The following is a 57671-nucleotide window of genomic DNA, read 5'->3' as shown; positions in this document are numbered from 1 at the left end:
CGATATCGCCGCCACGATGACCGCGACTGCCCCAGGCACCGTTCCGACGCCGAACAGCATGACCACCGGGACCAGGTAGACGAAGCTGGGCGTCGTCTGCATGACATCGAGCACCGGCCGCACGATGGTCCAGGCGCGGTCGTGGCGCGCGCACAGGATTCCAATTGGAATGCCAAGAATGACGCACACCACGATTGCCGTGGCGATGAGCGACAGGGTGGTGATCGCTTCCGCCCACAGGCCCATGAAGGCAATCAGGGTCAGCGAAAGCAGCGTGAATATGGCCACGCCACGCGATGCGGAGCGCCATGCGATGAGAGCAAAGATCCCGATCAGGATCGGAAACGGAATGGCATGGAGTCCATGGTCGATCGCGGTCAGAAGGGTCTCGACGGGCCACTTGATGGTCTGGAACAGCGGCCGGAAATGCATTGCCAGCCAGCGGACGCCGACCTGGATCCATTGGTCCAGCGGGATGACATAGAGATTATCGACATCCAGCATGATCAGGCCTCCGCTCCCCGGGATTGCGAGGAAGCCGCCGCCGGAGCGCCAATGCGGGATAAGATTTGGAGTGGATCGACACGCCCCAAATATCGGCCGCCCTCGTCAACAACGGCTATCGGCCGGTCTCGATGGCACAGGCTGGCCACCACCGACAGCTTTTCCGTGCCGCATACCGTCTCATAGTCCTTGCTCATCAATGATTGGATCGCCGAACCATCGGCGAGGCGTGGCAACTGGCGTGGTCCGACGACACCCACGACCTGCATCAAATCGTCGACGATGAACACCGGTTCGCCCTCGGCATCGCGGCCGCCAAACGCACGTCCGTCTAGCCGGAGCGGGCTGCTTTCCACCATCACGGAACTCGCATCGAACAGATGGGCCCGGTTGACGTCGCGGGTGAAGGCGGCGACGTAGTCATTGCCGGGCTTGGTCACGATGTCCTGCGGAACGCCTTCGCGCATCACCATTCCATCCGCCATGATGGCGACCCGGCTTCCGAGCTTCAGCGCCTCCTGGAAATCATGCGTGATGAACAGGATGGTCTTGTGGAAAGTCCTGTGCAGGCGCAGCAGTTCGTCCTGCATTTCGCTGCGGATGAGTGGGTCCAGCGCGCTGAAAGCCTCGTCCATGATCAGGACATCGGCATCCGTGGCGAGTGCGCGGGCCAATCCGACGCGCTGACGCATGCCGCCGCTCAGCGTACCGGGAAGATGATTTGCCCACGAAGCCAGCCCGACGACCTCCAGCACCTCCATCACCTTCTTCCTGCGCGCGGCGGCTGGCACACCGCGCAGTTTCAGGCCGAACTCGGCATTCTCCAACACCGTTCTGTTCGGCAAGAGGCCGAAGTGCTGGAACACCATGGAGATACGCGTCCGACGGATTTCGCGCAGCCGCGCTTCGCTGGCGCCGGTGATCTCCTCGCCATCGATAAGGATGCGCCCTGCATTCGGCTCGATGAGGCGATTGATGCATCGCGCAAGCGTCGACTTACCGGAGCCGGACAAGCCCATGATCATGTAAATCGAACCGACGGGAACGGACAGCGACACGTCGCTCAAGCCGACGACTTGCCCGGTCTTCTGGAGCACAGCTTCCTTTGTCTCGCCAGACTTCAGCATGGCCAAAGCCGATTCCGGCGATTTGCCGAAAATCTTGTACACGCCCTCGACCGTTATGCGATCCGTCACACCTGTCCTCCACTCCTGGCTTGGCGGACGATAGTCAGCACATTCCAGAGCCACGATCCCGATTAATGAAGATAGAACTGCACCCGCCGTCTTCCCCCGTTCGGCAGGATACCCGCCTAGCCCAGTGCTACGAAGGAAAGCATACGGCTCGCGGGTTCGATGATATAGGCTCTCCGCTACCCGGATAGGTATAATCCGGGACGCCTGTATGGAGAAACGGCGTGCTGGCTTCGCTTAAAAACCCTGCCCTCATGGTCGTGGACATGCAGAACGATTTCGTGCGCAGGCATGCGCCGATGGAGGTTGCATCCGCGCGCGAAACCATACCTTCGATCAGCAGACTCATTGCGGCGTTTCGCGGCAACGGCAAGCCGGTGGTATTCACGCGATACGTTGCCGACCCTATATCAGGCCTTGGCCGGCAAGCTGACCTGGATCAAGCTGACCGATGCGCCGACCCATGCGTGCGTGCCGGGCTTCATGCGATCCTACGGCGATGTCGAGGGCCTGCGGGATGCCGCGGAGGTGATCGACGAGCTTGCGCCACAGGATGACGACATCGTGCTGGACAAGGTCTATTTCAGCGCCTTTCATGCCACGGATCTTGCCAAGACGCTCAAGCTGCTTGCGGTGGACGGTCTGGTATTCGTCGGCACGGTAGCAGAGATGTGCGTCGAAGATAGCTGCCGTCACGCCGTGCATTTCGGTTATCCCACGATCGTGGTGGAGGATGCTGTTTCTTCCGACCATCCGCCCAGCCGGCAGGCCATGCTCGATGCTTTCGCACGCAACTACGGCTGGGTGATGACCACGGACCGGCTCCTGGATTCTTTCGCGGTCGGGCAAGCGGGATGCGAGGTCTTGAACCTACCGCAGCGGTGAAAAATCGGTCGGGATCAGGATTCGGTTTTCCATCGTTTCGATATTCTCGGTGAGCTTGACCGTAAACGCCCGCCACGCGGGATCTTCGGCCAGCCGCTGACGCCGCTCGGCGCGGTCGTTCAGATCGCTATAGCCCCATAGATGCACGACATGGTTGAGAGGTCCGATCTCGGTGCGGAAATAGCCGATCAGGTTGCCCAGGATCGGCTGCTGGATGGCAAGGCCTTCCTCGCTGATAAGCTGCATGTATCTGGCGAGACGGCCGGCCCTTATCTTGTAGATGCGTTCCTCGACAATCATGGCGCGACAGCTCCCATCAGGCGATCACCCGCGACTTTTCCCTGCCCGCTTCCTTCTCGCGCATCGCAAATACGGGCATCACTTCCTTGATGAACAGCGCCAGCGATTTCTTCTGCACCTCAAACGGCAGGTCGAAGGCGAGGCCGAGGCAGAACTGGTCTACGCCCGCCGCTTCATAGACCATCAGCTTTTCGACCACCTCGTCCGGGGTGCCGAAAAGGAGATTGTCGCGGATCGACCGCGGATCGTAGTCGCCGCTGTTGCCAACGGTGTCGTAAGAAACCGCTTCAGGAAAGCCGTTCTTCACCGTGCCGATGTTCTGGAACAGGTTCTCGAAGCTGCGCCCATATTGATAGCTGTAGCGAACCGGCAGTTCCCAGTCCTCGGGACGTTCATACACGCAAGTGCGGCGCAGCATCATGAACCGCGGCCTCGGCACTTCCGGATGATCCTGGACCGCCTTCTTGAACTTGTCGCCGAGAATGCCGACTTCCGCGACTGGCCGCGACAACGGCGTGGAGAGGATGTTGTGGCCATTGCGCACCGCCCAATCGAATGTGCCGGGGTCACGCGCCGCCACCCAGATAGGCGGGTTGGGTTGCTGCAAGGGCTTCGGCACTGAGGTTGCCCGCGGGAAGTGGTAATACTTACCCTCGTGGGCGTAGTCGCCTGCCCATAATTTCTGGACTGCCGGCAGCAGTTCCTGCATGTAGGCGCCGCCTTCCTGTTGCGGGATGCCTCCCGCCATGCGGTCAAATTCATACTGATAGGCGCCGCGGGCGATGCCGAATTCCAGCCGCCCTCCCGTCAGGTGATCGCAAAGTGCGGCCTCTCCCGCGAGACGGATCGGGGTCCAGTACGGCGCGACGATGGTGGCGGTTCCAAGCCGGATCTGTTCGGTATGAGCTCCCCACCAGACCAGCAACTGGAACGGGCCGGGCGCGATCGTGAATTCAATCGTGTGATGCTCGGGCGACCAGGCGGTCTCGAAGCCGCCGGCATCGGCCATACGTACCAGTTCCAGCGTCTCAGCCGCCACCTGGCGCATATCCTTGTCCGGACTGAACCTCTCCATGTTCAGGGAAACGGAAAATTTCATGGCAATGACCTTTTCGAATATTGGGGAATCGTCGGATGAGCGTCAGCGCAAACGGATTACGAACGGGTCCTGCGTGGCGCCGGAGTAGTCGATGACGACATTCTTCAGACGGGAGAACTCGCGCATGACCTCGAAGCCTCCGCGCTTGCCGTAACCGCTCTCCTTGAACCCGCCGGAGGGCGACATGTAAGCAGCAGAGCGATACGTGTTGACCCAGACCGTGCCGGCATCGACGTTGCGCGCAAAGCGCAGCGCGCGATCGATGTCGCGGGTCCAGACACCCGCCGCCAGCCCATAATGGGTGTCGTTGGCAAGCCCAATCAGCTCGCTTTCATTGTCGAACGGCACGACGCCCACGACGGGCCCGAAAATTTCGTCGCGCATGAAGCGCATGTCGTTGCGCGCATCCGCCAGAACCGTGGGCTCGTAATACCAGCCGCCGGAGAGGTCGTCCCGCCGCGGCCGGTGGCCTCCGGCAACCAGCCGCGCGCCATCGGCGACGCCGTAGTCCACACACTGCTCGACCTTGTCGAGTTGGGCAGCCAGCGCCAGCGGACCGATTTCCGTGTCCTCATCGGTCGGATGGCCGATACGCACGCGCCTGGTACGATCCGCCAGCTTTTCGACGAATGCGGCATAGATGGATTTTTCGACGAAACAGCGCGAGCCTGCGATACAGGTCTGCCCGGCAGCGGCGAACACGCCGGCAACCACGCCGTTCACCGCACGCTCGATGTCGGTATCGGCGAATACGACATGAGGCGACTTGCCGCCCAGTTCCATCTGACACGAAACAAGTCGGCTGGCAGCGTTGGCGGCGATGCGGCGGCCGGTTGCCGTACTGCCCGTGAAGGCGATCTTGGCGACATCGGGATGCAAGGTCAGCGCTTCGCCCGCCGTAGCGCCCTTGCCGGTAACGACATTGAAAACGCCAGCCGGGAAGCCCGCTTTTGCAATCAGTTCGGCGAGGGCAAGGGTGGACGCGGACGTATGCTCTGATGGCTTGACCACGACCGTATTGCCAATTGCCAGGCAGGGTGCGAGCGTGCCGGTCAGCAGCATCAGCGGTGAATTCCACGGCGAGATCATGCCCACCACGCCGATCGGCTCGCGCAGCGTGAAGTTCAGCATATCGAGCTTATTGACCGGTATGGTCTCGCCATGCAGCTTGTCGGCCATTCCGGCGAAATAGAGATAGCTGTCCGGCGCCGCGCGCAGTTGCACACGCATCTCTTTCAGAAGCTTGCCGTTGTCACGCGTCTCGATGGCCGCGAGTTCATCGGCGTGTTCCGCGATGAGATCGGCCAACCGGCGCAGCAGCTTGCCGCGATCCGTCTGCGTCAGCCTGCGCCAGGCCGGATCGTGAAACGCTCTTTTGGCTGCCTGCACGGCGGCGTCGACATCATCCGCCCCGGCGTCGGCAACCTCATACCAAGGCGCCGCGTTCGTCGGATCGTAGCTCGGCATGTAGCGGCCGGACCGCGGCGCGAGGCGCTCCCCGGCAATGAAAAGATCCTGGCGCGATCCTTCGATCACCTTCAGCGTCAGGTCCATCATCTCATCCCTTCGCGGTTTCTCGGTCGCCGGCCAAGCCGTTAAGCGACCGCCACGGACGCGGGGCGCCGTCTATCATCGCCACCCGGCCGCCATCGCTGGAATCGACGTAGATCCCGAAGCGAGAGTCCGCGCGCTCATGCAGGTAACGGCGCAGCGTTGCGCGTATCTGCCTGATCGGAATGCTGTCCCAAGGCAGCTCTTCATGGGCAAAGAACCTCAGCGACGGCGACAAATCCGGAATTTCGCCAGGCGGGCCCGCGAGCGCACCACGGTAAACGACATAACCGGGCTGCTGGTCGGCCACATCGAAGACCGAATAGAGAAACGCATCGCTGGTGAGCGGCGCAACCACGCCGCCGCCTTCGAAGCTGAGCATGTCGCCCGGCTTACGGTGCGTTGCCGTCGGCAGTTCCCAGCCTCCGGCGCCATCGTCGCGCAGCAGGATGCGGCCGTCATGCTCGACCAGGTAGCCGATGATCATGCGATGGGAAGGCGTCCAGCCAGGCGGCATCGGGTCTTCCACGCAGACATAGCGCCCCCGGCAAAACCCTAGCGGAGCGGCAGGGCTGGTGCCGAAAGCACGCACCCGGCCGATCAGGATCACATGGTCTCCCGCCTCGATACGGTCATGCACCGTGCAGTCGAACCAGGTAAGGCTGTCGGTGAGCACCGGCGAGCCCGTATGCACGGTAGTATGGGCTATCGTCTCGAACTTGGAGAGTGACTTCGAGGCGAAGAGGCTCGCCACCTCCTTCTGGCGCTCGTGCAGTACGTTGACGGCGAAGCCTTCGGCCGTGTTGAATGCCGGAAAGCTGCTGGCGCTCTTTCCTATGCAGACGAGCAGCAGCGGCGGCTCAAGGGAGACTGAGGTGAAGGAATTCGCAGTCATGCCGCGCGGCGAACCATCTTCGTCCCGCGTCGTCACCACCGTGATGCCCGTGACGAAGGTGCCGAACGTTCGCCGCAGTTCCACTGGATCGATCGTGCTCAGCTCTTTTTCCCTCTTGTCCGCCATGCGTCCTCCCTCTCCAGGAGGGTGGAAGGATAAAGGGACGTGAGAGAGGGTCTTCCTGCTCTACGCAGGAGAGGCGGTAGTCAGACTCCTAGGACACGAAGCAGAGACCGCATCAGACAGGTTGCTCCCGGGCAATGGTCTCGTTGAGGCGTATTGCCAGTTCAAGCGCGAACCGACGTTCGGGTGAATCGATCTCGATGCCAAACAGTTCCTGGATACGGTTCAGGCGATAACGAAGCGTAGTAACATGCAATTCCATCGCGTCCGCGCAGGCCTGGCTGCGGCAACCGTGCTCCAGAAAGACGGTCAGGGTCCTAATATAGTCCGTTGCATGCGCCTCGTCGTGACGCACGACCGCGCCAATGGCGATATCCACGAACGACCTCACTTCCTTGCTGTCGGCCGCCGAAAGCAGCAGCGGAAAAGGACCGAAGTCCTGGGGCGCAAGCAACCCGGTACGGTTGAAGCGGACGGCAAGACGGATCATGCGCTCGCATTCAAGCCATGCCTGGGGATAGTCGTGAATGCTCGAACAGGTCTTACCCGCCACGATGATCGGCTTGGTGCCGATCAGCCACTGCGTTTCCTCGATCAGCTTGCGCACAAACGTCTTGACCACCGTGTCCGCGTCGCGGGGCGCGTCGGGAATGCGGCACAGAATGATCTCGCCCAATGCGGCGGCGGTCGCCTGCGGCGCCAATTGGCCGGCGAGCCGCATGATGGAGCGGTGCAGTTCGGGTATGGTCTTGCCCTTTTCCGGCACAGTTTCCGGGAGGCCGATCGCGACCAGCCTGGCGGTGGCGTTTACGTCAATGCCGAGCCGGCGCGCCCGCGCCGTCAAATCGTCCACGTTGCGCCAGTTGCCGGAAACGATTTCCATGAACAATTCGCTGGAAGTCTGCGATTCCGTCTGGAACCGTAAATGGCTGCGCATCAACTGGACGCTGAGCGCGAACCGAGCGCTCTGAAGAAGAAGATGATCGAGGTCGCCGAAATTGGCGTCGAGCGAAAACACGATCAGCGCCCCTACCGTCTTGCCATCCACGACCAACGGCTCCACCGCCGCCGGCAGGTTGAGGTGATGGCCGCCGCAGTTCAGGTACAGCTTGCGCATTTCAAGCCCGGCCTGGTCCGAGATATCGCGAGCAAGACGGAGAAACTGGCGGCTCATGCAATCGTCCATCTCCTCGCGCCAGCGGTCGGTGTCGATGAGGTCCGGCTTGGGCGAACGTCCGGCAACGACCAGGTTGGCAGTCAGATCCACCACGACGATTGCGTTCGGCAGGAAGGTTTCGACCATGGAAGCCGCGGATGCGACGGAACCGTCCGACAGGACCTGGTGCATCAGGGAGGAATGCGCGGCAAGTGCGTTTTGGAGTTGCGCGGCGGCAGCATGTTCCGCCCTTAGCCTGTGGGCCTTGTCCACGGCTATGGCGCCCAGATGGACGATCGTCTGCAGGAATGCGAGATCGGCCGCTGACAGATCGACAACGTCGCGCGACTGCACCGACAAGACCATCGCGCGGTCTTCCATGTCCCGGCAGCCCAGAGGCAAAACCACGACAGTGCGATAACCGCGCTGGATTGCCTCTTCCCGATAGCCCGGAAATTCGATGCTCTCCTGGGCATCGCGAATGATCACCGGATCATTGCGGGTCAACGCGATGACGGATGGACTTGTCGCCAGCGTCCAGCGGTTGCGATAGGACTTCGTCAACTGGCTAGGATCATGCCGGGTCACGACCACAGCATTGCCATCCGCCTGATCGATGCTCATCACCGCCGCCATCGACCAGGCATCGTGCTGGCATGCCGCATCGACAAGGTGCTGCAGCGTTGTCTCGAGGTCGACGCTGGAATTGATGAGGCTGGTCACGTCGCGCAGGACGCGTGACAGCGGGCGATCCAAAGCGCTCAACAGAACCTCGCTGCTTGCCGGTACTCGATCGTTACATAGCCTTCCTGGTCGATGGTGCGCCACAGTCATATTCGTTACCGGGGGTCATGCCGCTGCCATATGGCCGGCATGGATAGGATCGACCTTGCCGGCTGTTCGCGAAAGGTTTGGCAGGCCTTCAAAGCGACATGATGACCGACTTGGTCTCCGTATAAAGGTTCAGCCCTTCCTGTCCCCGTTCCCTGCCCCAGCCGGATTGCTTGAAGCCGCCGGTGGGTATCGCCGCGTCCACCGAGCCGTGTACGTTGACCCCGATCCGGCCCGCGCGAATTCGCCGTACCATCTTGTGGGCGACGCTTAGGTCCCGCGTCCAGACGCTGCCAGCTAGTCCGAAGATGCTGTCATTCGCCTGCCGCGCGATCTGTTCCAGGTCGTCGTCATCGAAGCTCATGGCGCACAGGACAGGACCGAAAATCTCTTCCTGCACCACCGCCATGTCGGGTCGGGTATCGGTCAGCACCGTCGGCGCAATGAAGTTGCCTTCATTGCCTATCCGCGTGCCGCCAAACGCCACGGTTGCACCGGCGCTCCTGCCCTGCTCGATATAGCTCATGACGCGGTCGCACTGGACCGGGGAAATGACCGGCCCCATCTGGACGCCTTCGCTGAGGCCATGACCGACGCGGATATTCCCTGCCCGTTGGCCGATCCCATCCACGATCTGGTCGAACACCTTCTTATGAGCGAACAGCCGCGATCCCGCTGTGCAGACCTGGCCGCTATTGGCAAAAATGCCCTGCGTGACACCGGGAATGGCAACCGACATGTCAGCATCGGGAAAGACGATGACGGGCGACTTCCCTCCCAATTCGAGCGACACTTTCTTCAAATTGCCCGCGGCAGCCTTGACGATGATGCGGCCGACCTCGCTGGAACCCGTAAAGGCAACCTTGTCGATCTGGGGGTGCGAGGCGATCGCTGCGCCCGCCGTAGGTCCAAAACCGGTCACGATATTGATCACGCCGGCGGGAATGCCGGCCTCCTGGACCAGTTCACCGAAGCGCAGCGCCGTCAGCGGCGTCTGCTCCGCCGGCTTGAGCACGATCGTGCAGCCGGTGGCCAGCGCCGGCGCTGCCTTCCAGGACAGCATGAGCAGTGGCGCATTCCACGGAATGATCTGCCCGACGACGCCGACCGGCTCGCGCACCGTGAAGGCATGGTACTTGTCCGGCGCGGAGATCGAAATGGTTTCCCCTGTGATCTTGGTCGCCCAGCCCGCCATGTAGCGGAACATATCCACGCTCAGCGCGACGTCGGAATTCCGGGCATTGGCAAGCGGCTTGCCATTGTTGAGAACCTCCAGTTCGGCCAGTTCATCGGCGTTCTGTTCCAGCAGATCCGCCAGTTTCCAGATGAGACGTCCACGTTCGCTGGGCGTGATGCGGCTCCATGGGCCTTCTTCAAAGGCCCGCCGCGCAGCTTTGACGGCATTGTCGATATCGGCGGCGTCGCCCTCCGGAACCTGTGCAATTATGCGTCCCGTGCCCGGATCATACGTGTCGAAAATCTTCCCGGACTGAGCCGGCACCCATTTTCCATCGATAAGGAGTTTTTTCTCCTGGCGTAAAAAGGACGCCGCCTTCTCTCCAATTCGGAACTGATCAGCATGTGTGTTCATCGAATTCTCCATAGGTATCGGGAAGCGCCTTGTCCGGATTCGTTCAAGGGCGTCCATCTGAAGCGCCCTCGTTAAAGCTTTTCACTCGATCACGAAGTGGTCGGGTCCGACCGCGCGAGGCTGCCGCTTCGGCGGAATGAAATCGAGCGGCCGCACGGGAGACGGCAATTCCGTCACCGGCTTGCCGATCAAGCGGTGCCTGTCCGCGGCCGGCTCCGGGTTCGGCACCGCTGCCATCAGCTTCTGGGTATAGGGATGTTTCGGATTCCCTATCACCTCGCGGCTGGGCCCGATCTCCACAATCTCGCCAAGATACATGACCGCCACGCGGTGGCTGACACGTTCGACAATGGCCATGTCGTGACTGATGAAGAGGTAGGACAACCGCAGGTCCTCCTGCAACTCAAGCAGCAGGTCGATCACCTGCGCCTTTACCGAAACGTCGAGCGCCGAGACGGCCTCGTCGGCTATAATGACCTTCGGGTCGAGCATCAGGGTCCGCGCAATGCAGATTCGCTGACGCTGTCCGCCGGAAAACTCGTGCGGAAGACGGGTGATCATCGACGGTTCGAGGCCGACACGCTCCAGAAGATGTTTCGCCTTGTCCAGGGCCTTGGCCCTGGTCGCCAACCCATGGCATAGCAGGGGCTCCGCCAGGATCGCACCGACGTTTTGCTTCGGGTCCAGGGAACTGAAAGGATCCTGGAAGATCATCTGCACATTGCGCCGGAGATCCGAAAGATCGGACCTGTTGTCGCGCCGCACCGTGCGTCCGTCGAAGACCACCTCGCCGGAATCCGGAGGATTGAGAAACAGGATGCTGCGTCCGGTCGTCGACTTGCCGCAGCCGGATTCGCCAACCAGCGACAGCGTTTCTCCAGGCATGATGTCGAAGCTCAGACCCTCGACGGCATGGAGACGCCCCACCTTGCGACGCATCGCCCCGCCACGCACGTCGAACCGGGTCACCAGCTTGCGCACGCTCAAAACCGGCTTCGGCACAGCATCCTTGGCGGGCGCGCGGTAGGAGCGGGCGACGCCTTGCCCCAGGCGGGGGACCGCGTCGATCAGCATCCTCGTATAGTCCTCGCGCGGACGCTCGAAAACGTCCTTTACTGCTCCCGTCTCCACCACGCGTCCCTTGTGCATGACCATGACGCGGTCGGCGATGTTGGCCACTACGCCCATGTCATGCGTGATGAACAGGATCGCGGTGCCGGTATCGCGCTGGACCTCGTTCAGGAGATCGAGGATTTGCGCCTGTATCGTCACGTCGAGCGCTGTTGTCGGCTCGTCGGCGATAAGCAGCTTCGGCGAGCACGCCAATGCGATGGCGATCATGATCCGCTGCCGCATCCCCCCGGAGAACATGTGAGGATAGTCATTGAACCGCCGCCGCGCGTCAGGAATGCGAACGCGGTCGAAAAGCCGGATGCCCTCCTCCCGCGCCTCGGCATCGCTTAAGGGTCGATGCTGGCGCAGCATTTCCTTGATTTGGGTGCTGACCTGCAGAACCGGGTTCAGGCTCATCATCGGTTCTTGGAAGATCATGCTGGCAATGCCGCCACGCACCCGCCGCAATGTCGATGTCGACGCCCCCACCACTTGCTGGCCATCCACGATGACCGAACCGGTCACTTGGGTATTGCCGGAAAGCAGTCCCATGATCGTCATGGAGGTGACGCTCTTGCCGGACCCCGACTCGCCGACAAGCGCCAGCGTCTCGCCAGCATGGATGGCCAGATCGACATCATGCACCACCTGATGCTTGCCGAAAGCGACGTTGAGGCCTTTTACCTCGACCACTGGATCGGATTTCCGTTCACTCATGAGTTTGGCGCCGGTGCAACAGTGAAGCCCGCCTGCGAGCGAGAGCGCTCCGAAGTTGGAGCCCAGGTGAGCATTTCGAGCGCGTACAGCGCATCCAGCGTCTCGCGCGACAGGGGAATGCCCTTCTGGTGCGCCATGGCGATCTTTTCCCGAGGCCGAACGGCAACGTGCCCGGACGCCTTCAGTTCAGGCCTGCGGGCGCTGACCATGAGAAGCGCGCAGCCCGGCGTCAGCCCGGCGGCGTCGATCGATTCCAGAACCGCCGTGTCCTCACCGAGGAGCGCCGCCAGGGCATCCCGGCCCCGGCCCGAATAAAGCACACCCCGTGCGTCGGGGTCAGCCAACAGCCAGTCGAAGGTTCCATCCCTGGCGATGATGCCGATAGAGGAGAGATTGTAGTCCATCGCACCGACCAGCGTGGCCGGAACAAGCGACAGCTCGGTCGCCGCCAATATCCGGCACATTTCCCATTTGGCGCCGCCTGCATGCGCGGCGAGAGCATCGATCGCGGCAGGTCCCGTTTCCAGAAATGAAACGCCGGCGGCGTCCAGCATCGTGAGCCCGTTCGATTTCCGGTAGCGGAAGCCATGGGAGGGCCGCGGTCCCGCCTGGCGAATTTCATCCAGAATAGCCGGATCGAGCGCCGCACCTGTTGCAACGAGATGAGCGCCCCGGTCAGCGGTTCCGAACGCGTAGCCCAGCGCCCTGAGCGACCACGGCAGGACGCGAGTCAGTTCGGAATAGGCAACAAACATGCTCGTGCTCACAGGGCGACCTCATTCTCATGCTTGCGAACCCGGGAACCCGGCCTGCCAGGCTCGAGGAATTCCGAAGGCAGCGGCTGGTCTTGGAAGAAAGTCCCCCGCACATAGCGGATGCTGAGCGGCGTCGAGCCGCGAATGCCCAGCGACGCAAGGAAAAACCGTATGAGATCGGCGGGGACGAAATCGCGATGCGCGAGCGGATCGCGTATTTCCGCATAGAACAGGCCATCCAGATATTGCACCCGCGAAATGGCGTAATGCAAGTCCGGATGGTCGAGGACGACGTCGCCGGCGCGCTCCTTGTCACCACGGCTGACCAGCACCGCCGCCAGCCTCTGGATCAATCCGATATGATCGATGAAGGATTCGAAACGCTCGTGCGGGTCGATGACCCGCTCGCCGCGCCTTTGTTCGCCATTGTCGATCGAATGGTACCAGAAGTGCTGATGGGTTTCGGCAAGCGTGCGGTCGGCGGTGAGAGCCCAGACGTAGTTCCTGCGCAGGATCTCGCGCAATTCAGCGACCGTCATTGCTGGCTGCAATTGCCGCTTGCGGGCTGCGCCGATCTGGAAATAGGGCGCGATGGCGTCACAAAAGTCCGGTACCACGTCGAGAAGTACGCTGTGGAACTGCTCACTGGTCTCGCCATCCATGACTTCTGCGACGTGCGCAGCAACGTCGCCCCAGCACCGAAACTGTCCTTCGCGCAGGCTTGCCGATATGCGTGTCAGGTTCTCGATGACGGTTTCGTTGGCCACCACGTAGTCCTGCGTCTGTGGGTCGGTCTGCGCATAGATGCGGATGGTGCTCTCTATCGAGCCGCGGACAACTGAAATGCTTCCCGCATCGACCGGCAGGCTTTTTGCGTAGCCAAGAGCCGCCTCGCGTACGGTCACCCATGTGGCGACCCAATGCGGCCAGCGCTGGAGGGCAACGCACATGCCCTGGCCTGAGGAGTTGCCTATTCCAAGCCCGCGCGCGATCGAAATGTCGAGCTGCGCTGCGTCCGGATTGCGCCGCCGCGCCACGGCATTGACGAGATCGATGGAGACGAGCCGCACCAGGTAGATGGCGAAGATATCCGCAAAGAACGGGTGCGCCAGCGGATGCCCCTCGGGAATGCCCGGATAGGAAACCGTGCCATTCCGGCCGCTGCTTTGAAAGCCACCGTTCCGCATGAGATAGGCGATGCCGAGCTCGGGGGCGGGCTGTTCGCCGCGGGACAGTGCTTCGACTACGGCGTCGAAATGCCGGCTGCTGCGATTGGCCGGGGTCCAGCCGACCACATCCGAATCCGTACGCATCTGGCCTTCAGCCTTGATGTCGAATGTTTCAAATTCCCGCTCGATACGCGGTTGGCTGGCAAGATTGACGAAGAGCGCGCCGAACATGTCACGGTCCGCGCCATCGGAGCGGCGTCCGACTTTTTCGATTCCGTCCCATGGATATGCTCGGGCAATATAGGAGAAGGAATGGCCTTCCGCGTCGATCCGGTAGACGAATCTCGCCGCGCCGTCATCGCCGCATTCCGCCGAGATCATCCTTATCTGCCAGCGTTCGCGAACGATCCTGCGCAACAACATGTCGGCAAAACTGACGCGCGAAGCCTTGAAGCAGCGAAGGTTCTCCACACGCATCAGAACATCCGCCGGCCGCATCCATCGCCGCGCTTTCAGGGCACCTTCCCGGCCGGCAAACTCCTGCAGGCGTTGTTCTATGAATGCCGGCAGCGGCGGCTCGATCTGGTTAGACGTCATTTCCCTGTTCCAATCAGCGATCATTGCGGGACGCGGCCTCGTTCATGCTCGACCCGACAAGATAAAATGTGAAAACTGTAAGGGCGACGGCAGCGCCCGGCCCGAGGCTGAGCAGCGGCAGGATCGGCAGGAACATCGAACCGTCGCGTACCATGCCGCCCCAGTCCGGAGCCGGCGGAGGAACGCCCAGCCCCAGGAAGCTGAGGCTTGCGGAGGTGAAGATCGCGAAGGCCACATTGATTGCGAACTGCGCCCACACCACGCGCATCGTGTTTGGCATGATATGATGGCGGATGATCCAGAAAGAGCTTGCGCCCGTGGCGCGCGCAGCTTCCACGAAGACCATTTCCCGGACGACGAAGACCTGACCACGAACCAGCCGGGCGACCGTCGGCGCGGTGACGACACCCAGCGTGACCGCCAGGTTGACCAACGATGGCCCGAGCATCGCGGTGATGATCAATGCGAGAACGAGCCCCGGCAAGGCGATGAAAATGTCGATGATCTGGACGAGGACAAAATCGATCCAGCCACGGAAAAATCCGGCGATCAGGCCAATGGGGGCGCCGATCAGCACAGCCACTATGGCCGCCGAAGCGCCCACCTGCAGTGAAACCCTTGTTCCGTAGATGACGCGCGACAGCACGTCCCGGCCAAGTTGATCCGTGCCAAGGATGTTTTCAGCCGAAGGCGGGCCGAGGACGTTTACCGTCGTGGCGGTCGGGTGCAGGGGCGCGATCAAGGGCGCGAACACCGCGATCAAAGTGATGATCACCAGAAGCGTCAGGCCAAGGACCAATCGGAATGGAAGTTTTCTCATTGGATGCTAAGCCGATGTTCGCACGAGCGGATTGACGAGGCTGTAGGTCACGTCCGCCACAAGGTTGAGGATCATCACGCCGACGATGATCACCATTCCAACCGACAGCATGACAGGAAAATCCCGGGACGAGATCGCTTCCACCAGAAGCCGGCCCATGCCCGGCATCGAAAAGACGGTTTCGGTGACGACCGCGCCGCCAACCAGTTGTCCAAGCGAAAGACCGGCATAGGTGATCAAGGGCAATATGCTGTTGGGCAGAATGTGCCGGTAGGAAATGCGCGCCTCGGACAGCCCCTTCGAACGCGCGGCCTGGATGTAGAGGCTGCCTTTCACCGACTGGTATTCGGCTTTATAGACGAGCGTGAAGGAGCTGAAATAAAAGGTCGTAAGCGTGATGACGGGCAGGATCATGTGGATGAGATGCTGCCCGGCGCCCCGTGACCACGGCGACCATCCGGTCGTCGGCAGCCAGCGGAGCTGAACCGAAAAAAGGTAGATCAGCAGCAGTCCGAGAAAGAAATTGGGCACGGTGATGCCGACGATGCTGACGGCGGCGGTGAGCCGCTCCACCAGCTTTTTCATGAACGTCGCCGAATTGATCAGCGTGGCCCCCAGGAATGCGATGAGGATCGCCCAGGATGCCAGCTCAAGCGTTAGAGGAAGGGCATCCGCGATCATTTGCGCGACAGGCTGTTGGGTGGAATAAGACCGGCCCAGGTCGCCCGACAATGCGGCGCTGATCCAGTTCCAGTAACGCGACAGGATGGGCTGGTCGAAGCCTAGCTTCGCGTTGAGTTCGGCGATCGATTGAGGGGATGCGTTCTCCCCCAGCATGATCGCCGCCGGCGTCCCCAGAAAGGACGTCACCGACGTGAACAGCAGAAACGTCAGAACGATAACGTTCGGAACCATGATCGCTATGCGGGAAAGTACAAGCGCAAGCATGCCGGCCTCAGTTCATCGCGAAGGATTGAAGAAACGTCTCCGGGGAGCCCGTCTCGCAAAGCGGGCGGTTGGGGCACATCCGATGGGCGGCGGTCATAATGGCGATCAAGTTCCTCTACCGGTTGCAGGCGGGACCGGGTCTACCCGCGCCAGACGCCGCGGCGCGGCGCGCCGCGGCAAAGCATGAAGATCAGGCCTGCGTTTTCCAGACGTAACGGAACCGCGGGATCTCGTCCGGCATCGGAGCGAACCCTTTGACGGTGTTGCGCATGGCGTTGAATTCGATGCTGAACCCGACGGGCATGTAAGGCAGATCGGCAGAAATCTGACGCTGGATCTTTTCGTACAATTCCTTGCGGCGCGCCTGATCGGAAATTACCCGCGCTTCATCGATCCATTTGTCCACTTGGTCATTCTTGTAGCCCGTGGAGTTCGCGGTGCCTTTGCTGGAGAAGAGATAGTGGATCAGGCCGTCGGGATCCGCCCGTTGCGTCCAGCGCATCGGCGTGAAGCGTATCTCGCCTGAGACCGCCTTTGCGTAGTAGTCGCTTTGGGGGACCGGCTCGAGCTCAATGTTGAGGCCGATCGCGTCGAGGTCTTCCTTGGCAAGTTCGGCAAAGCGTCGCAGCGTATCGCCGCTTGGCGCCGCAAGCTTGATGGTGGTGCCCTTCAGGCCGGAATCAGCCACGATCTTGCGCGCCTTTTCCGGATCGTATTCGTAGTGCACCAGATCGGTTGGGGTCCACCACAGGCCGTCTGGCGTGAAGCTGTCGGAAATCTTGCCTTGCCCCGCCCATATGATCTGGTTGATGCGGTCGCGGTTGAGGCCATGCGCGATGGCCTGGCGTAGTTCCGGCTTGTTATATGGCTCGGCGTCCCACCGCCACTGGTAGGAATACCAGACGCCACCCTTCGACGGCACAAGCTCGATGTCCGGGCTGGCCTTGGAAAGGCGCGTATCCAACGGATCAAGCTGGCTTATGAAATCCAGTTCACCGATGGCCATGCGCTGAATGCCGACGACGTTCGTCGGAATGTCATGGAAGGTAATGCCGTCGAGATATGGCATTCCCTTCTGCCAATAGCTGTCGTTCTTGGTGAGCGCGATGCGCGACCCGCGGACCCATTCGCCGAAAACGAACGGACCGGTCCCGACAGGATTGGAACCGACGTCGCTGCCGTATTTCTTGGCCGCAGTTGGCGAAGCCATCAGCCCTGCGCGGTCGGCAAACAGCGCCAGCAGCGGCGGATAAGGTTCCTTCATGTCGATGGCGACGGTGAATTCATCCAGCACTTCGACATTCTTGACGCCTTCCAGCAACTTGAGCTGCGATGAGTTGCCTTTCGGATCGAGACGTGCATCAAGGTTCCATTTCACGGCCTCGGCGTTGAACGGTGTGCCGTCATGGAACTTCACGCCTTCCTGCAGCTTCAGGACCACGCGCTTGCCGTCGTCCGAAAACTCCCAGCTTTTCGCCAGGGCAGGCTTCAGGGAGAAGTCCGCCTCGGTCTCGAGAAGCGTATCGAATATCAGGAAAAGGATCTGCCGCTCGGTCCATTGCGACGACTGAAGCGGGTCGAGCGTGCGGACGTCGCTGATGAAGCCGACGTTGAGCATGCCGCCGGTGACCGGCTGGGTATCTTGAGCCAGCGCTACCGCCGGCAAAGAGGCCACGATTGCGAAGCCGCTGACGGCGGCCATAAATTGCCTTCTATCCATGACAAATCCTCCGTTGGTTCAGTTCCCGATATTATCGGCATTGCCGTTATTGGCCTCCGGGCAAGGACCCGGAGGCTTGCGCGTTATTTGCTCTCGGCTGGCAGCGGCCGGCCGGCCTGATCGACTCCCATGATCCGCATGTCGTTGAACCGATCGCCGATGCGATGGTGCGGACGCCCGCCGCTCGCGGCGCCCAAGGCGATGACGATCTCGTCATGCGCGGGCGCGTCGGGAATGGTGAATTCCACGGTCAGAAAATGAGCGCGGCTTCCCTTCTTCTCAGCGTCCTTGTGGGTCAAGGGAACGGTGAGCGCGGTGCCGGCGCCGGCACGCTTGTTCGTGAACGGGAGAAAGGAATCGCCACCAGCGGCGATGCGGAAGACATTGCCGAAATGCAGCGTGTGGATCAGGCCGGCCGCGTGTTCGACTTCGCCGTCCGTCCCGGTCACCGCGCACTTTCCAAACGCTTCTATCCTGTCCGGACCGCCCATGATCGCCACCAGGCGAGGCACGAGGGCATCCGTGAGAGCCTTGGCGTGCTCAATGATGTGCGGCTGCAGGTCCTCGACGAATGCCGATCCTGCCCAGGGATTGCGGATTACCGCCGCGCAGGCGGCCATGCGAAGCGGAACCGGCGCGACGCGCCCCCCTTCGATAAGCGTGTCCTCGACGAAATCGACGATCTTGCGGATCAGGACCCCAGTCATTTTTCCACTCCGCCGGCTGCGAGTTCGGCAAGCACGCGGTTGGCAATGCGATGGCATTCGACGCCGACAGGAACGCCGCAATAAATCGTGAGATGGGTTATCAACGCGTCCAGCTCGTCACGGGTGACCCCGTTGCGAAGGGCGCCGCGAAAATGCAGTTCCCACTCATGCATGCGGTTGAGCGCGGCAATCATGACGATGTTCAGCATGCTGCGGGTCCTGGCATCCAGCCTGTCGTCACCCCAGGCCGTTCCCCAGCAATATTCTGTGATAAATGACTGAAAACCCTTGGAAAACTCGGTTGCCTTGCTCAGCGAATTTTCAACATATTCGCTGCCGAGCGTCGCCTTGCGCCGCTCCAGCCCACGCTCAAATAGCGTCTCGTTCATTCGTCTTCCCTTCATTTTCAGCGTGGACGCAAAAGGAACTCGCGGACATGGTCGGACACCAGCTTGGATGCCTCGACCAGGACGCTGTGCTTCAGGCCGGCCAGAATGCGTAATTCCGAATCGGGGATCAGCCGGTGCATCGTCTCGGCCATCCGGACATTCGACCCCTGATCGAATTCGCCCGTCATCACCAGCGTTGGCTGTCTGATCTCGGGAAGCCGATCCACCAATTCGGTAAGGCCGAACACCCGATACGCCTCCAGGTAAGACGGCACGTGGACAGCCTTGAGCTCGGCAATTCGCCGCTCGATTACATCGGGATGGCGCTCGGCGAATTCCTTGGTGAACCAGCGGTCGTGCGCAGCACCAACGACTGCGTCCATACCGCCGTCGCGGATCATCTGCAGGCGCGCCACAACCTTCTCACGTTCGGCGGGGGTGCGCCCCGCAACTGCGGAAAGAAGCACGACGCGCTCAAACCGGTCCGAATAGGAACAGGCCAGTTCTTGCGCGATCAAGCCCCCCAATGAAAAGCCGACCAGATGGGCTTTGCGCACGCCGGCGTCGTCCATCACCCGAACGATATCGGCGGCAAACTTCTCGACGGAATATTCCGAATCGATGTGCGCGGACTGACCATGACCGCGCAGGTCGGAGCGAATAATGTCGAAGCTGCCCTCCAATTGGAGGCTGACGTCCTCCCAGCTTTGCAGGTTGGCGCCGACACCGTGCACCAGCACGAGAGGATGGCCCTTACCGCTTCTCTCATAGGCGATGAGATCGTCTTTGGTGCGCATCGGCGCCATCCCAGGTCCCTCGTTCGAACTCGATTTTTTTGGTATACCGACAGACAGGCATATGGTCAACCGTATTTGAATCGGCTACTTGTGATGAAAGAGTCGAACGCGTAGCTGTCATGGAAGGAACGACGGGAGAGGACGCCGCGATGCATGAATGGACGGACTGGTCGATTGCGGATTCGCCGACATTGCGCGAGCAGACCGTTGTCACGCTGCGCGAGGCGTTGTTCAACGAAGTGTTCAAGCCGGGTGACAAGCTGGTGGAACGGAAGCTTGCCGAGCAGACCGGCGTAAGCCGCACAAGCATTCGGGAAGCGCTGAGCCAGCTTGAGTCCGAAGGGCTTGTGACTCGGGTAGCCGGCAAGGGCATGTTCGTGACCCGCTTGTCGGAACGGGAAGTCCGGCAGATCTACGAGGCCCGCGCAATCCTGGAATCGGCCATGGCGCGCCTGTTTGTCGAACGGGCCAGCCAGGAACAAATGGACGAATTGGCGCGGCGTATTTCGGAAGCAGGCGAAACCGACACCTCCGAGCTTGCCAGGCAGCATGCCGAGAAGCTCGACGCGGTGTGGGACATCATCATGCAAGGCGCAGGCAACGACATCACCAGGCAAATGACCTTTCTCCTGCATGGCCGCGTCACCTATCTGCGCACCGTCACCACCCGCGTCGCCTCGGCTGAACGGCGCAGGAATACGATGGCCTTGCTCCACGGCATTTTCGACGCGCTGCGCGCGCGCGATGCCGACCTCGCCGAAAAGCTCACGCGCGGGTATGTCGAAAGATCCGCGGCTTTCGCGCTGTCGCTGCTGCGGGACTCTGGGCAGAACGCCAAATCCTCATCACGCAAGCAACGGATCGACACATGAACTATGTCAGGCTCGGCAAGAGCAATCTGAAGGTATCCCGGCTATGCCTCGGCGCGATGGGATTCGGATCCGCGGGATGGCGGGCCTGGGTGCTCGATGAGAAGGCGTCGGCGCCGATCGTTGCGCGCGCCCTCGACCACGGCATCAACTTCTTCGACACCTGCGACTTCTATTCGGCTGGCGAGAGTGAACGCATTCTCGGCCAGATACTCGTTCTCAAGCAGCCGCGCGACAGCTTCGTCATCGCCACCAAGGCGGGAAACCCGATGGCCGCGCATTGCAACGGCCGCGGCTACTCCAGAAAGCACCTGTTCAAGGCAATCGACGATTCGTTGGTCCGCCTTGGAACCGATCACGTGGACCTCTTCCAGACGCATATCTGGGACAAGGACACCGACCTCGACGAACTGGTCGATGCCATGGCGGATATCGTGCGCGCCGGAAAGGCGCTCTATGTAGGCGTCACGACGATGCCCGGCTGGACACTCGCAAAATGCCGTGCGGCTGCCAGCGCACGCGACCTTCCGGCATTCATCTCGATGCAATGCGAATACAATCCCGCTCACCGGGAGTGCGAGCGGGAACTGCTTGCCTACTGCCGCCACGATGATGTTGCCCTGATACCGTTCAGCCCGATCGCGCGCGGCTTCCTTGCCGCGGACCGCCGCAATCCCGGCCAGCAGACGGCGCGCACGAAAAGCGACGACTATACGCAGAGATATTACCACCGCGACGGCGACCACGCCGTGCGCGAAGCCGTCGCTGCCGTTGCCGCCGACATCGGAAAGACACCGGCGCAGGTGGCTCTCGCCTGGACATTGGCGCGCCCCGGCATTACCGCGCCCATCTTCGGAGCGACCTCGACAGACCATGTCGACGAGGCAGTCGCGGCATTGGACATAGTGCTTACGCCCGAACATATCGACCGCATCGACGGGGCTTACGAGCCACGGCCGCTGAACGCCTCAGGCCACTGAATGAAGCACAATGCTTGCGGTAAGCTGATATGCTTGTGAAATTGCACTCGTTCGCGCACGTTTCAAGGGAGCAAATCCGCCGTGTATGATCTGCGAGTCCATGCTCCGCCGCGCCTGTACACGCAGGTGGCCGATACCATCCGCAACGCCATCGTCGTCGGAGAACTGGCGCCGGGAGAGCGGCTGGTGGAGCGCACGCTTTGCGAGCGCATGGGCGTTTCGCGGACGTCGCTCAGGGAAGCGATGCGCGAGCTCGAGAACGAGGGCCTGGTCACGAACCTGCCCAACCGGGGGCTTATCGTCTCTGTCGTCGATCCCAAGATCGCGAAGGACATTTTTGACCTTCGCGAGGCGCTGGAGGCGCTTGTATGCAGGTTGTTTTGCGAGAATGCGACTGACGATCATATCACGCGTTGTCGGGGCGTGTATGACGAGCTGATGGAAACCTATCGCGTCGGTGTGGCGCGCGAAATGATAGCTGCAAAGACTAGATTCTACGACGTCTTGATAGCGGGCGCGAACAATTCCGAGGCGGAACGGATGCTTCGCAGCATCCATATGCGGGCCTCACAGTTGCGCATGATTTCTCTTTCCGATGCAGAGCGGCGAAAGGCATCTCAGGAAGAGCTGGCAGCCCTGCTCGACGCCCTGGTGAACCGCAGGGCATCGGATGCCGAGCGGCTTGCAAAAAAGCATGTACGCAAAGCCGCCCAGTTCGCGCTCGGGATGATCGAACAGCTTGAAAACCAATCCGTCAGCTGATCGGCGGCGCTTGAAAGCGCGAGACGCCGCCCGTCCGCCGCTACCCGCGGCGACGGTGAAGGAGAATTATGTCGTGGCGGGCGGCATCCGTACGCGCTATTTCGAAGCTGGCAGCGGACCGGCCGTGATCCTTCTGCACGGCTCGTCACTGGCGATCGATGCCTGGTCCACCTGGCACAACACCATCCCGGCACTCGCGCATGACTTCCGGGTGCTGGCGCCCGATCTGGTCGGCTTCGGTCTCTCGGATGCGCCGGTGGACGGGAAACACGTTCCCCGCCTCGAAAGGCGGCATCACGTTTCAGCCTTCATCGAAGCGCTCGGCGTCACCCGATGCGCGCTCGTCGGCCATTCCGAAGGCGGTTTCATCGCGGCAATGCTCGCCGTTGAAAAGCCGGGTCTGGTCGATAAGGTGGTCGTCGTGAGCAGCGGTGCGACCTCCCCGCGCCTCGGCGGAAATGAGGACCACGCTTGGCAGGCAGCAGCGGCAGCAGCGTATAATGTGCTCGAGGGATGCGACACCGAGGAAGACTTTCTGCGAACCAATGCGAGGCTAAGCACGAAGAATCCGCCGGAGTTCGTGGAGCTGCTAAAAAAGAACTATCGCCTGGCCTGCGAGTCCGGTCAGTTGGAGCGCTTCAAGCAGGCTGCCCGGAAAAAGGACGACACCGAATATACCCAGATCCAGGAGGACCATCTCCTTCCGCATTTGCCCACCATGCACGCCAAGCTGTTCATAGCCTGGTCAGGTTGCGACGAAACCGTGCCGGTGGCGCGCGGCATCAAGCTGCTGGAACGCGCGCCGCAAGCCGACATGCACATTTTCGCCAATGCCGCTCACATGGTCATGATCGATCGCCCACGCGAATTCAATGGAGTTGTCCGGGACTGGCTTGGCAGCTAGCGCCGGTCAAAAAACCGTCCAGCTTATGACCCACAGCAAGTCGTCCCAAGAGGGCCGCCATGCCGCGGGAGGATGTCCTCGGGCGTGCGCCCTCACTCCCTCGCCACCAGGTAACGCGCTTCCGAGTCGTAGAGCAGCCCGCCATAATGCTGCCCGAGGTCGGACATGCCAGCCGTGGCGCCCACCACCTCCTGGCCGCGTGCCGTAGAGCCACCCGTAATGATGAACGAGCGCGCACGGCATCCACGGCCATGTTTCGCATAATCCGTTGACGGAAGGCTCAAAGTCCGCGTTCGGCATGTTGCCGCCCGGCAGCGGCACACTCGCGGTCCAGTCGCCCCCCATCTGCGGAAAGATATGTTCGAGGCGATGGAGGCCGCGCTAGGCCAATTTCCGGAAGGTCGTGATCTTGCCGCCGAAGACATTGAACAGTGGCGCGCCCCCGGTCTCGTCAACGTCGAAGACGTAGTCGCGCGTAACCGCCGAAGGGTCCCATTGCCGTCGTCGAACAACAGCCGCACGCCCCAGAACGCATACAGCAAGTCCTGGGGCGCAGCTTCTCTTTTGAAGTAGCGGTTCACGGCCGCGCTCAAATACTCGATCTCGGTCTGGTCGATCTGCACCGCTTCGGCAGCACCCTCATAGGCGCGGCAATTAGAGGTGCGGCTACGGTCGCGATTTTTATCTTGATATTTTTATCAAGCTGTGAAATTTTTTTCAATTAAATGCTGGAGGAAGTTTTCCGCACCTCAGAATGCCCTGACAATGGGCATCGGACGGAGAACACGATGGGAGGTTCAATATGCCGGTCCAAGCCGTTTCAACCGAGTGAGCCTTTCCTGCGGGAGACGCCGCGTCCTGGACCTAAAAATCCGACGTCGTCGTCACACCTTCACAGGCAGGGGAAAGAATGCGTCCGCCTTCAGGCGCTTCTTTCGACACGACGAGATCAACACCGCAAGACGCGGCAAAGGTTCCAGAACGTCCGATGACGCGAATAGTGCAGATTTCCGATACCCATCTCAGCCCTGGTAAGCGGCATTTCCTTGCCAACAGCCAGCCGCTCCTCGACTGGCTGAAGGAAAGCGATGCCGACCTCGTTATCCATACAGGCGACGTCACCGTGGATGGCGCCGATGTCGAGGAGGACATGCGCTATTGCGCCGAGATGATGGACTCCATCGGACTGCCCTATCTCGCCGTGCCGGGCAATCACGACGTGGGCGAGCCCAAGCATCTCTATCAGCCAGTCAACGCAGAACGCCTGGCCCGCTGGCGACGTCATTTCGGGCCGGACTGGTGGCATCGCGACATCGAGGGCTGGCGCCTGATCGGACTCGATTCGATGCTGTTCGGCAGCGACGAGCCGGCCGAAACGGAGCAGATCGCGTGGCTGGAAAACGCCATGCGCGAAGCGTCCGGGCGCCGGATCGGCTGGTTCACCCATCGCCCGCTCTTCATCGGCGAGCCGACCGAAGGCGACGTTGGATACTGGGCGCCCACTCCCGAGCCTCGCGCGCAACTGCTCGACATGGTGCGCCGCTACGACGTGGCCTTCGTGGCCAGCGGCCACCTGCACAAACTCTACGATCGTCAACTCGGCGGCGTCCGGTACCTGTGGGGGCCGTCGTCCGGCTTCCTCGTCGAGGCGCACTTGCAGCCGGAAGGGATGGCCGGAGAAGCCACCTTGGGCGTGCTCGTCTACGACTTTTCCGGGTCCGATTTCACCGTGCGGCCTCATGAAATTCCGGGCCTCACACCCTTTTTCATCGGTGATGTCGTGCATGAGGTCTATCCACCGAGATAGCGCCTCTACCCAATTGTTCGCGAAACGGAGCAACCCCAGTGGCTGCAGTGGAAATAAAGAACCTTTCGAAGTCCTTCGGGCCCCACCGGGTTCTCAAAGACATCAACCTGTCCATCAACGATGGCGAGTTCCTGACGCTTGTCGGCCCCTCCGGCTGCGGAAAATCGACGCTCATCCGCATCATCGCCGGCCTCGAGCCGCAAACCTCGGGCTCGATCCTCGTCGATGGCGCGCCGATCGATCATCTGAGGCCGCATGAGCGGCGCATCGCCATGGTGTTCCAGAGCTACGCGCTCTACCCGCACATGTCCGTCTTCAACAACATGGCGCTGCCCCTGACGATGACCGGGCTTAGCCTCTACGAGCGCCTGCCGCTCGTCCGCCTACTCTCGTCCCGGCGCCGCAAGGTGATGCAGGAGATCGGCAAGCAGGTCAGGGGCATCGCGGCGCAACTTCAGATTGAACCTCTTTTAGAGCGCAAGCCCGCCCAGCTCTCCGGCGGCCAGCGTCAGCGCGTCGCGCTCGGTCGCGCCATGGTGCGCCAGCCCGCCGCTTTCCTGATGGACGAGCCACTTTCTAACCTCGACGCCAAGCTGCGCGTCCACATGCGTAGCGAGCTGGCCGAGCTTCACCAGAGACTCGGCGCGACATTCGTCTACGTCACGCACGACCAGGTCGAGGCGATGACCATGTCAAGCCGGGTCGCCATGATGGAAGGCGGAGACATCCTTCAACTCGGCACGCCCGACGAACTCTACGACAGGCCGGCCAACGTCCAGGTCGCCCAGTTCATCGGCAGCCCGACGATCAACCTGATTCCCGTGACGGTGGGGGTCGGTGGGCGGCTGGAATTGCTCGGAAAGCCTCTGCCGATCGGCACCGCCCTCCCCGCCGGAGAGAAAGCGACGATCGGCGTCCGCCCGGAAATGATCCTGCCCGGCGCGGTCTCGGGCCAGTCGGCGGACCAGGTCCCGCTTCCGGCGAAGCTGCGGCGCAGCGAGCATCTCGGCTCCGAGAAGATCCTGCATTTCGATGTTCCCTCGCTCCCTGGGATCTTGGTGACCTCGCGCATAGGCGCGGGCGTGCCGGACGGTGAGGTCGAGAACACCGAACTCTTGTTCCATCCCTCGGCCTGCCATGTCTTCGATGCCGCCGGAAACCGCGTGGAACCCCAAGTTTCCCAAGACGCGGCCACCGCCGCCAAGGGAAAGCTGCGCCTCGCAGAGGGAGCGCGCGCATCATGAGCCTGACCGCGGTACCCGCTCCGCCCGCCCGGCCCGGTGCCCGGCAGGCCTTCATCGAGAGGCTGGTCGCCGGCGGCTTCGCGCTGCCTGCCCTGCTTTTGCTGGTGCTGACGATTCTCGTGCCGCTCGGCGTGCTCGGTTATCTCAGTTTCACCGACTACGAGCTCGGCGAGGTCGATGTCCATTATGTCGGCCTGCAAAACATCACCGACGCGCTGACCGATCCGGAATTCCGCCGCGCACTCAAGAACACGCTCGTCTACGTCGCGATCGTCCTGCCCGGCTCGGTGATCCTGTCGCTGCTCGTCGCCGTCCTCGTTCACCGCCGCAAGCGCACCCGCTCACTCTACGAAATCATCTACTTCCTGCCTGTGACCTCGACCTTCATCGCCATGGCGACCGTGTGGCAGTTCCTGCTGCACCCCAGCCTCGGCCCGGTGAGCGCGGTGCTGCGCTGGCTCGGCATCGGCGAGGTCGCCTTCCTGAGCAATCCCTCGCTGGCGCTGCCGACGCTTGCCGTGATCGGCATCTGGCAACTGGTCGGCTTCAATATGATCCTGTTCCTGGCCGGCCTCTCGACCATTCCAAAGGACCTCTACGAAGCCGCCGAGATCGACGGCTGCGGCGGCGAAATCGACCGCTTCCTGACGATCACGTGGCCGCTGCTGGGACCGACGACCATGTTCGTCATCGTCACCAGTTCGATCACCGCCTTCAAGGTGTTCGACACGGTGGCGGTGCTGACCCATGGCGGTCCGGTGGGATCGACCGAGGTCCTGCTCTACAAAGTCTACCTCGAAGGCTTCCAGTACTTCCGCATGGCGTATGCGTCGGTCCTCACCTTCATCTTCCTCATTTTCATTCTGGTCTTCTCGATCCTCCAGACCGTCGTCATGGACCGCAGGGTGCATTACTGATGACCGACACAACCATCACTGCTCCCGCGATGACGGGCACAACAACCACACCAGCTGGCTCCGCCGGCCGGCGCTTCGCCTCTCTGTTCATCACTCACGGCATCCTGATCACCGGCGCGGCCTTCATTCTCCTGCCTTTCCTGTGGATGCTGGTGACCTCGACCAAGCCGCCGGAAGAGGTGTTCAACGCCCAGCTCAGGATCTGGCCGAAGCATTTCTACGGCTTCGAGAATTATGCGATGGCGCTGACCACCGCGCCGCTGCTGCGCTTCGCTCTCAACGGCGTCATAGTGTGCGGCGGCATCCTCATCATCCAGCTTCTGGTCGCCATCCCATGCGCCTACGCGTTGGCCAAGCTGAAGTTCCCGGGCCGCAACCTGCTTTTCGTCCTCGTCCTGCTCGGCCTATGCGTGCCCGAACAGGTGCCGGCGCTGCCGATCTACATCGCGCTGGCGAAGATGGACCTGCTGAATACCTATTTCGCCATGATGGTGCCCTTCTTCCTCTCAGTCTTCGCGATCTTCCTGTTCAGGCAGTTTTTCCGTTCCTTCCCCGACGACATCATTCATGCCGCGCGGCTCGACGGGATGAGCGAGTTCGAGATCGTGTGGCGCATCGTCACGCCCAGCGCCATGCCGGCGATCGCCGCCTTCGCGGTGTTTTCCTTCGTCGCGCACTGGAACGACCTCTACTGGCCGCTAATCGTCATATCCGACGTCAACCTGGCGCCGCCGCCGCTCGGCATGATGTTCTTCTCGGACGCCGAAGCCGGCACCAATTACGGCGCACTGACGGCCGCCGCGACCATCCTGACCGCGCCTCTGCTGCTCGCGTTCCTGTTCGCACGCCGCCGCTTCATCGAGGGCGTCACGATGACCGGCGTGAAATAAAACTGACAACTGGCGCGGCTAGAAGCCCGGTCGCGCCGTTCCCCCACACCTTTCGCGGGGCAAGGCGGCATCATCGCCTCAAGAGCATCGGGCAAATCGCATAACCGGAGGAAGTCTTAATGAAATTCCTGTCAAAGATCATCGCGGCCTCGGCCGTATTGCTGGGAGCGGCGTCGACAGCGCTGGCCCAGTCTCCCGTGACGCTCGACGTCTACTACGCATTCCCGGCCTTCGCGAAGTTCCATGAGCCGCTGGCCGCGGAATTCATGAAGGAACATCCCGACATCAAGATCCAGTTCCGCGCGCCGGCGGCCAGCTACGACGAAGGCCACCAAGCCATGCTGCGGGCCTCCATCACCAACAACCTGCCCGACGTCTATTATTCGGGCTATCACGTCCTGCATGAATTGGTCGGCAAGCTGAAGGCGCGCAACCAGATATTGGACCTCGGCACGATGATGGACGCTGAGTCGAAGGAATGGCGCGACGCCAACTACGCCGGCAACATTCTCGACCTCGGCCGGGTGGACGGCAAGCTCTACGGACTGGCCTTCAACGCTTCCATGCCGATCATGTTCTACAATGCCGACCTGGTTAAAAAGGCCGGCGGCGATCCCGACAACATGCCTACCGACTGGCCGGGCATTATGGAACTCGCCAAGAAGATCAAGGCCACCGGTTCCGGCATCGCCGGCCTCGCCTACAATATTCATGACTGGCCCGACGAATGGCTCTGGGACGCCATGTTGATGCAAGGTGGGGGCGAGCTGACCAAGGACGGCAAAGTGGCCTTCGGCGACGAGCACGGCCTGAAGGCGCTGGAATATTTCCGCAGCTTCGTCACCGATGCCGGCATGCCGTTGATCGACTGGGATCAGTCGCGCCAGGCCTTTATCGCCGGCCAGATTGGCATCTTCTTCGATACGCCTGCCCGTCTCAGCCAGGATACCGAACTGATCGGCGACCGATTCAAGCTGCGTACCGCGGTCTTCCCGGTCGACGACAAGGAAAAGGGTGGCCTGCCCACAGGCGGCAACGCGGCGGTGATCACTGCCTCCGACCCGGCAAAGCAGAAGGCGGCCTGGGAATTCCTTAAATTCGTCACCGGCCCCAAGGCGCAGGAGCAGGTCGTGAAGATGAGCGGCTACCTCCCGACCAACAAGGCCGCCACCGGGACCGACTATCTCGGCCCGTTCTACGAAGCGAACCCGAATTACGCCACCGTTGCCAAGCAGATGGCACTGTCGCGCCCGTGGCCCGGCTATTCGGCGGGCAACACGGTCCGCATCTGGCGCACCCAGCGCGAGATCATCAGCAAGGTCATGAGCGGCGACGTATCCATCAAGGACGGGCTCGACAGCCTCGTCTCCGAAACACAGGCACTCATGAAATAAGTCGCCATGCCACGCGCGCCGGCCGGCTTCGGCTGGCGCGCCCTTTTTAAGGTGGCGCCGATGTGGCGCCCTTCTTGTGTCAGCCCTCCCTTCACACTGCCGGACCTCCCGATGCTCATTGCACAGATCAGCGATTTTCATATCCGACCCGACGGCCAGATGGCCTATGAGGGTCTCCAGACCAACACCATGACTCGTCGCGCCATCGCGACCGTCGCCGCGCTCGATCCGGCGCCCGATTGCGTCCTCGTCACCGGCGATCTCGCCGATTGCGGTCGCCCGGAAGAGTATGCGCTGGTCGCCGACATGCTGTCGGCCCTGCCCATGCCCGTCTTCGTCATTCCTGGCAACCACGACCGGCGTGAGACAATGCGCGAGGTGATGGCGCCGAAATTCCCCTATCTGAGCCAGTCGCCGGATTTCCTGCATTATACGATCGAGGACCTTCCGGTCCGCCTTATCGGGCTGGACACGGTGCAGCCGGGCGAGGACGGTGGTGCGATCTGCGAGCGGCGCGAAGCCTGGCTCGGTGAGCGTCTCGCCGAGGGCGACGGCCGCCCGACCTTCGTCTTCATGCACCATCCGCCCTTTCCCGTCGGCGTGCACGGCATGGACATCATGATGTGCGTCGTCGGCGACGGCTTCCGCGACATGATCAGGTCCCACGCCGAAATTGAGCGGGTGGCCTGCGGGCACTATCACCGGCCCATCACCACGCGCTTTGCCGGCACGGTCGGCTTCGTCGCGCCGGGCGTCGCGCACCAGGTCGCGCTCGATCTTCGTCCGGGCGAGCCCAATCGCTTCATCTTCGAACCGCCGGCTTTCGCCCTGCACGCCTGGTCGCCGCAGACCGGTATCGTTTCGCACGTCGTCCCGATCGGCGATTTTGGCCCCGCCCACGATTTCATCACCGATGTCGACTACCCCGGGAAAAACGAAACATGAGCGACTACCGTCAAATCCTGAAAGACGCCGATGCCGTCGCACGCAAGGCAGCCGCGACGTTGATGTCGATGCGCGAGGAGCGCCTCGACGTCACTCGCAAGGAAGGGCTGGACATTGTCACCGCCGCCGATCTCGCTTCGGAGCGCATTGTCATCGACGGGCTGCGCGCGCTTACGCCGCAAGCTTCCATCCTGTCGGAAGAAGCCGGCACGACGGGAATCTTGGGCGAAAGCCGCTGGATCGTCGACCCGCTCGACGGCACGATAAACTACGCGTCCGGCCTGCCGTGGTTCTCCGTCACCATGGCCTATCAGGAGCAGGGTGCGACGAAGGTCGGCCTGACCGTCGCGCCCGCCGCCGGCTTCGAGGCGCACTACACCTGCGAGGGGATCGCGACCGTCAACGGCAAGACGGCCAATGTGTCGACAACTGCAAGACTGGCCGATGCGGTCATTGCCGTCGTGCTGACGTCGCACTTTTCGGCCGAGGAGGTGGCGCGCACCGCAGAGATCGTGCGGCGGCTCGGCGTCGGCGCGCGCGGCGTGCGCGTTATCGTCTCAGGGGCCTTTGAATATTCGATGGTCGCCGCCGGCCAGCTCGATGCGGCGGTTTCGATCAAGGCCGACGTCGTGTCCTACGCGGCTGCCATGCCGCTGCTACGCGCAGCAGGAGGCAAGGTCACCACGCTTTCAGGTGTCGACTCCACAGACGAGGACACGCAGAAGGTCGGCTCGAACGGGCTCATTCACGACGAACTTCTTGAAGCGCTACGCGGCCTGTGACACCTGGCGCGCAAACCGGAGCGAGCATGCAAGACACATTGATCATATTCGACTGCGACGGCGTGCTGGTCGACAGCGAACCGCTGGCGGCGCTTGCCTACGGGCGTGTCTATTCGAAACACGGCATGGAACTCGACCCGCAGGCGGTCCTGCAATGCGTCGGCATGAAGCAGACCGATATCCTGGAGCGCATCAGGCTCACGACCGGCCATCGCCTTGAGGAGCACCAGACCGCGGATTTGTGGGACGAGGTGAAAGCGCTCTTCACCGAAAGTCTGCAGCCGATGGCGGGCCTGAAGCCCTTCCTTGAACGGCTGTCCAATCCCCGCTGCGTCGCCTCATCCTCCTCGCTGGAGCGGATACATCACAGCCTTTCGGTCACAGGGCTCGCGAGATTCTTCGGCGAGAACATATTCTCATCGTCAATGGTCGCGCGCGGGAAGCCCGCCCCCGACATCTTCCTGTTCGCCGCGGATCAGATGAGCATCGAACCGAAGCACTGCGCGGTTGTCGAGGACTCGCCTTTCGGCGTGCAGGGCGCAGTCGCCGCCGGCATGACGGCGATCGGCTTCATCGGCGGCGGCCACACCTATCCGGGGCATGCCGAGAAACTGCGCGTGGCCGGCGCCCGAACCATCTGCGCCGACTGGGACGAAGTCGCGCGCGAACTCGTTTCTCTGGAGTTGATCGCACCCGTCTCCGTTTAGATTTCAGGCCCAGCGAAAGCCGGGCAGCAGATAATCCGGCACCGCCCTTCCTGCTCGAACACCGTCGAAAGCGCGCGTCGTCGAATGTAACAGATAGGTAGGATTCCGTAATTGGGGCCGGAACAAGAGCTGTTTCAGAATCTGCTTAAGGTCGAACGGAGAGCGAACACCCGGATGTTCGCTGTGGATGCGCGATTGCTAGCGAACTTTCGAAACTACCTGCCGGTGCCAGAGGTACCGCTCACATGATCATTATCAGGTAGCCGAAGTTGGTCCAAAAAGAGGCCGTGCCGTTGACGATCACCGCACCGGCTGAGCCAACGAATCGTCCAATTGCACCGTCGCCGCCACGCCCTGACGAGCGCGAGGCCGCCTTAGATTTCTTTGCTTTCTCTTTTTCACTTGACGCGGTTCTTCGTTTGAAAGCGCACCCGTCACGCAGTCGACCACGTTGAACGCAACAAAGTCCGCTTCCAATTGCTCGGCGAGGCCCGCCGCATCCTCCCTGGGCTTGTCATGGGTGTCGTGCCAGAGCGCGATTCCGATGCGTGCACGCGGTGCGAGTCGCCTCAAGCGCCTCACTACGAACACCGCGTGTTTGAACGAATCGCGGTTGAGGAAGCCCACGACGACTGCGTCGCGAGCTTCAAGCGGAAGTTTCCGGATCCTCGCGGGGAGGAGGTCACGGTGGCTCGCGGCCGCGCAATCCGCACCCTCGATCGAAATGACCTGCGCGAGCATCGCAGCGGCCACATCGTCGAGGTCTCCGCGCCCGCCGATACACAGCACTGACTTCCCAGCACCATCCGGGAGATCAGGCGCAAACTCGGCTTGATCCTCATCCTCTTCGCCCGGATCTGCGCTCGCGCCTTCTTTTTCCGCGTGCTCTTCTTCTTCCTCTTCTTCTTCCTCCGCGGCGATCTCGTTGAGATTGGCCACCAGGGTGCGGGCGTTTTCGGCAAGGTTCGCCAACTGACTTGCCGTCAGTGCGCCCCGAGCCCGGTCCTGTTCACCAAGCAGCAACGCCGGAATGGCAACCGTGCTGTGGAACTCGATCAGGTATTTCTCCTCGAGCATTTCTTCCGCGTTGTCGGTGGCTTCGTCGATATCGTCGGCAAGAAGCCGCTGGTACAGACGCTCCTTCGGGTCAAGCACCGGCTCATCGCCAAACAGGATCTGCAGGAATTCGAATTGGGGCACGTGCCGTCCAAGCACGACAAGGCAGACGGTCAACGGCGTCGACAGCACCAAGCCGACCGGGCCCCATAGCCAGGCCCAGAAAACGGCGGCTACGATGATCGCCAGCGGCGAGAGGCCCGTGTGCGAGCCGTAAAGCCAGGGCTCGACGATGTTGCTGATTACGAGCTCTGCCAAGATGAAGAGAGCGCCAGTCCATACCAGTAAGCTCCAGCCGGGAGCCACTGCGAAGGCAAGAAACAAAGGTATCACCGCCGCGATAACCGGACCGATAAAGGGTACGAAACGCAAGACAACGGCCAACATGCCCCATAGCAGGGCATTGGGAATGCCAAGAAACCAAAGACCTATCGCAAGGGGCACGCCGTAGACGATGTTCACGACCAATTGCATGAGCAGATATTGTCCGACGCGACTGCCTGCATCCTGCAATGCCTGGGTCGTGCGATGGAGATCGCTGTAGCCCACAAGGCGGATGAATCGATCCCGCAATTCTTCACGCTCGAGCAGCATGAAAATCACCACGATGATGACAAGGCCGGTCGTGGCGAGTGGTCCGATCAGCGGCTCGATAATGTTCCTCAGCGTCTCTATCGGACGCTGGGGCGAGAATATCTGAACCAGAAGCGGATCCTGCTGCTTCGTGGTTTGCTCCACATCTGCCTGCCCGCTGGATTGGGATTTGTTTATCTCAGTGTTGACGCGCTCGAACACCTTGCCGAGCCGGCTGATAAGGCCGTCTTCGGATCCTGTTTCTTTCAAAGTCCGAATCTTCTCGAGGATGTTGGATTGGTATGTCGGAATGTCCTGCGCGACCTGGCTCACCTGCGTGGCAACGATCAGGCTGAACAGCGACACGAGGACGAAGGCCGATGCAACCGCGCCAAGCACAGCGATCATTCGCGGCAGCTTCAACTTTCGGAGCAAAGAAACAATCGGCGCCAACGCAAATGTGAGAAGGACCGCTATTGCCAATGGCAGCAGGACCTCCTTGGCGACGTAAAGAATGGCGACGGTAGCAATCATCGCCACGACGGTTGCCAACTTCGATGTCATAAAAGCAGGGGGCATGATGGGACCTATCTGCAATCTCGCGATTTAGAGGACGGCCATGGCCTAACCGCGCAAAGCGTGCGCTGGTCCATATACTGGCACCTCCTCAGCTTCTGGCCAATGACCTGGTTCGTTACACCGCATGTGTGATGATCTCGAACTTTTGCAGGGCATGTAGCCCAAAGGTGTGGATCATCGGAACATCCGCAGCGTCCCTCGCAGGCCCAAAAGATTTGTTTGGCGGCGTGCTTCCTACCCGGCTGGCAATGACCAAGGTCATCACGCATGGCGTGACCGGCGCGTCCGTATTTCGGCCTGGTGACTGGCCAGCGGAATTCGCTGAACGGATCAGCGCTGCGGTTTTGCCGGGCTACAACACGTTCTCCCGAGCCGACACTTTGAAAGCGGCGGATTGTCGGCCGCAGCCGACGCTACCGTGCATTTTCAGCGAGAGGATCCCGACGAGGGTGCCATCACGCGCTACACGGCGGTTACGCGGAAATCCGTTTAGCGATGATCAAGGGAGTGATTGACGAACTCAAAAGCAGGCACCGAAAACCGGTCGAAGCTCGAGTTTGGAAAAGGGCGGCAAGCCGATCGTCGATGGCGAACTCGACTTGGATGCGCTCTCGATGGGGTCGCCGGTTCGACGGCAGACGGCCGTCATATCGGCTTGCCTGGAATCAAGGAACATGGGGGGGGAGTCTTTTGTTCGGGAGTTACAGAACCGGATCGATGGGAGCGACTGAAAATGAGACAAGACATTGTGGCTGGCGCGAAGTTCCCCGACTACGTTCTTCCCGACCACACCAAGACACCACGGCGGCTGTCGGACCTGCAGGGCGACCAGCTGATGATCGTGATGCTGACGCGTGGGTTCTTCTGTCCGAAAGACCGGCAGCAAATGCTCGAACTGGTGCGGTTTCACTCGCAATTGGTCGTCGGCTACACACAGCTCGTCACGATCACCACGGATGATTGGCATACGACCAACAATTACCGCCAGCAGACCTCCGCGCCCTGGCCCTTTCTTTATGACGAGGAACGGCTCGTGCAGAAGGACCTGGACATCAAGGAATACACCGACACCACGCACGACGTGATGATCCCGCACACGATCGTGCTCGGGCGGGACCTCGAAGTCTTCAAGGTCTACAACGGTTACTATTACTGGGGCCGCCCCTCCACCGCCGAATTGCACGCAGAACTGCGCGAACTGGCGCAAAGGACCTATCGCGACTGGGACATCACCGAACCCGAGCTGCGGGAGAAATGGAAGAAAGGCGATAAATCCGACTTCTATCCCTATGGCGGGAATTCCATCTCCATGGACACACTCATGCTCCAGATGGCCGGCGCGGTCGACCAATATGCCGGTCGGGCAAAGAGAAGCTGAACGGAGGAAGCCAGCATCGCTCGCGGCGGTCTTCTCCCAGTCACGCTTTTTGTCCAGCCGCGCTTGGTGAACGAACCTTTTCCGATCCGGGCCTGCTACTGGATTTCCGCTTCCGCAACAGGGCCATGCTGTTCGATCTCGGAGATCTTTCGAGGCTTTCGCCGCCCGAATTCCTGCGGATCTCGCACGTCTTCGTGACGCACATGCATATGGATCACTTCGGCGGTTTCGACAGCCTGAGCAGGCTGTCACTTTACAGAGCAAGCCCGGAAGTCCACGGTCAAAATTTTATTAGCAAACCAGTTGTTTAGAGGAAAGCCGATGGTACCGTTGGCTGGGATCGAACCAGCGACCTCCGGATCCACAATCCGGCGCTCTAACCAGCTGAGCTACAACGGCACGTCTGCCTGAGCGGGATCGGCGGAACATAGTCCCCTCGAGCGCTCTGTCGTTCGGCGATGCGTCCTTACGGGCTTATGGATTTTAATTCAAGGCTTTTGCAAAGCAAAGGTCACTTGCCCACATGGAAGCGGATCTGCGGACAAGAAAAAGGCCGGCGGGAGGAGGTGCCGGCCTTTTCCTGTTACGAGCCAGCGGGAGGAGGTGCTGGCTGGTCACCCCGGAGGCGGAGGGAGGAGGTTCCGCCGACCGGGTATTCGTTGATGGCTGCCATCATACACACGATCATTTCGAAGAAAATGCGACCTTTTGTTACATCTTCCGATCATGCGCAAATATTAGGCGGCCTTGATGTCCTTCATCGCCTTCTCGAAAACGGTCTTGATCGGCTTGGAGACATCCTCGGCCGCCTTGGAGGCGACGGTCTGGAACTCCTTGGCTTGCTCGACGGTCATTTCGACGCGCTTGCGCAGGAACGCGGTCTGCAGCTCCACGACTTCCGACAGCGATTTGGCGCCGATCAGCGCCTCGAGATGCGAAAAGCCCGCTTCGGCATTGGCGCGCAGTGCGGCAACGGTCTTGAGCGACAGGTCGCTGGAAACGGTCTTGGCGGACTCGTATGTGGATTCCAGGGCCTTCTGGGTCTCCTCGGCGCCAGTCTTGAGCTTGGCGTAAGCCTCCTTCGACTGCTCGACGCCCTTCTCGGCGAAAGCGCGGATCTGGTCGGTGGCCTTGGAAGCGTCAAAGCTCGGGAATTCAACGTTTTCGATGGTCTCGGCAGTCTTGGTCCTGGACATTTTCCATCCTTTCAGCGGTAGCGGCTTTGACGGAAAGCCGTCTCGTTCATGTATGATGGCAATATAAAGGCAATTTTTGTGCATTGCAATATCTTTGTTGCACTGCACCATAAATTCCGTCTCGGCCGTTAACCAAGAGCCGAAATTCAGGCCTATGCACGTTCTGGCTTGTGGACCTTCGCACCGCCGGCTTTTATTAACAAAGCGTTAACTGCAAAAACGCCCGCTGCATGAGGATTTCGCCAGCGCATGCCGTCCGAATATTCCTTTCTCGACGTCGCCGTGCTCGACGCGGTCCGCCAGCGCTTCGCCGCCGGCGACGCGATCGCGATCCTGTCGGCGAATCTGGAGCAGGTGATCTGGGCCAATGGACCGGGTGCCGCGGTGTTCGGCTATCCCGACATCGAAAGCATCATCGGCGCCGAGGCACGGCTGCCGCTGATCGCCCGCCGCCAGATCATGGCAACTAGTGGATTTCCCGACATCGGCAGCGACCGAAGCATCACGGTCAGGCTGGCGACCGGCATGACCAGCCGCGCCATCGGCTTCCTTGCAAGCGCTGTGACGCTGCCCGACGGCGAGAACGCCATCATGCTGGCGGTGCCGGCGGCCCAGACCGGCTCGCGCAGTGCGGCCGAAATCGCCGGCAGGGCCATCAGCGGCTTCACGGAAGATGGTCATTTCATCGCCTTCATCGACGCCAGCGGCAATGTCGAAGCGGCATCGGAGAGCTTTTCGCAGCTCGGCATCGAGCCCGCGACGCTGGCCGCGCTGGTGGCCGACGTCGCGAATGAGAGCGACCGCATCGTCAAGCGCCTGGTTCCGGGCGGCGGCACATCCTATCCGGCGGGCCTCGCCCGACTGACGCCTGAGCGACATTTGCTGGTGGTGATCGACGAAAACAGGCTCGACGACCGTGCGCTGGCGGAGGGGACTCCAGCGGCCGAGCGTTCCGAAGGACGTAACCGCTCACAGGCCGTCGCCAAGGATATCTCGGAACCGAAGGCACAAGCCGCTGCCGAAGCGGCCGTGCAGGAACCGGCGGCGGCAGAACCCGGACAACCGGCGACAAGCGGCACGCCGGCACAGCACGACCATTGGTATTTCAATGCCGGCGAGGACGGGAGGCATGCGCGCGGCCCAGCCGCGCCGGACGCCGAAGCTGCACCTTCGCCGGCTGCCGCCGAAGGTCCAGCCGAGGACGCGAAGCACGATGCCCAGGCTCCATCTGTTCCGGCAGCCCCGGCCGCCAGGACCGTGGACCGCACGGCGGCGCCGCTGCGTTTCGTCTGGCGAACCGACGCCGAGGGCAGGTTCAGCGCGCTGTCGCCGGAATTCGCCGACGTCGTCGGCAAACCGGCCGCGGACGTCATCGGCAGGCGCTTCAGGGACGTCGCGGCGGCCTTCGGGCTGGATGCGTCCGGCGAGATCGCCGGTCTCCTGGAGCGGCGCGACACCTGGTCCGGCCGTTCCGTGTTGTGGCCGGTCGTCGGCACGGACCTGAAGATCCCCGTCGACCTGGCGGCCCTGCCCGTCTATGGCCGCAGCCGTGCCTTCGAGGGTTTCCGCGGTTTCGGCGTCGCCCGCGCCGGCGACGCCGTTGTCGATCCGGAAGCGATCGGCATGGCGCTGGTGCCCAACAGCGAGGCACCCCCGGCGTCGGAACCGGTCGAACCCGCACCCGAGGAACCGAAGACCGAGGAGTTGAAGCCATCGGACCCGTTCCGGGGCGAGGTGCCGGCGCTGACCATCGTGCCGAAGCCTGAACGCCGCTTTGCCGACAAGGTGATCCGTCTGGCCGAACATCGCCAGCCGGCTAACGACAAGGGTCTGTCGACCCTGGAACGCAGCGCCTTCCGCGAGATCGGCGAGCGGCTGAAGAAGGAAAGCAGCCCGGCCGAGCCGGAGGCTGAAAGACCGGGTCCGGACGATGCCGGCCAACCGGAGGCGGCAACGCCGGCGGGGCCGTCCGAGAAACCAGCGGACGCCCGCAAAAACCTTGCGCCAAAGGGCGAAGCCGCACCGGCTGAGCCGTCCGAAACCGATGTCGATGCCGAGGATGCAGAGGATCTCGCCCGGCTTGATGGCGAACGGCCGGACAAAACGGCTGATGAGGAGCCCGCCGACACGGTGGCCGGAGTGACGGGTTCGCTGCTCGACTATGCCGAGCGGAGCGAGGAACCAGCGCCGATCGCCGACAACAATGACGAGACCCCGGCTTCCGAACCGGCGGCGGCGCGGACGGAACGGGAGAGCGAAGAGCCCGTCGCGGCGGCAGGCGAACCGGCCGTCGCCGGCACCAACGATGACATTGCCCACGACGAGAGCATGACATCAGCCGATTTTCGCGATGCCGAGGACAGTGAGGACTGGGTCGAGGACGAGGAAGCGTCCGCGTCCGATGAGCAGGCCGCGACCGCCGAGGGGGCCGCCGGCACCAGCGACGCGGTGGAGGCTCCGGTCGAGCGGCCACGCCTCAAAGTGCCTCCGCTCAAGCTCGAAGGGTTCGTGCCGTCGGCCTTTGCGGTCGGAGACGAGAGCAAGGCTCCCGACACCTCGCTCCTGAGCAAGCTGCCCGTGCCGCTGCTCATCCATTCCGGGGATGAACTTCATTACGCCAACGAGGAGTTTCTCGTCCTGACAGGCTATGAGACGCTCGATGAACTGGCGGACGCCGGCGGGCTGGGCGCGCTGTTTGCCGATCCCTATGGCCATGATGGCGCCGCCGAGGGCGCGGACCGGGCGTTGCGGCTGAAGACGCATGGCGGGCAGGAATTTCCAATCGAGGCTATCCTGCGTTCGGTTCCGTGGCGCGACGGCAAGGCGCTGATGCTGGTGGTGCGCCGTTCGGGCGAGGATGAGGCACCGGCGGCACTGCATGCGGCCGGCGACGAGCAGACGCAGCCCGATATTTCCGAGCTCAAGGCGCGCATCGCCGAGATGCGCACCATCATCGATACCGCCACCGACGGCGTCGTGCTGATCGGCCGTGACGGCGCGATCCGTTCCATAAGCCGTCCAGCCGAGGCGCTGTTCGGCTTCGATAGCGACGACGTGACCGGCAAACCGTTCGCCTCGCTGTTTGCCATCGAAAGCCAGCGCGCGGCGCGCGATTATCTCGACGGCCTGTCCGAGCCCGGCGTGGCGAGCGTCCTGAACGACGGCCGCGAAGTCATCGGCCGCGAGGCGCAGGGCCGCTTCATTCCGCTGTTCATGACCATCGGCCGGCTGCCCAACGACAGCGGGTTTTGCGCGGTGGTGCGCGACATCACGCAGTGGAAGAGGGCCGAGGAGGACCTGACCCAGGCGCGTGCGGTGGCCGAGCGCGCCTCCTCGCAGAAGACGGATTTCCTCGCCCGCATCAGCCACGAGATCCGTACGCCGCTCAATGCCATCATCGGCTTTTCCGAACTGATGGTGGACGAGAAATTCGGGCCGGTGGCCAATGACCGCTACCGCGATTACCTGCGCGATATCAACCGATCGGGCAATCATGTGCTCGATCTCGTCAACGACCTTCTCGATATCTCCAAGATCGAGGCCGGCCAGCAGGAAATGGCCTATGAAGCGGTGTCGCTCAACGACACACTGGCCGAGACGGTGGCGATGATGCAGCCGCAGGCCAACCGCGAGCGCGTCATCATTCGCTCCAGCTTCGCGTCGCGACTGCCGGAAGTGGTGGCGGACCTGCGCAGCGTGCGCCAGATTGCCCTCAACATCCTGTCGAACGCCATCCGTTATACCCAGGCCGGCGGCCAGGTGATCGTCTCGACCGCCTATGAGACATCAGGCGATGTCGTCATGCGCGTGCGCGACACCGGCATCGGTATGAGCCAAGCCGAGATCGAGCAGGCGTTGAAGCCGTTCAAACAGATCAATGCATTGAAACGGGGGCGCGGCGACGGCACCGGTCTCGGCCTGCCGTTGACCAAGGCGATGGTTGAAGCGAACCGCGCCCGTTTTATCATCACCTCGACGCCCGGCGAAGGAACCCTGGTCGAGATCGCGTTCCCGTCGACGCGCGTGCTTGCGGAATAGGCAAGCTCCCGTCCATCCAGCCGCCTGGAAAAGAAAAGGCGCCCAACAGGACGCCTTGAAAGATGGGATTTGCTGTCACAACGGGGGCTTGAGCGAATTCAGATCCTCCGGGGGCTGAGGAACGGGATTTCTCCCTCAAGTTACGTGCGACTATCGACGCCGGGCCTTAACAAGTCCTTACCAGGTCCCGAAAAAATTTACGAATGTGTACCACTCGTGAAATCTAGGTAAATTCGCGCGGCAGATTTGATTAACCATGCCGGGCGGGCGGTCACTCGGCCAATTGCGGCAGGTTTCTGAACAGCTCGAGCGCCTCGGGATTGGCGAGCGCCTCCTTGTTCTTGATGGCGCGGCCATGCACGACGTCGCGCACCGCAAGCTCGGTGATCTTGCCCGATTTGGTGCGAGGAATGTCTGACACGGCGATGATCCTGGCCGGCACGTGGCGCGGGCTGGCGCCGGCGCGGATTTTCGCCCGGATGCGCTTCTCCAGATCCTCGTCGAGCTGAACGCCGGCGGCCAGCCGCACGAACAGCACCACGCGCACGTCATTGTCGAAATCCTGACCGATACAGAGCGCCTCCAGGATTTCCGGCATCTGCTCGACCTGATTGTAGATCTCCGCCGTGCCGATGCGCACACCACCCGGATTGAGCGTCGCGTCGGAGCGGCCATGGATGATCATGCCGCCATGAGCGGTCCACTCGGCGAAGTCGCCATGGCACCAGACATTGTCGAAGCGCTCGAAATAGGCAGCCCGGTATTTCTTGCCCTCGGGGTCGTTCCAGAAGCCGATCGGCATTGCCGGGAACGCCTTGGTGCAGACCAGTTCGCCTTTCTCCTGCCTGACCGGCTTGCCGTCGTCGTCCCAGACGTCGACAGCAAGGCCGAGGCCTGGTCCCTGGATCTCGCCGGTCCATACCGGTTCAGTCGGGACGCCGAGGACGAAGCAGGAAACGATGTCGGTGCCGCCGGAGACCGATGCCAGATGCACATTCTTCTTGATCCCGTCGTAGACGAAGCGGAAATCCTCGGGCGACAGCGGCGAGCCCGTCGAGGAGATGGCGCGCACGGTTGACAGATCATGGCTTTGGATCGGCTTGAGGCCGGCCTTGCGTACCGAATCGATGAATTTCGCCGAGGTGCCGAAGAAGGTCATCTTCTCGGCGTCGGCGAAGTCGAACAGCGCATTGCCGTTGGGGTAGAAGGGCGAGCCGTCATAGAGCAGCAGCGTCGCGCCCGAAGCGAGGCCCGACACCAGCCAGTTCCACATCATCCAGCCGCAGGTGGTGAAATAGAAGAAGCGGTCGCCGTCGAGCAGGCCTGCGTGCAGGCGATGTTCCTTGAGGTGCTGGATCAGCGTTCCGCCGGCCGAATGGACAATGCATTTGGGAATACCGGTCGTTCCGGACGAGAACAGGATGTAGAGCGGATGCGCGAACGGCAGCCGCTCGAAGGTGACCTGCCTGACCGCGAAGGGCGACAGCGCCTCTTCCATCGCCACGGCCTTTTCGATCGTATCAGCGACATCGGCCGAGGTGCCGAGATAGTCAACGACCACCACCTTGCGGACAGTGCCCAGCTTTGCGGCCACCGCGGCGATCTTGTCGGCGACCTCGATCGCCTTGCCGTTGTACCAGTAACCATCGGGGACGATGAAGACGACGGGTTCGATCTGCCCGAACCGGTCGAGAACGCCCTGCTCGCCGAAATCCGGTGAGCAGGACGACCACACCGCGCCGATAGAGGCGGTCGCGAGCATGGCGGCGACTGTTTCCGGCATGTTGGGCATCATCGCAGCGATACGGTCGCCTTTCTTGACCTTGAGCGACAAGAAGAGTTGCTGGAAGCGCGAGGTGAGCGCATGCAGTTCGTTCCAGGACAGCCGGCGCTCGACCTTGTCCTCGCCGCGAAACACGATCGCCTCTCCTGCTCCGGTCTTCTTCAGGAGGTTCTCGGCGAAATTCACCATCGCGTCGGGAAAGAAGGCCGCTCCCGGCATCTTCTCGCCAGCGACGAGCACACGCTCGCTTTCGGCGCTGCCCTTGTCGCCGACGATGCCGCAAAAATCCCAGACCAGGCTCCAGAACGCTTCGCGGTCCGCCACCGACCAACGGTGAAGGTCGGCATAGGAAGTCACGGATATGCCGCTTTTTGCAGCGGCGGCCTTCATGAAGGCGGTCAGCGGCGCAGCGTCAATCTGGTCCTGCGTCGGGGTCCAGAGTGGTACTTCGGCAGCCATGATGGGTCCTCCCAGGATCGCCACCGCTTATGCATATTGCGCCGCAGCAGAGCAAGATTTTGTTCGGCCGAGGCGTCCAGATGTGCGCAAATGCCATCGCCGGGCCATAAAGACTTGAAATGCCTCGACCCTAAGTCGTAGTGACGACTAGAAGTCGTAGTGACGACTGGAAGTCGTAGTGACGACTGGAAGTCGTGGTGACGACCGGGTTTACACCCGCCGGACGATTTTTGTCGGAACGAAAGCATACGGGGCGATATGCCATCATCTTTGATCCGACGCGGAACATGGGCGATCGGCGCTGCCGTGATCGTCATCGCGCTGGTGGTCGCCGCCCTGCCGCTGATCGCTTCGACGCGTATCGTGCGCGATCGTATCGCCTGGGAATTGAGCGCCTGGAGCGGTTTCCGGGTTGCCATCGAAGGCTCGCCGCGCATCGAGGTCTGGCCGAACTTCCGGGCGATCCTGACGGATGTGACGCTTTCGAAGTGGACCGACGTCGACGCACCGCCGGTCGTCGAGGCCGAACGGGTCGAGGTCGACCTCTCGGCCATGGCGGCGCTGCGCGGCGACGTGGTGTTTTCCACGGCGCGGCTGGTGCGGCCGACGATCAGGGTCCAGCGCACGGCGAGCGGCCTGTTCCTGCCCACCGCTCCGACCGGCGGCCGCATCGCACGCGCCATCGACGTGGCGCGCGGCGTGGTCGGTGCGGACCCCGCCAAACCCGATCTTGACAAGCTACCGGCCGACACTTTCGGCACGGTGGAGTTCAGGGACGGCCGCATGGTGGCGTCCGTCAACGGCAAGGACGAAGAGGTGCTGAGTAGCCTGAGCGGCCAGGCGACATGGGCGGCGATGAACAGCAATGCGACGCTCTCGGCGACCGGCATCTGGCGCGGCGAAAGCGTCGCCGTGGATGCCGCATCGCCGAAGCCGCTGGTGTTGTTTGCCGGCGGCATGGCGCCGCTCACCCTGTCGTTCAAGGCGGCGCCCGCCACCTTCTCCTTCGACGGCACGGCCAGCATGTCCGAAAACGCCTATTTCGACGGCCAGGCCAAGTTTTCAGCGCCCTCGTTGCGCCGTGTGCTCGAATGGTCGCAGGCCGATATCGCGCCGGGCGCCGCGATCGGCTCCGTCAGCATCTCCAGCAAGGTGACCGCGACGGCGGGGCGCGTCAAATTCGAGAACACCGCACTCTCCCTCGACAATAACCCAGGCATGGGTGCGCTGGACCTGTCGCTTGGCGACGCACAGCCGGTGATCTCCGGCACGCTCGCCTTCGACACGCTCGATCTGAGGTCGTTCCTGTCCGCCTTCACGCCGCTCGGGCCGGCAAGCGGGGCAGGTCCAAGCGAAGTCGACACGAATTTCGCCGACCGGGTCAATCTCGACCTCAGGCTGTCGGCGGCGCACGCCACGGCAGGCTCCATCCAGCTTGCCGACGTCGCCGCCACGGCGCAGGTCAAGGATGGCCTGTCCGTTTTCGACATTTCCGATGCCTCGGCCTTTGGCGGCAACATCCAGAGCAGCCTTCGCTTCGACCGCAAGCCCGAGGGCAGCCAGGTCGAGATCCGGCTGCTGGCTTCCGATATCGATGGCGGCGCTTTCGGCACGGCGGCCGGGATGACGCGGCTGGTGCCGGTCGGCACGGGGACCGTGTCCGTCATCCTCAAAGGGCCCGGCAGGACCTGGGACTCGATCTTTGAAACCGCCGACGGCTCGGTTTCGGCGACGTTCGGGCCAGGCGCGCTCAGCAAGTTCAACCTGCCGGCCTTTCTCAAGCGTACCGAACAGGGCGGCTTCTTCGCGCTCGATGACGTCTCGGACGGGACACTGCCGATCGATGGCGCCGAACTGAAGGCCACCATCTCGAAAGGCGTGGCGAGGCTGGACAAGGCCGAGGCCAATTCGGCGAAGTACAAGATCTGGCTTTCCGGCATCGCCTCCTATGCGGGACGGGGGCTGGCGCTGTCCGGCGGTGTCATCCAGCCGGACCAGGTCGCCACGCAGGCAAACGGCCAGCAAGGCCCCAAGCAATCGTCCTTCTTCGTTGGGGGGACATGGAGCACGCCGTTCATTTCGCCGATCAACCGCGGCGTGTCGGGCGAATAAGCAGTCTTTCGGCCTCTTGTTCAAAGATGATCTCGACAAACGGAACCGTTTGTCCGCGAAAACCGGTGCCCACTTTTCGGGATCATGCTCAGCCTATTCGGGCATGATCTCGCCCGAAAACCGGTGCCCACTTTTCGGGATCATGCTCAGCCGCGTTGGGCGGCCTGCTCGTCGCGCTGGCGCTGGACCTCGCGACGCTTATTGGCAAGCGAAGCGACGATGACGCCGACCGCGACGACCGCGATCAGAATGGTGCAGGCGGCGTTGATCTCCGGCGTCACGCCGAGACGAACCTGGCTGTAGATCTTCATCGGCAGCGTGGTCGCACCCGGCCCCGAGGTGAAGCTGGCGATGACCAGGTCATCGAGCGAGAGCGTGAAGGCAAGCATCCACCCCGACACGATCGCAGGCAGGATGACGGGCAGCGTGATCTGGAAGAACGTCTTGACCGGCGGCGCGCCGAGATCCATCGCCGCCTCCTCCAGCGAGCGGTCGAAGGACACAAGGCGCGACTGCACGACCACGGCGACGAAGCACATCGTCAAGGTGGTGTGTGCGAGTGTGACGGTGAGGAAGCCCCGGTCGAGGCCGACCGCGACGAAGAGCAGCAACAGCGACAGGCCGGTGATGACTTCGGGCATGACCAAAGGCGCGAACACCATGCCGGAGAACAGCACCCTGCCCCGGAAACGCGTGTAGCGTGTCAGCGTCAGCGCCGCCAACGTGCCGAGCACGGTCGCCGCCGTGGCCGAAATGACGCCGACGCGCGCCGTCACCCAGGTGGCGTCCATGAGGCCCTGATTGTGGAACAGCGACACGTACCATTTGGTCGAAAAGCCGCCCCAGACGGTGACCAGCTTGGATTCGTTGAAGGAGAACACGATGAGCAGCACGATCGGCAGATAGAGGAAGGCGAAACCGAGCACGATCGAGGTGATGTTGAAGCGGCTCCAGCTGCTGTTCATTTGTCCTGCTCCTGCGCCTTCGCCTGGGCTTGCTGGAAGATCATGATCGGGACCGTCAGCAACAGCAGCAGGATGACGGCGACGGCTGAAGAGACCGGCCAGTCGCGGTTGGCGAAGAACTCGTTCCACAACGTCTTGCCGATCATCAGCGTCTGCGAACCGCCAAGCAGATCGGGAATGACGAATTCGCCGACCGCCGGAATGAACACCAGCAGGCAGCCGGCGATGACGCCGGGCAATGACAGCGGGAACGTGATCTTCCAGAATGCACTGGTCGGCGGACAACCAAGGTCCTTGGCCGCCTCGATCAGCGAATAATCCATTTTTTCCAGCGACGAATAGAGCGGCAGCACCATGAACGGCAGGTAGGAGTAGACGATGCCGATGAAAATCGCCGTATAGGTGTTGAGGATGACCAGCGGCTGGTTGATCAGATGCAGCGACAGAAGCAACTGATTGAGCAGCCCCTCGGGCTTCAGGATGCCGATCCAGGCATAGACCCGGATCAGGAACGAGGTCCAGAACGGCAGGATGACCAGCATCAGCAAGGTCGGGCGGATCGTCGCCGGCGCGCGGGCCATGCCGTAGGCTATGGGATAGCCGACGATCAGCGTCAGCACGGTCGAGATCGCCGCGATGATCAGGCTGGTGACATAGGCGTTGAAATAGAGCGCGTCCTGCGTCAGCCAGGCATAGTTGTCGAAGTTGAGATCGCGAAAGCCCGCGAAGAAGCCGGAGACGCCATCGCTGAAATCAAGCACCGGCGTATAGGGCGGCATGGCGATCGCCGTCTGCGACAACGAGATCTTGAAGACGATGATGAAGGGGACGAGGAAGAAGAACAGCAGCCAGAGATAGGGAATGAAGATGACGAGACGGTTGACGAAGCCGGCGCCCAGCCGCGCCAGTAACGGTTTTGCCGCGGCCGGTAGGGCGGCGTCGGTGGCGGCGATGTCGGACATGTCAGCCCCCTACCGCGTCAGTACGACGCCGGCATCCGGCCGAAAAGAGACCCAGGCGCGGTCGTTCCAGGTCAGCGGGTCCTCGGTGATGCGCGCCGCGTTCAAGGCGCTTGCCCGCACGAGCTGCCCGTCGTCCAGCCGGACGTGATAGACGGTCATGTCGCCGAGATAGGCGATGTCGTAAACTTCGCCCTCCAGCGCATTGACGCCATCGGCCGGCTTCTTGGACGACACCTTGATCTTCTCCGGCCTGATCGCGAAGACGATATCGGCGCCCGCGGCGGCGGCATTGCCGGCATTCTCGACGAGGATCTGGGCGCCGGTCGCTCCGGTGATGCGCGCCGTCTTGTCCGTCCGTTCGGCAACCTTGCCCTCGAACATGTTCACGTTGCCGACGAAATGCGCGACGAAGCGCGACGCCGGGGCCTCGTAGACTTCCGCCGGCGTCGCGACCTGCATGACCTCGCCCTTGTCCATGATGGCGATACGGTCGGCCATGGTCATGGCCTCTTCCTGGTCGTGGGTGACAACGACGAAGGTGAGGCCGAGTTCCTGCTGAAGGTCCATCAGTTCGAACTGCGTCTCCTCGCGCAGCTTCTTGTCGAGCGCGCCGAGCGGCTCGTCGAGCAGCAGCACCTTCGGCCGCTTGGCGACCGAACGGGCGAGCGCGACACGTTGGCGCTGGCCGCCGGAGAGCTGGTGCGGCTTGCGCTTGGCGAACTGCTCGAGCTTGACCAGCTTGAGCATCTCGGCGACGCGCTTTTCGACGTCTGGCTTGGCCATCCCTTCCTGCTTGAGGCCGAAGGCGATGTTGTTCTCCACAGTCATATGCGGAAACAGGGCATAGGACTGGAACATCATGTTGACCGGCCGGCGATAAGGCGGGATGCCGCGCAGATCCTGGCCGTCGAGCAGGATGCGGCCGGCCGTCGGCTCCTCGAAGCCGGCGAGCATCCTGAGCAGCGTCGATTTTCCGCAACCGGAGGCGCCGAGCAGGGCGAAGAACTCGCGCTCGAATATGGTCAGCGAGAGATTGTTCACGGCGGTGAAGTCGCCGAACTTCTTGGAGACATTGTCGAACTGAATGTATGGCTTGGCGTTCGGATCGTTCCAAGGCGCGAAATCCCTGCGGATGCTGCCAAGCGATTTCATGTGCCCACTCCGCTGCTGTTTTGCCCCATCGAAAAGAAGGAGACCCGGCAGGGTGACTGCCGGGCCTCCTCGGACTGACTACTGACCGGTGACGATTTTGGTCCAGGTGCGCGTGATGACGCGCTGGGTCTTGGGATCGTAGGGCGAGATCGTAAAGAGCTTCTGCAAGGTCGCGGCGTCCGGGTAGACAGCGGGATCCTCCAGAAGCGCCTTGTCGACGAATTGCTGGGAAGCCTTGTTGCCGTTGGCATAGAGCACGGCGTTCGACGATTTGGCGATCACCTCCGGCTTCATCATATAGTTCAGGAACTCATGCGCCTCGGCGACATGCGGCGCATCGGCAGGGATTGCCATCTGGTCGAACCACATTTCGGCGCCTTCCTTCGGCACGGCGTAGCCGATCTCGACGCCCTGCTTGGCCTCCTCGGCGCGGTTGCGCGCCTGGAACACGTCGCCCGACCAGCCAACCGCCAGGCAGATATCGCCATTGGCCAGAGCGTTGATGTATTCGGAGGAATGGAACTTCCTGATGTAGGGCCTGATCTTCATCATCAATTCCTCGGCCTTGGCAAAATCGTCCGGCGACGTGGTCTCAGGATTGATGCCGAGATACTTGAAGGCGGTCGGGAAGATGTCGGTCGGCGAATCCAGCACATAGACGCCGCAATCCTTCAGCTTAGCCAGCTTTTCCGGATTGAAGAACACGTCCCAGCTGTCGATTTTGTCAGTGCCGAGCGCTGCCTGCACCTTCTTGACGTTGTAGCCGAGGCCGACCGTGCCCCACATGTAATTGATTGAATATTCGTTGCCCGGATCGTATTTCGCGGTCCGTTGCGAAACCGTGTCCCACATGTTGGAGAGGTTCGGCAGTTTCGACTTGTCGAGCTTCTGGAACACGCCGGCCTGGATCTGGCGGGCAAGGAAATTGCCGCTCGGCACGACGACGTCATAACCGCTGCCGCCGGCAAGCAATTTGGTTTCCAGGATCTCATTGGAATCGAACGTGTCGTAGACCACCTTGATGCCTGTCTGCTTGGTGAAATCATCGATGACCGTGGGGTCGATATAGTCCGACCAGTTGAAGACATTGACGACGCGGTCCTCGGCGTGGCCGCCGAGCGTAAAGAGCGCCAGAAATGCCGAAGTCGCCGAAAGCCAGAGCGCTTTGCGGATCATGCTATTCTCCTTTGGTGAGTGTTCCATCGCCGGCGCGTCGCGGTATCCGCGCGGCCGGGCATTTGCTTCAGACTATTGAGCTTTCCAGGAGGCGACAAGCGCCAATTGCCGCGCCGCCGGCTGTCGCAAGCGATGCTCGCGCGCCACTGTCCTGGGCTGGAAGGAGTCGCCGCATCGTCAGAAGCTTTCGCCGCCGCGCAGGCAGAAATACTGGGATGTGATCCGGTCTCGATCGGGTCGCCGGGGAGACTTGGCAAGATAAGCCTGTCTTGTTGTTGCCGTGGTCCCAGCCTGCCCGCGCGGCAGCGAACTTGTCAATGGCAAAGCTAGGGCGCCGCATCAATTCGGCGACGGCACGCCGGTGACCCCTGCCCTGACTGGCCGCGTCTGTCGCTTGAACTCCAGTCCGATATGGACGAGCAGCGCCGTGACCACCACCGCGCCGCCGACGATGGTGCGGCCCGACGGCACCTCGGAGTGGATCAGCCACACCCATATCGGCCCGAGGATCGGCTCGAACGTACCCAACAGCGCGGCAACGGCGGCCGGGATCAGCCGCGCGCCGGTGGCGAAGAAGGCGAGGCCAAGACCCAGATTGACCACCCCGAACACGAAGAGAAAACCCATGTCGATGCCCGATACGGCGAAGGTCGAAGCCTGCGAGGCGGCAAAACCCGCCGCCAGGATCGTGCCGAGGCAGGTCGCCGGCGTCATGCGCACGCTGGAAAAGCGCCGGGTGATGACCGTGGCGATCGAGAACATGACGGCGATCAGCAGCGCCAGCCCGTCGCCCATGGGCGAAACGGCGCCATCGAGCGATTCCGACACCATGATGGCGACACCGGCGATGACGGCGGCAATCGCCAGCCAGGTCGCGACCGCCACTCTTTCGCGAAAGAGCGCCCAGGCAAACAGCGCCGCAAGCAGCGGCACGCCGGCCTGCATCAACAGGATGTTGGCGACGGTGGTGTAGGCAAGCGCCACGACAAAAGAGGTCGACGCGGTGGCGAAGCAGAAGCCCACGGCAAGGCCAGGCAGGCCCATGCCGCGAAACGACCTCAGCATGCCGCGCCAGCCGTCACGCCAGACCATGAAGCAGAGCAGGAAGGCGGCCGCCCACACGGAACGCCAGAACACCACCGTCCAGCTGTCGCCGGCGGTGATGAAGCGGGCGATCGTGCCGCCGAAACTCCACATCAATGCCGACAGGAACACGAGCAGGAAGCCGATGCGCTCCTCCCGCTGCGGGACGGTCGATGAACGAGCGATCGGCGATGATGCTGTGTCGGTCATGGGTACGACTGTCGATGTTTGAGAACGGCACAATGCGCAAGGGACGACAAAAACGTACCTCATTCGCGTAACGCAAAGGCGCGTGCCCGGCGTGATCCAGAGACCGCCGGCGATTGTGGCAAGTCCGCCTTGCGAAGCGTCACTGGAAATCGAAGGCGCTCAGGCCTGTCACCATCTCGTCGAGGCCAAGCGGGCGCGTCACCGGCGGCTCGGCGCGCGTCAGGCAGCCGACGCGCTCGCAAAGCCGGCAGGCGGGCCCGACCGGCGTCGCCGCTACCGCGCCAGCTCCGCCTTTTCCGGCCGTCGGGCCGGGAAGTGCCGCACCGTAGACGATGTCGTCGCGAAAGCCGATGTCGCACCCCAGCAGCAGCGCAGTACGGCGCGGCCGCTCGGAGAACGCGCCTTGCGGCCCCTCCAGCGTGCGGGCGATGCAGAGGAACTCGGCGCCGTCGGGCATTTCCACCGCTTCCACGAAAATCTGGCCGGGCTGGCTGAAGGCGACGTGCACGGGAAGCTTGGGACAAGCGCCACCGAAGCGGCTTTGCGGAAAGCCCAGGCTGCCGGCTTTGCGGAAGCGATTGCCGGCATTGTCGATCTCCAGCATGAAGAACGGCACGGCCGAGGCGCCTTGCCGCTGCAGCGTGGTCAGCCGGTTGGCCGCCTGCTCGAAGGAAACGCCGAAGCGCGAGCGCAGCACGTCGATATCGTAGCGGGCACGAACGGCCGCCGCGTGGAAAGCCTGGTAAGGCATCATCAGCGCATGCGCCGCGTAGCGCCCGAGTTCGAACCGCGCGAGGCGGCGGGCCTCATCTGTGGACAGTTTCAACGCCTGGATCTCGCCGGCTATCGCGACGGTCATGCGGATCAGGCATGCCTCCATCGCCATTTCGCGTAACTGGTCGAACGGCGACAGGCGCTCGGACAGGAACAGGCGCTGCGAATGGCGATCGTAGCGGCGGCGCCAGTTCGGCATGGTGGCGACCGGCAGCACCTTGACGACGATGCCGTATTCGCGCTTCAGCCAGCCCTTCAGCGCAGCAGACAAATCATCGCCGGGATCGAGCACCGAAGTGAATGCTTCCGCCTCTTCCTCGATATGCGCAAAATGGTTCGGCCGACGCTCGAAAATCTCATGCACCTCGTCGATCGGCAGGCGGGCGCTGGAAAGCGCCGTCACCCGCCCCTCGCGCGCAAGAAGCTCGTTGAGATCGGACAGGCGCTCGGCCTGTTCGCGATAGGCACGGAACAGTTTTATCACGGCCGCGGAGGCATTGGGCGCGGCTTCGGCAAGCTCGATCAGTTCCTGGTCTCCCGGCAATTCGCCAGCCAGCAGCGGATCGGCAAACACTTCCCTCAAGGCCGCGACAGAGCCGCCCGCTTCGCCCTGCAGCTCATGCGGATCGACCTTGTAGACGGACGCCAGCTTCAGGATCAACTGCACCGTCAGCGGCCGCTGGTTGCGCTCGATCAGGTTGAGATAGGATGGCGAGATGCCGAGGCCTTCGGCCATTGCCGTCTGGGTCAGGCCCTTGGCGTTGCGGATGCGGCGGATACGCGGCCCGGCAAATATCTTCTGGTCGGCCATACGGCTCCTTGACAGGAATTTACATTGCAGTCGCTGCTACGCTTCCATGCGACTTTTTACAATAATTACAAATTTACCTCGCCCGTCTGTCAAACACAATACAGATTTTCCCTTATTCAAGGCCTGATTCTTCGATTTGCATGGCTCTTTTCGCCTCGCACTGTAAATTCAGTCACATCCAAACGCGGCGAGGAATGCCGCCGAGCCGCAAAGAAACAATCCTCCGGAGTAGAGCATGACTGATTTTTACAACCTCGTCCCCTCGGCCCCCGAGGGCCGCTTCGATGGCATCGAACGTCCCTATTCGCCGGAGGATGTGACGCGACTGCGCGGTTCGGTGCAGATCCGCCAGAGCCTGGCGGAAATGGGCGCCAACCGGCTGTGGAAGCTCATCCACGAGGAGGACTTCGTCAACGCGCTCGGCGCCATGTCCGGCAACCAGGCGATGCAGCAGGTGCGCGCCGGGCTGAAGGCGATCTACCTGTCTGGCTGGCAGGTCGCCGCCGACGCCAACACCGCCTCGGCCATGTATCCGGACCAGTCGCTCTACCCGGCCAACGCTGCCCCCGAACTCGTCAAGCGCATCAACCGCACCTTGCAGCGCGCCGACCAGATCGAAACCTCCGAAGGCAAGGGGCTTTCGGTCGATACCTGGTTCGCGCCTGTTGTCGCCGATGCCGAAGCCGGTTTCGGTGGGCCCCTCAACGCTTTCGAGATCATGAAGGCGTTCATCGAGGCAGGTGCCGCCGGCGTCCATTACGAGGATCAATTGGCATCGGAAAAGAAGTGCGGCCATCTCGGCGGCAAGGTGCTGATCCCTACCGCGGCCCACATCCGCAACCTCAATGCCGCACGCCTGGCAGCCGACGTGATGGGCACGCCCACCCTGGTCGTGGCGCGCACGGACGCGGAAGCGGCGAAGCTGCTCACCTCCGACATCGACGAGCGCGACCAGCCCTTCGTCGACTACGACGCCGGCCGCACGGTGGAAGGCTTCTACCAGGTGAGGAACGGTATCGAGCCCTGCATCGCGCGCGCCGTCGCCTACGCTCCCCACGCCGACCTGATCTGGTGCGAAACCTCGAAGCCCGACCTGGCGCAGGCGAGGAGATTTGCCGAGGGCGTGCACAGGCATCACCCCGGCAAGCTGCTGGCCTATAATTGCTCGCCTTCGTTCAACTGGAAGAAGAACCTCGACGACGCCACGATCGCCAGGTTCCAGAAAGAGCTCGGCGCCATGGGCTACAAGTTCCAGTTCATCACGCTGGCCGGTTTCCACCAGCTCAATTACGGCATGTTCGAACTCGCCCGCGGCTACAAGGAGCGGCAGATGGCAGCCTATTCCGAGTTGCAGGAAGCCGAGTTCGCGGCGGAGGCCAACGGCTACACCGCGACCAAGCACCAGCGCGAGGTCGGCACCGGCTATTTCGATGCCGTGTCGATGGCGATCACCGGCGGACGGTCATCGACCACGGCCATGCATGAATCGACCGAGCACGCCCAGTTCAAACCGGCTGCGGAATAGCAAACCAGGGATCTCGGCAAACGCCCAAGGGCATACAGCAAGGAGAAGACCAATGGCATCGATAAGCCGCGTCAAGGAACGGGCCGAAGAGCAGTCGACCACGATGAGCATCGACCAGCAAGCGACGATCCGCATGCTGGCCAACGATCTGCACCGGCTCAACCAGTCGGTGATGAAGGCGGTGGAAGCTGGCGTCTCGGTCGAGCTGGTGCGCTCGGCACGACACCATAGCGGCGACGGCAATTGGGGGGACCTGTTGATCCCGGTCATCGTCACGCAGCAAAGCCATGGCTGATCGAAGATCGCGCAGGCCCGCCTCTCACCTGCGCCGTGTATGCGCAGGTGAATTTTATTTTCATGCAACCAAGGAATGGACAGAGCAGTACAGTACTGTTGCTTGAATTGACTGCTGCGGGAATGCTTTCCCCAGCTTTTTATTTCGGCTTGACAGGGACCGCGATCTCACGCCAATTGTCGCCTGATTTCAACTCTGCATTGAAATGGGACGAGTTTCTTGGCTGACTTGGGTGCCCAGTGAAGCGTGACGACGAAAGCGCGAGACATCCGAATCTGGTGACCCGCGATTCAGCCACGGAGACGATCCGTCAGACCTCGCAGGTGCTCGTTGTCGGCAAGTCGCCGATCAATCGGGTGGTGATTTCCAAGATCGTCGAGCGGTCCGGGCTCAAGCCGATCTCGGAATCACCCGACATGGCGGCGAAGACTTTGCGCTTGCTGGCCCTGGCCGTGATTGTCCTGGACGGCGGCGCCGATAACAGGGACTGCGACACTCTGATGCCCGGCATCGAGATGTTGCGGCGGGCTTCGGGTAAATCGCTCCCTCCCGTGGTACTGCTTTCAACCAAGAACGGCACGCCGGAGAGCCTTGGCCTTTCAAACGTCGTCGACGCGGTGGTGGCCAAACCGATTACGCCCGAGCGCTTGCAGCCGGTGATTGATCGGCTGGTCAACCGCTGAGAGCGGCAAGCAAGCCCTATCCGGCGAGGCTTTCGATCAGTTCGGGCAGTTGTCCGAGATCGGAGATCTGCCGGAAGCGCGGTTCGGCAATCGGCGCTTCGATATGTTCAAGCACCCAGGTCAATTCGTGCGGCACATGAACGCCCCAGCCGCCGGCTTCGATGGCCGGCACCACATCGGATTTCAGCGAATTGCCGACCATCATGCTCCTGGCCGGGCCGTCGCCATGGCGACTGAAAACGCGCGCATAGGTAGCCGCGTTCTTGTCGCTGACGATCTCGATCGCGTCGAACAGATCGCCAAGGCCGGACCCGGCCAGCTTGCGTTCCTGGTCGAACAGATCACCCTTGGTGATCAGCACGAGGCGATAGGCGCCGGCGAGCCGTTCCACCGTCTCGCGCGCATGCGGCAAGACCTCGATCGGGTGGCTCAGCATCTCGCGGCCGGCGCCGAGGATCTCCGATATGACTGAAGCCGGCACGCGAGCTTGCGTGACCTCGATCGCCGTCTCGATCATCGACAGCGTGAATCCCTTGATGCCGAAACCGTAGACGGCAAGATTGCGTCTCTCCGCCTCCAGCAGCCGTGCCGAGATATGTTCCTCTTCGCCGTGATCGGCAAGCATGGCGGCAAAGCGCTTCTCGGTTATGCGGAAGAACTGTTCGTTCTGCCACAGCGTATCGTCGGCATCGAAGCCTATGGTGGTCAGTTCGCCGGTCTTCTGCATCGACGCATCTCATATGTGAACGAGGCTGAACCTAATCTCGCAGCCGCGATTTTCAACCGCAACGGCCAATGCCGGCTGCTCCCCTTCCCTTCGGTCGCCGGGCACAGCTATACTCCTAAATCCGCAACCCAATCTGGTGAATGATGCCGCCTGCAAAAAAGGAAGTCCGTCCGTCGAACCGCGGAGGGCGCGCCCGCACGCCTGCCTTCGTGAAAAACCTGCGTGGTGTGAAGAACTGGAAGGAAGTCAGCGAATGGCTGGAATGGCGCGGCATCGAAGACATCGAATGCATTACACCTGACCAGGCCGGCGTTGCCCGCGGCAAGATGATGCCGTCAAAGAAATTCACCTCCAACACCTCGCTGGCGCTGCCTTCAGCCGTATTCATGACCACCATCTCAGGCGGCTATCCCGAAGACGGCAACGGCTTCCATTATCCGGAGGACGACGGCGACCTCAAGCTCATGCCGGACCTGTCGACGCTGACGGTGGTGCCTTGGGAGGAAGACCCGACGGCGGCCGTCATCTGCGACCTCGTCCACCAGGACGGCCGTTCGGTGGAATTCACGCCGCGCAACGTGTTGAAGCGTGTTCTGGCCGCCTATGACAGGCGCGGGCTGAAACCGGTGGTGGCGCCCGAGATCGAATTCTATCTGGTGCGCAAAAACCCGGATCCGGATTACCCGCTGACGCCGCCCGTCGGCCGTTCGGGGCGGGCGATCGGCGGCGGCGCCGGTTATTCGATCGCCGGCGTCAACGAGTTCGACGAGCTGATCGACGACATCTATCATTTTTCCGAAAGCCAGGGCCTGGAGATCGACACGCTCATCCATGAAGAGGGCGCCGGCCAGCTCGAGATCAATTTGCGCCACGGCGATCCCGTCGAACTCGCCGACCAGGTGTTCATGTTCAAGCGCACTATTCGCGAGGCGGCGCTGAAACACGAAATCTACGCCACCTTCATGGCCAAGCCGATCCAGGGTCAGCCGGGCTCCGCCATGCACATCCATCAGTCGATCATCGACAAGAAGACGGGCAAGAACATCTTCTCGGCCGAGGACGGCTCGGAAACCGAGGACTTCTTCCATTTCATCGGGGGCATGCAGAAGCATGTGCCGAACGCGCTGGTCATGTTTGCGCCCTACGTCAATTCCTACCGCCGGCTGACGCAGTCCGCCTCGGCTCCGGTCAACAACAAATGGGGCTACGATAATCGCACAACGGCATTCCGCGTGCCGCGCTCGGATCCGGCGGCGCGCCGCGTCGAAAACCGCATCCCCTCCTCCGACGCCAATCCCTATCTGGCAATGGCCGCTTCGCTCGCCTGCGGGCTGATCGGCATCACCAACAAGATCAAGGCCGAACCTCCGGTGCTGACCACCGCCAATGCCGACGAGATCGACCTGCCGCGCAGCCTGCTCGAAGCCGTCGACCTGTTCGAGGGCGACGAGGAACTCTGCGCGCTTTTGGGCAAGTCCTTCGCCGCGACCTATGCGGCGATCAAGCGGGCGGAATTCGAGACGTTCATGGAAGTGATCAGTCCTTGGGAGAGGGAGTATTTGTTGCTCAATGTGTAGGGGAGTAGGGGAGTAGGGGAGTAGGGATGAATGGCCGAAAAGACAGGCTCTTACAAGGACTTGCTTGTTTGGCAGCAGGCAATGGATCTTGCTGTGGCAGTTTACAGCTCCACAAAATCATGGCCCAAGGAGGAACTTTATGGATTGACCAGCCAAGTCCGCCGTTCCGCAAGCTCGGTGCCGGCAAATATAGCTGAGGGGTATGGTAGAGAAATTCGAGGATCCTACCAACAGTTTCTTCGCATCGCCCAGGGATCATTGAAGGAGCTGGAAACTCAACTTCTGATCGCTGAGCGGACTGGCATCGCCTCGCAGGCGGCGACAGCGTCGTTGTTGGCCAGCACCGAAAGTGTGGGGAAGCTCTTGCGGCTTTTGATCCGCAAATTGTCCCCGGAATAGCCTACCCTACTCCCCTACTCCCCTACTCCCCTACTCC

General features: G+C 61.9%; 48 protein-coding genes, 1 tRNA gene and 2 pseudogenes (1 of these 51 running past the window's edge). 22 read left to right on the top strand and 29 right to left on the bottom strand.

Features of this window, described 5'->3' with window-relative positions; all coding sequences use genetic code 11:
* Both FJ490_RS27490 and FJ490_RS27485 read right to left on the bottom strand, forming a co-directional pair.
* On the bottom strand, window positions 1-504 hold the 5' portion of the coding sequence (locus tag FJ490_RS27490) for a proline/glycine betaine ABC transporter permease (protein ID WP_140728629.1). The gene continues 435 nt to the left of window position 1, outside the view; only the first 504 of its 939 coding nucleotides appear in the window; it begins with the start codon at window positions 502-504; its stop codon lies beyond the left edge, outside the window.
* A gap of 2 nt (window positions 505-506) precedes the next feature.
* On the bottom strand, window positions 507-1700 hold the full coding sequence (locus tag FJ490_RS27485) for a glycine betaine/L-proline ABC transporter ATP-binding protein (RefSeq protein WP_140728628.1): 1194 nt from the start codon (window positions 1698-1700) through the stop codon (window positions 507-509).
* Between the two features lie 414 nt (window positions 1701-2114).
* On the opposite strand from FJ490_RS27485, the gene FJ490_RS27475 reads away from it, so the two are divergent.
* Window positions 2115-2582 (top strand): cysteine hydrolase, encoded by a 468-nt coding sequence (locus tag FJ490_RS27475; protein WP_246672765.1) that lies wholly within the window; start codon window positions 2115-2117, stop codon window positions 2580-2582.
* Here the strand turns inward: FJ490_RS27475 and FJ490_RS27470 are convergent.
* The 15 genes from FJ490_RS27470 to FJ490_RS27400 form a co-directional block, all read right to left on the bottom strand.
* A complete protein-coding gene (locus FJ490_RS27470; protein WP_140498490.1) occupies window positions 2568-2882 on the bottom strand; it encodes an NIPSNAP family protein in 315 nt (104 codons plus the stop codon). The two genes, FJ490_RS27475 and FJ490_RS27470, sit on opposite strands and share 15 nt — an antisense overlap.
* A 16-nt stretch (window positions 2883-2898) precedes the next feature.
* Window positions 2899-3981 (bottom strand): LLM class flavin-dependent oxidoreductase, encoded by a 1083-nt coding sequence (locus FJ490_RS27465; RefSeq protein ID WP_140728625.1) that lies wholly within the window; start codon window positions 3979-3981, stop codon window positions 2899-2901.
* 42 nt (window positions 3982-4023) lie between these two features.
* On the bottom strand, window positions 4024-5535 hold the full coding sequence (locus tag FJ490_RS27460) for an aldehyde dehydrogenase (protein WP_140728624.1): 1512 nt from the start codon (window positions 5533-5535) through the stop codon (window positions 4024-4026).
* Window positions 5536-5539: 4 nt separating this feature from the next.
* Complete coding sequence (locus tag FJ490_RS27455) at window positions 5540-6553, bottom strand: flavin reductase (protein ID WP_140525288.1); 1014 nt, start codon at window positions 6551-6553, stop codon at window positions 5540-5542.
* 112 nt (window positions 6554-6665) lie between these two features.
* Window positions 6666-8540: a helix-turn-helix domain-containing protein gene (locus FJ490_RS27450; protein ID WP_140728623.1), complete on the bottom strand. Its 1875-nt coding sequence runs from the start codon at window positions 8538-8540 to the stop codon at window positions 6666-6668.
* A gap of 88 nt (window positions 8541-8628) precedes the next feature.
* Window positions 8629-10185, bottom strand: coding sequence for an aldehyde dehydrogenase family protein (locus FJ490_RS27445; protein WP_281405703.1), 1557 nt, complete (start codon window positions 10183-10185; stop codon window positions 8629-8631).
* A 24-nt stretch (window positions 10186-10209) separates the two neighbouring features.
* Complete coding sequence (locus FJ490_RS27440; RefSeq protein WP_140498494.1) at window positions 10210-11958, bottom strand: ABC transporter ATP-binding protein; 1749 nt, start codon at window positions 11956-11958, stop codon at window positions 10210-10212.
* Complete coding sequence (locus FJ490_RS27435) at window positions 11955-12713, bottom strand: hypothetical protein (protein WP_140513439.1); 759 nt, start codon at window positions 12711-12713, stop codon at window positions 11955-11957. The genes FJ490_RS27440 and FJ490_RS27435 overlap by 4 nt, the downstream gene beginning before the upstream one ends.
* Window positions 12714-12721: 8 nt before the next feature.
* Entirely contained in the window at window positions 12722-14479 is a 1758-nt protein-coding gene (locus tag FJ490_RS27430; protein ID WP_140728622.1) for a hypothetical protein, read from the bottom strand.
* Window positions 14480-14492: 13 nt separating this feature from the next.
* The gene (locus tag FJ490_RS27425; RefSeq protein WP_246672768.1) at window positions 14493-15233 is read right to left on the bottom strand and encodes an ABC transporter permease; all 741 of its coding nucleotides are present in this window, start codon (window positions 15231-15233) and stop codon (window positions 14493-14495) included.
* 72 nt (window positions 15234-15305) lie between these two features.
* Complete coding sequence (locus FJ490_RS27420; protein ID WP_140498498.1) at window positions 15306-16247, bottom strand: ABC transporter permease; 942 nt, start codon at window positions 16245-16247, stop codon at window positions 15306-15308.
* Window positions 16248-16437: 190 nt separating this feature from the next.
* Window positions 16438-17949, bottom strand: coding sequence for an ABC transporter substrate-binding protein (locus FJ490_RS27415; RefSeq protein ID WP_181165368.1), 1512 nt, complete (start codon window positions 17947-17949; stop codon window positions 16438-16440).
* 101 nt (window positions 17950-18050) lie between these two features.
* Entirely contained in the window at window positions 18051-18674 is a 624-nt protein-coding gene (locus tag FJ490_RS27410; RefSeq protein ID WP_140728620.1) for an amino acid synthesis family protein, read from the bottom strand.
* Window positions 18671-19063: a carboxymuconolactone decarboxylase family protein gene (locus FJ490_RS27405; protein ID WP_140498501.1), complete on the bottom strand. Its 393-nt coding sequence runs from the start codon at window positions 19061-19063 to the stop codon at window positions 18671-18673. The genes FJ490_RS27410 and FJ490_RS27405 overlap by 4 nt, the downstream gene beginning before the upstream one ends.
* Window positions 19064-19080: 17 nt before the next feature.
* A complete protein-coding gene (locus tag FJ490_RS27400; RefSeq protein ID WP_181165367.1) occupies window positions 19081-19860 on the bottom strand; it encodes an alpha/beta hydrolase in 780 nt (259 codons plus the stop codon).
* Window positions 19861-20009: 149 nt separating this feature from the next.
* On the opposite strand from FJ490_RS27400, the gene FJ490_RS27395 reads away from it, so the two are divergent.
* From FJ490_RS27395 to FJ490_RS27380, 4 genes are all read left to right on the top strand, one after another.
* Window positions 20010-20732: a GntR family transcriptional regulator gene (locus FJ490_RS27395; RefSeq protein ID WP_181165366.1), complete on the top strand. Its 723-nt coding sequence runs from the start codon at window positions 20010-20012 to the stop codon at window positions 20730-20732.
* On the top strand, window positions 20729-21709 hold the full coding sequence (locus FJ490_RS27390; protein ID WP_140498503.1) for an aldo/keto reductase: 981 nt from the start codon (window positions 20729-20731) through the stop codon (window positions 21707-21709). The genes FJ490_RS27395 and FJ490_RS27390 overlap by 4 nt, the downstream gene beginning before the upstream one ends.
* 81 nt (window positions 21710-21790) lie before the next feature.
* Window positions 21791-22471, top strand: a complete 681-nt coding sequence (locus tag FJ490_RS27385; RefSeq protein ID WP_140498504.1) for a GntR family transcriptional regulator — start codon at window positions 21791-21793, stop codon at window positions 22469-22471.
* A gap of 73 nt (window positions 22472-22544) precedes the next feature.
* On the top strand, window positions 22545-23375 hold the full coding sequence (locus tag FJ490_RS27380) for an alpha/beta hydrolase (protein ID WP_181166229.1): 831 nt from the start codon (window positions 22545-22547) through the stop codon (window positions 23373-23375).
* A 95-nt stretch (window positions 23376-23470) separates the two neighbouring features.
* Here the strand turns inward: FJ490_RS27380 and FJ490_RS33360 are convergent.
* A pseudogene (locus FJ490_RS33360) lies at window positions 23471-24022 on the bottom strand (glycerol-3-phosphate dehydrogenase); the annotation flags it as partial.
* A gap of 341 nt (window positions 24023-24363) precedes the next feature.
* Between FJ490_RS33360 and FJ490_RS27375 the strand changes: the two are divergent.
* The 8 genes from FJ490_RS27375 to FJ490_RS27340 all read left to right on the top strand — a co-directional run bounded on the left by FJ490_RS27375 (window position 24364) and on the right by FJ490_RS27340 (window position 32061).
* Window positions 24364-25182, top strand: coding sequence for a metallophosphoesterase (locus FJ490_RS27375; RefSeq protein WP_140800931.1), 819 nt, complete (start codon window positions 24364-24366; stop codon window positions 25180-25182).
* Between the two features lie 38 nt (window positions 25183-25220).
* Window positions 25221-26426, top strand: a complete 1206-nt coding sequence (locus FJ490_RS27370; protein WP_140525274.1) for an ABC transporter ATP-binding protein — start codon at window positions 25221-25223, stop codon at window positions 26424-26426.
* A complete protein-coding gene (locus tag FJ490_RS27365) occupies window positions 26423-27343 on the top strand; it encodes a sugar ABC transporter permease (protein WP_140498510.1) in 921 nt (306 codons plus the stop codon). Before FJ490_RS27370 ends, FJ490_RS27365 begins: the two co-directional genes overlap by 4 nt.
* A gap of 29 nt (window positions 27344-27372) precedes the next feature.
* Window positions 27373-28233: a carbohydrate ABC transporter permease gene (locus FJ490_RS27360; protein WP_140728656.1), complete on the top strand. Its 861-nt coding sequence runs from the start codon at window positions 27373-27375 to the stop codon at window positions 28231-28233.
* A gap of 119 nt (window positions 28234-28352) precedes the next feature.
* Window positions 28353-29627, top strand: a complete 1275-nt coding sequence (locus FJ490_RS27355; RefSeq protein ID WP_140498511.1) for an ABC transporter substrate-binding protein — start codon at window positions 28353-28355, stop codon at window positions 29625-29627.
* Between the two features lie 111 nt (window positions 29628-29738).
* A complete protein-coding gene (locus FJ490_RS27350; RefSeq protein ID WP_140498512.1) occupies window positions 29739-30572 on the top strand; it encodes a phosphodiesterase in 834 nt (277 codons plus the stop codon).
* On the top strand, window positions 30569-31354 hold the full coding sequence (locus tag FJ490_RS27345; RefSeq protein ID WP_140561359.1) for an inositol monophosphatase: 786 nt from the start codon (window positions 30569-30571) through the stop codon (window positions 31352-31354). Before FJ490_RS27350 ends, FJ490_RS27345 begins: the two co-directional genes overlap by 4 nt.
* 26 nt (window positions 31355-31380) lie before the next feature.
* Window positions 31381-32061: an HAD family phosphatase gene (locus tag FJ490_RS27340; protein WP_140498514.1), complete on the top strand. Its 681-nt coding sequence runs from the start codon at window positions 31381-31383 to the stop codon at window positions 32059-32061.
* A 300-nt stretch (window positions 32062-32361) separates the two neighbouring features.
* Here the strand turns inward: FJ490_RS27340 and FJ490_RS27330 are convergent.
* A pseudogene (locus tag FJ490_RS27330) lies at window positions 32362-34308 on the bottom strand (AI-2E family transporter); the annotation flags it as partial.
* Window positions 34309-35062: 754 nt separating this feature from the next.
* Here FJ490_RS27330 and FJ490_RS27320 point away from each other — a divergent pair.
* Window positions 35063-35707, top strand: a complete 645-nt coding sequence (locus FJ490_RS27320; protein WP_140498517.1) for a redoxin domain-containing protein — start codon at window positions 35063-35065, stop codon at window positions 35705-35707.
* Between the two features lie 125 nt (window positions 35708-35832).
* Window positions 35833-36018 (top strand): MBL fold metallo-hydrolase, encoded by a 186-nt coding sequence (locus tag FJ490_RS27315; protein ID WP_210239476.1) that lies wholly within the window; start codon window positions 35833-35835, stop codon window positions 36016-36018.
* An 11-nt stretch (window positions 36019-36029) separates the two neighbouring features.
* Here FJ490_RS27315 and FJ490_RS27310 read toward each other — a convergent pair.
* Together FJ490_RS27310 and FJ490_RS27305 are read right to left on the bottom strand one after the other, a co-directional pair.
* A tRNA-His gene (locus FJ490_RS27310) sits at window positions 36030-36106 on the bottom strand.
* A 338-nt stretch (window positions 36107-36444) separates the two neighbouring features.
* On the bottom strand, window positions 36445-36903 hold the full coding sequence (locus FJ490_RS27305) for a phasin (protein ID WP_140498518.1): 459 nt from the start codon (window positions 36901-36903) through the stop codon (window positions 36445-36447).
* A gap of 249 nt (window positions 36904-37152) precedes the next feature.
* On the opposite strand from FJ490_RS27305, the gene FJ490_RS27300 reads away from it, so the two are divergent.
* Complete coding sequence (locus tag FJ490_RS27300) at window positions 37153-40941, top strand: PAS domain S-box protein (RefSeq protein ID WP_140728617.1); 3789 nt, start codon at window positions 37153-37155, stop codon at window positions 40939-40941.
* A 271-nt stretch (window positions 40942-41212) separates the two neighbouring features.
* Here FJ490_RS27300 and FJ490_RS27295 read toward each other — a convergent pair whose 3' ends face one another.
* A complete protein-coding gene (locus FJ490_RS27295) occupies window positions 41213-43183 on the bottom strand; it encodes an acetoacetate--CoA ligase (protein ID WP_140625421.1) in 1971 nt (656 codons plus the stop codon).
* Window positions 43184-43441: 258 nt separating this feature from the next.
* Here FJ490_RS27295 and FJ490_RS27290 point away from each other — a divergent pair, with 258 nt between their 5' ends.
* Window positions 43442-45295, top strand: a complete 1854-nt coding sequence (locus FJ490_RS27290; protein WP_140650394.1) for an AsmA family protein — start codon at window positions 43442-43444, stop codon at window positions 45293-45295.
* A 146-nt stretch (window positions 45296-45441) separates the two neighbouring features.
* On the opposite strand, the gene FJ490_RS27285 is transcribed toward FJ490_RS27290, so the two are convergent.
* From FJ490_RS27285 to FJ490_RS27260, 6 genes are all read right to left on the bottom strand, one after another.
* Complete coding sequence (locus FJ490_RS27285; protein ID WP_140513402.1) at window positions 45442-46260, bottom strand: ABC transporter permease subunit; 819 nt, start codon at window positions 46258-46260, stop codon at window positions 45442-45444.
* Window positions 46257-47222: an ABC transporter permease subunit gene (locus FJ490_RS27280; protein WP_140498523.1), complete on the bottom strand. Its 966-nt coding sequence runs from the start codon at window positions 47220-47222 to the stop codon at window positions 46257-46259. Before FJ490_RS27280 ends, FJ490_RS27285 begins: the two co-directional genes overlap by 4 nt.
* A gap of 9 nt (window positions 47223-47231) precedes the next feature.
* Window positions 47232-48374, bottom strand: coding sequence for an ABC transporter ATP-binding protein (locus FJ490_RS27275; RefSeq protein ID WP_140513400.1), 1143 nt, complete (start codon window positions 48372-48374; stop codon window positions 47232-47234).
* Window positions 48375-48452: 78 nt separating this feature from the next.
* A complete protein-coding gene (locus FJ490_RS27270; RefSeq protein WP_140728616.1) occupies window positions 48453-49550 on the bottom strand; it encodes a polyamine ABC transporter substrate-binding protein in 1098 nt (365 codons plus the stop codon).
* 339 nt (window positions 49551-49889) lie between these two features.
* Window positions 49890-50843 (bottom strand): DMT family transporter, encoded by a 954-nt coding sequence (locus FJ490_RS27265; protein WP_140525264.1) that lies wholly within the window; start codon window positions 50841-50843, stop codon window positions 49890-49892.
* 139 nt (window positions 50844-50982) lie between these two features.
* The gene (locus FJ490_RS27260) at window positions 50983-52428 is read right to left on the bottom strand and encodes an XRE family transcriptional regulator (RefSeq protein WP_140498527.1); all 1446 of its coding nucleotides are present in this window, start codon (window positions 52426-52428) and stop codon (window positions 50983-50985) included.
* A 235-nt stretch (window positions 52429-52663) separates the two neighbouring features.
* On the opposite strand from FJ490_RS27260, the gene aceA reads away from it, so the two are divergent.
* From aceA to FJ490_RS27245, 3 genes are all read left to right on the top strand, one after another.
* On the top strand, window positions 52664-53953 hold the full coding sequence (aceA, locus tag FJ490_RS27255) for an isocitrate lyase (protein WP_140498528.1): 1290 nt from the start codon (window positions 52664-52666) through the stop codon (window positions 53951-53953).
* Between the two features lie 52 nt (window positions 53954-54005).
* Entirely contained in the window at window positions 54006-54248 is a 243-nt protein-coding gene (locus tag FJ490_RS27250) for a hypothetical protein (protein WP_140728615.1), read from the top strand.
* A gap of 239 nt (window positions 54249-54487) precedes the next feature.
* The gene (locus tag FJ490_RS27245; protein WP_140728614.1) at window positions 54488-54931 is read left to right on the top strand and encodes a response regulator; all 444 of its coding nucleotides are present in this window, start codon (window positions 54488-54490) and stop codon (window positions 54929-54931) included.
* Between the two features lie 16 nt (window positions 54932-54947).
* Here FJ490_RS27245 and FJ490_RS27240 read toward each other — a convergent pair whose 3' ends face one another.
* Window positions 54948-55658 carry an HAD family hydrolase gene (locus FJ490_RS27240; protein ID WP_140728613.1) on the bottom strand — a complete coding sequence of 237 codons (711 nt, stop codon included), beginning with the start codon at window positions 55656-55658 and terminating at the stop codon, window positions 54948-54950.
* Window positions 55659-55798: 140 nt separating this feature from the next.
* Between FJ490_RS27240 and FJ490_RS27235 the strand changes: the two genes are divergently transcribed.
* Together FJ490_RS27235 and FJ490_RS27230 are read left to right on the top strand one after the other, a co-directional pair.
* A complete protein-coding gene (locus FJ490_RS27235) occupies window positions 55799-57235 on the top strand; it encodes a glutamine synthetase family protein (protein ID WP_181165364.1) in 1437 nt (478 codons plus the stop codon).
* Between the two features lie 30 nt (window positions 57236-57265).
* Window positions 57266-57634: a four helix bundle protein gene (locus FJ490_RS27230; RefSeq protein ID WP_140561378.1), complete on the top strand. Its 369-nt coding sequence runs from the start codon at window positions 57266-57268 to the stop codon at window positions 57632-57634.
* Window positions 57635-57671 lie beyond the last annotated feature (37 nt).

It is taken from the genome of Mesorhizobium sp. B2-5-11, assembly GCF_006440835.1.
Taxonomy (GTDB): Bacteria; Pseudomonadota; Alphaproteobacteria; order Rhizobiales; family Rhizobiaceae; genus Mesorhizobium.
The sequence above is the reverse complement of the archived record's forward strand: the minus strand, read 5'-3'. Positions and strand labels throughout refer to the sequence as shown.

What these genes read in the sequence shown, in the direction of transcription:
- FJ490_RS27440 (WP_140498494.1), bottom strand. Translation starts at nt 11,958, where the DNA reads ATGAGTGAACGGAAATCCGATCCAGTGGTCGAGGTAAAAGGCCTCAAC.
- FJ490_RS27340 (WP_140498514.1), top strand. Translation starts at nt 31,381, where the DNA reads ATGCAAGACACATTGATCATATTCGACTGCGACGGCGTGCTGGTCGAC.
- FJ490_RS27365 (WP_140498510.1), top strand. Translation starts at nt 26,423, where the DNA reads ATGAGCCTGACCGCGGTACCCGCTCCGCCCGCCCGGCCCGGTGCCCGG.
- FJ490_RS27285 (WP_140513402.1), bottom strand. Translation starts at nt 46,260, where the DNA reads ATGAACAGCAGCTGGAGCCGCTTCAACATCACCTCGATCGTGCTCGGT.
- FJ490_RS27295 (WP_140625421.1), bottom strand. Translation starts at nt 43,183, where the DNA reads ATGGCTGCCGAAGTACCACTCTGGACCCCGACGCAGGACCAGATTGAC.
- FJ490_RS27345 (WP_140561359.1), top strand. Translation starts at nt 30,569, where the DNA reads ATGAGCGACTACCGTCAAATCCTGAAAGACGCCGATGCCGTCGCACGC.
- FJ490_RS27280 (WP_140498523.1), bottom strand. Translation starts at nt 47,222, where the DNA reads ATGTCCGACATCGCCGCCACCGACGCCGCCCTACCGGCCGCGGCAAAA.
- FJ490_RS27395 (WP_181165366.1), top strand. Translation starts at nt 20,010, where the DNA reads ATGCATGAATGGACGGACTGGTCGATTGCGGATTCGCCGACATTGCGC.
- FJ490_RS27230 (WP_140561378.1), top strand. Translation starts at nt 57,266, where the DNA reads ATGGCCGAAAAGACAGGCTCTTACAAGGACTTGCTTGTTTGGCAGCAG.
- FJ490_RS27260 (WP_140498527.1), bottom strand. Translation starts at nt 52,428, where the DNA reads ATGGCCGACCAGAAGATATTTGCCGGGCCGCGTATCCGCCGCATCCGC.
- aceA (WP_140498528.1), top strand. Translation starts at nt 52,664, where the DNA reads ATGACTGATTTTTACAACCTCGTCCCCTCGGCCCCCGAGGGCCGCTTC.
- FJ490_RS27465 (WP_140728625.1), bottom strand. Translation starts at nt 3,981, where the DNA reads ATGAAATTTTCCGTTTCCCTGAACATGGAGAGGTTCAGTCCGGACAAG.
- FJ490_RS27300 (WP_140728617.1), top strand. Translation starts at nt 37,153, where the DNA reads ATGCCGTCCGAATATTCCTTTCTCGACGTCGCCGTGCTCGACGCGGTC.
- FJ490_RS27410 (WP_140728620.1), bottom strand. Translation starts at nt 18,674, where the DNA reads ATGACTGGGGTCCTGATCCGCAAGATCGTCGATTTCGTCGAGGACACG.
- FJ490_RS27350 (WP_140498512.1), top strand. Translation starts at nt 29,739, where the DNA reads ATGCTCATTGCACAGATCAGCGATTTTCATATCCGACCCGACGGCCAG.
- FJ490_RS27400 (WP_181165367.1), bottom strand. Translation starts at nt 19,860, where the DNA reads ATGCGCACCAAAGACGATCTCATCGCCTATGAGAGAAGCGGTAAGGGC.
- FJ490_RS27430 (WP_140728622.1), bottom strand. Translation starts at nt 14,479, where the DNA reads ATGACGTCTAACCAGATCGAGCCGCCGCTGCCGGCATTCATAGAACAA.
- FJ490_RS27445 (WP_281405703.1), bottom strand. Translation starts at nt 10,185, where the DNA reads ATGGACGCCCTTGAACGAATCCGGACAAGGCGCTTCCCGATACCTATG.
- FJ490_RS27275 (WP_140513400.1), bottom strand. Translation starts at nt 48,374, where the DNA reads ATGAAATCGCTTGGCAGCATCCGCAGGGATTTCGCGCCTTGGAACGAT.
- FJ490_RS27390 (WP_140498503.1), top strand. Translation starts at nt 20,729, where the DNA reads ATGAACTATGTCAGGCTCGGCAAGAGCAATCTGAAGGTATCCCGGCTA.
- FJ490_RS27405 (WP_140498501.1), bottom strand. Translation starts at nt 19,063, where the DNA reads ATGAACGAGACGCTATTTGAGCGTGGGCTGGAGCGGCGCAAGGCGACG.
- FJ490_RS27450 (WP_140728623.1), bottom strand. Translation starts at nt 8,540, where the DNA reads ATGACTGTGGCGCACCATCGACCAGGAAGGCTATGTAACGATCGAGTA.
- FJ490_RS27415 (WP_181165368.1), bottom strand. Translation starts at nt 17,949, where the DNA reads ATGGCCGCCGTCAGCGGCTTCGCAATCGTGGCCTCTTTGCCGGCGGTA.
- FJ490_RS27455 (WP_140525288.1), bottom strand. Translation starts at nt 6,553, where the DNA reads ATGGCGGACAAGAGGGAAAAAGAGCTGAGCACGATCGATCCAGTGGAA.
- FJ490_RS27420 (WP_140498498.1), bottom strand. Translation starts at nt 16,247, where the DNA reads ATGCTTGCGCTTGTACTTTCCCGCATAGCGATCATGGTTCCGAACGTT.
- FJ490_RS27305 (WP_140498518.1), bottom strand. Translation starts at nt 36,903, where the DNA reads ATGTCCAGGACCAAGACTGCCGAGACCATCGAAAACGTTGAATTCCCG.
- FJ490_RS27355 (WP_140498511.1), top strand. Translation starts at nt 28,353, where the DNA reads ATGAAATTCCTGTCAAAGATCATCGCGGCCTCGGCCGTATTGCTGGGA.
- FJ490_RS27240 (WP_140728613.1), bottom strand. Translation starts at nt 55,658, where the DNA reads ATGCAGAAGACCGGCGAACTGACCACCATAGGCTTCGATGCCGACGAT.
- FJ490_RS27470 (WP_140498490.1), bottom strand. Translation starts at nt 2,882, where the DNA reads ATGATTGTCGAGGAACGCATCTACAAGATAAGGGCCGGCCGTCTCGCC.
- FJ490_RS27235 (WP_181165364.1), top strand. Translation starts at nt 55,799, where the DNA reads ATGATGCCGCCTGCAAAAAAGGAAGTCCGTCCGTCGAACCGCGGAGGG.
- FJ490_RS27265 (WP_140525264.1), bottom strand. Translation starts at nt 50,843, where the DNA reads ATGACCGACACAGCATCATCGCCGATCGCTCGTTCATCGACCGTCCCG.
- FJ490_RS27360 (WP_140728656.1), top strand. Translation starts at nt 27,373, where the DNA reads ATGACGGGCACAACAACCACACCAGCTGGCTCCGCCGGCCGGCGCTTC.
- FJ490_RS27270 (WP_140728616.1), bottom strand. Translation starts at nt 49,550, where the DNA reads ATGATCCGCAAAGCGCTCTGGCTTTCGGCGACTTCGGCATTTCTGGCG.
- FJ490_RS27290 (WP_140650394.1), top strand. Translation starts at nt 43,442, where the DNA reads ATGCCATCATCTTTGATCCGACGCGGAACATGGGCGATCGGCGCTGCC.
- FJ490_RS27315 (WP_210239476.1), top strand. Translation starts at nt 35,833, where the DNA reads ATGCTGTTCGATCTCGGAGATCTTTCGAGGCTTTCGCCGCCCGAATTC.
- FJ490_RS27375 (WP_140800931.1), top strand. Translation starts at nt 24,364, where the DNA reads ATGACGCGAATAGTGCAGATTTCCGATACCCATCTCAGCCCTGGTAAG.
- FJ490_RS27250 (WP_140728615.1), top strand. Translation starts at nt 54,006, where the DNA reads ATGGCATCGATAAGCCGCGTCAAGGAACGGGCCGAAGAGCAGTCGACC.
- FJ490_RS27320 (WP_140498517.1), top strand. Translation starts at nt 35,063, where the DNA reads ATGAGACAAGACATTGTGGCTGGCGCGAAGTTCCCCGACTACGTTCTT.
- FJ490_RS27460 (WP_140728624.1), bottom strand. Translation starts at nt 5,535, where the DNA reads ATGGACCTGACGCTGAAGGTGATCGAAGGATCGCGCCAGGATCTTTTC.
- FJ490_RS27435 (WP_140513439.1), bottom strand. Translation starts at nt 12,713, where the DNA reads ATGTTTGTTGCCTATTCCGAACTGACTCGCGTCCTGCCGTGGTCGCTC.